Here is a 56,681-nt window from a genome sequence, read left to right as displayed (position 1 = left end):
AAGAGCGCCATCAAGGAGGCGTTTGCCCAGCCATCCGAACTCAATATTGACCGCGTCAATGCCCAGCAGGCCCGTCGTTTCCTCGACCGCGTGGTGGGTTACATGGTCTCCCCGCTGCTGTGGAAAAAGCTGGCTCGTGGTCTCTCCGCCGGTCGGGTGCAGTCTGTTGCGGTGCGTCTCATCGTCGATAAAGAGCGCGAAATCAAGGCGTTCGTTCCGGTTGAGTTCTGGGATCTCAATGCCGACCTGCTGACTGCCGACAAGAGCGATCTGCGGATGGAAGTGGTCAGCCGCAACGGGGCTGACTTCAAGCCAGTGACCCAGGCCGAGACCTTCGCTGCCGTGGCGGCCCTGGAAGGGGTCGACTACAAGGTGGTGAACCGGGAAGACAAGCCGACCGGCTCCAAGCCATCCGCGCCGTTTATCACCTCCACCCTGCAGCAGGCGGCTTCTACCCGTCTGAGCTTTGGGGTCAAGAAGACCATGATGATGGCCCAGCGTCTCTATGAAGCGGGTTACATCACCTATATGCGTACCGACTCCACCAACCTCAGCAAAGAGGCGGTTGAAGCGGTGCGTGAATATATCGGCGAGCAGTATGGCGCGGCCTATCTGCCAGCCGAGCCGAATCTGTATGGTGCCAAGGCCAATGCCCAGGAAGCGCACGAGGCGATCCGTCCCTCCAACGTACAGGTGACTGCCGAGATGCTGGAAGGGATGGAGCCGGATGCCATGCGTCTGTACGACCTCATCTGGCGTCAGTTCGTTGCTTGCCAGATGACCCCGGCTCAGTACGACTCCTCCACCCTGACTGTCAAGGCGGGCGAGTTCGAGCTCAAGGCCCGTGGTCGTACGCTGCGCTTCGCCGGTTGGACCAAGGCGCTGCCGCCGATGGGTCGCAAGGGCGAAGATAGCCAGCTGCCGGCGGTGACCGTGGGCGAGGTGCTGAAACTGGTCAAGCTGGATCCGCGCCAGCACTTCACCAAACCGCCTGCCCGTTTCACTGAAGCTGCGCTGGTGCGCGAGCTGGAAAAACGCGGCATCGGCCGTCCGTCAACCTACGCCTCCATCATATCCACTATCGTCGATCGCGGATATGTGCGGGTCGAGAGCCGCCGTTTCTTTGCCGAGAAGATGGGCGAGATCGTCACCGATCGTCTGGTGGAGAACTTCGTTGAGCTGATGAACTACGAGTTCACCGCGAAGATGGAAGACAAGCTCGATGGCATCGCCGAAGGGAGCCTGGAATGGAAGAAGGTGCTGGACGCCTTCTACGCCGAGTTTACCCAGGAGCTGGAGAAGGCTGACAAGGCGCCCGAAGAGGGCGGCATGCGTGCCAACCAGATGGTGATGACCGACATCGACTGCCCGGATTGCGGCCGCAAGATGGGTATTCGTACCGCCACCACCGGCGTGTTCCTCGGCTGCTCCGGCTATGCTTTGCCGCCCAAAGAGCGCTGCAAGAAGACCATCAACCTGGTCTCTGCCGACGAGTTTGTCTCCGCCACTGACGGCGAAGAGGCGGAAACCGAAGCGCTGCGCGCCAAGCACCGCTGCGGCGCCTGTGGTACAGCGATGGATGCCTACATCATCGATGACAGCCGCAAGCTGCACGTCTGTGGTCGCAACCCGGATTGCGATGGCTACGAGATCGAGAAGGGCCAGTTCAAGCTCAAGGGCTACGAAGGGCCGAGCATCGAGTGCGACCGTTGCGGCAGCGAAATGCAGCTCAAGAACGGCCGTTTCGGCAAGTACATGGGTTGCACCAACGAGACCTGCAAGAACACCCGCAAGATCCTGAAAAATGGCGACATCGCGCCGCCGAAGGAGGATCCGGTGCCGCTGCCGGAGCTCAAGTGCACCCAGTCCGATGCTCACTTTGTGCTGCGTGACGGGGCTGCCGGTCTGTTCCTGGCGGCCAGCAACTTCCCCAAATCCCGCGAGACCCGCGCGCCGCTGGTGGAAGAGCTCAAGCGCTTCAAGGATCGCATCTCGGCCAAGCACAAGTATCTGGCGGGAGCCCCGCTCACCGATCCGGACGGAAACCCCGCTATCGTGCGCTTCAGTCGCAAGACCAAGGAGCAGTACGTGATGAGCGAGGTCAACGGCAAGGCGACCGGTTGGACCGCTCACTACGACAACGGTACCTGGCAAGAGAGTTTGCCAAAGGCTAAAAAAGCCTGATGAAAAGAGGCCCCGACAAGGGGCCTCTTTGCTTATGGATAGCGGTATACTGAGACAGCTGCAAGGAGTGCAGCTGTCGTCAATCGCGAAGTAGACAAGGAGGTTGAGATGGAGATTAACGAGATCCGGCCGGGCATGAGCTGCATGACCCGGGAAGGGGCGGCCTATGTGCTGGAGGTTGACCGGCAGAGTCTGCTGGTGCTGCTGCAGCGCGCGGACGAGACCATACCGGTGCAGGTGCGCAGCGACGAGATCCTGGCGCCGCTGGAGTGATCCGGCCGTGATCCCCTCAAAACGGCAGTAAAAAAAGCAGCTCGGCCAGATCGGGCTGCCATTGCCACTCCTTCATTCTGACCCGTCCACCAATCACGGGCACGCCCTCTTCCTGCAGCAATCCCGTCTGTCTGTCGAAGCCCGCCGACCCTTTCGGTAACGAGATGGTGCCCGCCGCGCCCAGTACCCGATGCCACGGCAGTACCTTGTCGGTTTCCCGCAGCACCTTGCCTACCAGTCTTGCCCGTCCGGGCAGCCCCGCCAGATCGGCCACCTGACCATAGCTGACCACCCGGCCTGCCGGGATCAGGGCGATGATCGCTTCGATACGGGCAGCTTTGTTCAATGAGCAAATGCCCCGTAAACCCTCGCCCAATCGGGCGGGGATATAAGGGGAGCTAATCTGGTGTTTTCTGCGATGCCACATACGCCTTCAGCGTTTCGATAGTGGCCCCTCCTGCGCTACAGGCAAAGTAAGAGCGTGACCACAGCATCCCACTATTGCTCTGTTTCCGTAGATGCGTATTCAAAATCCGCACATGGCGGCTGCTGATTGACTTCAAATTGTTGACCAGCACGCTGATGGACAGCTTGGGCGGATAAGCAACGAGAAGATGAACGTGATCGGCTTCTCCATCCATCTCCAAAATCTCCACCTCCAACTTCTCGGCTGCGGACAAAAACGCGTGGCGCATCTGTTCGATCATGGTGCCGTCGAGCAGTTTGCGGCGGTACTTTGTGGTGAAGATTAAATGCACAACCAGCTTGCTGACGGAATGACGTTTGCGCAGATAGCCAGTGAAATCAATGTTGTGCTCACTCATTTGAAATGTCTCGAATTAAAGCATATAGTGCCTGAACTTTATCAGTGAGCAGTGACCGTGAAAAGAGCTACTAAAGTACGCCTTTACCCAACAAACGAACAGGCTGCATTTTTAAATGCCCAGTTCGGAGCTGTGCGGTTTGCGTACAACAAGGCTCTTCGTATTCAACGGCACATGTTCAAGCGCCGTGGTGTATCCCTGAAGCCCAAGCGTGACTTGAAACCGCTACTAGCGGTGGCAAAAAAATCGCGCAAATATGCCTGGCTCAAAGAGTACGATTCCCTCGCCTTGCAACAGGCAGTGATCAATCTGGACAAAGCATTTGCCAACTTTTTCAACCCTAAGCTCAAGGCTCGGATGCCGACTTTCAAGAGCAAACGGGGCAGGCAATCGAGCTACCACCCCAACGGGAAGGTACTGGCCGATGCTATCCAGCTACCGAAGATGACGCCGATCAAAGCAGTGCTCCACAGGGACATCAAAGGAACAATCTCTAGCATCACGATCAGCCGTGGCCCGACAGGGAAATACTACGCGTCAATTCTCAGTGATGATGGCTGCGAAGCGCCCGCCAAGCCGACACTCATCACAGATGTGACAGGCTGCGACATGGGGCTGTCTCACTATCTCATCGCGTCCAACGGCAAGAAGATCGACAACCCGCGTCACCTTATCAATGCCAGCCGCAATCTGCGGCGCAAGCAAAAATCGTTATCTCGCAAAAAAAGAGGCAGCGCCAACCGAGCGAAGGCACGGATACAGCTGGCCGCCCTGCACGAACGTGTAGCCAACGCCCGCGCCGATTTTCAGCACAAACTCTCCCGAACGATGGTTGACGAAAACCAAGCGGTCATCGTAGAGACATTGAAATCAGCGAACATGATGAAGAATCACAACCTAGCCAGAGCCATAGGAGATGCGGGCTGGCATGGATTTATCATGAAGCTGGAGTACAAAGCAGAGGCGCAGGGGAGACACGTGGTCAAGCTAGACCAATGGTTTGCCAGCTCGAAACTGTGCAGCTGCTGCGGGCACAAGATGCCTGAAATGCCATTGCATCAGCGCAGTTGGGCTTGCCCAGCATGTAATGCGGAGCATGACCGGGATATCAACGCGGCCATGAACATCCGACAGCAAGGCATATTGGAATTAAAAGCGGCGGGACACGTCGTTTCTACCCATGGAGGCCAGCGTAAATCTGCCAATTCGGCAGTAGCGGCCTAAGAAGTGGGAAGCCTCGCCGCTTGCGGCGGGGAGCAGTCACGATGGACTTGATTCAATGCTCATAGACCCGATTCGTCAAAAACAACAGAAGCGCCATTGTGGCGCTTCTGTCATGGAGCTGGCAATGATTCAGCCGAAGGTCTGGCTAAGCCCCTTCAGTTGCTTGGCCCGTTCCAGCAGAGCCTGACTGGAGTGATCGACATCCAGCATCTTCTGACTGTTGGCGTGGGAGTACTCGGAGATCTGGTGGATGCTGCGGCTGATCTCCTCCACGACCGCTTGTTGCTGCTCAGCAGCGGTGGCGATCTGGGTGGAGTGTTCGGTGACCAGCTCTATCTCTGTCAGCACGGTATGGAGGCTGCTGGCGCCCTGGCGGGTCATCTCGGCACATGCGCGGGTCTGCTGCAGGTTCTCCTGCATCATCCCTTTCCAACGTCCCAGCGTGTGCTGGATCTGCTTGATGCTGCCCTGGATCTGCTCGGTCGCCTTGTGGGTGCGGGTCGATAGAGTTCGCACCTCGTCTGCGACCACCGCAAAACCACGGCCCTGCTCCCCGGCGCGAGCCGCTTCGATGGCGGCGTTGAGGGCGAGCAGGTTAGTCTGCTCGGCGATGCCCTGGATCTCGCCCATGACACTGCCAATCCGTTCGGATTCGCTGGCGAGCTCCACTGCCGAGTTGAACGCCAGCTCAGCCTGTTTGGCGAGCTGTTCGATCTGCAGCTCGGTCTGGTTCAACTGCTGGTTGGTTTGTTCACAACGATTGCGAGCTTCGTTGACCTGACCGTTGGAGTCCTGAATGTTGCGGGCGATCTCGTGAGCTGTGTTGGCCATCTGAGTCATAGCCGTAGCCATCTGCTGGGTCTGGGCATCTTGCTCGTTGATATCGAGACAGGCTTGATGAGAGGCCTGCTTCAGATTGATGGCCAGGGTTTGCAGAGGTGCCGTGGCATCGTTGATCCGTCCCAACACGGTTCGGATGCGGGCTTGAAGCATCTTGATATGAAAATCGGCAATGGCGCCGGGGTTGTCACCGGAGTAGACCAGCCGGGTCAGACTGTCATATTCACGGCCCAGTTTCTGCAGATAGTGGGGCAGGGCAAAGAGCTCGCGCCAGTAGGCTCCGCCAATAAGCAACAGGGGCAGCAGCATCAGCAGGACGGTCATGGCCCCTTGACTGGCGAAGGTCCAGCCCATCAGGCCGAGCAGCAGCAGGGTAATGGCCGGGGTGCGTACTTTGGCAAGAGAGGGGAGGTTGCTGCTGTTGCCGCGCTCGGCCTTGAGCAGTGCCTGGTAGGTCTGAGCGGCGATGCGCTTGAATTGGGGCTCGGGCTTGCAGCGTACCGACTGGTAGCCGCTGATCCTGTTGCCTTCATAGATGGGGGTCACATAGGCATCTACCCAGTAGTAACGGCCATCCTTGCAGCGGTTTTTTACCATACCGCGCCAGGGTTTGCCCTCCTTGAGGCGGGCCCAGAGATCGGCGAAGGCGGCCTTGGGCATGTCGGGGTGGCGTACCAGATTGTGGTTGTGTCCCACCAGTTCATCGACCGTGTAGCCTGCGATTTCGCAAAAGGCCGGGTTGGCGTAGGTGATCACCCCGCGCAGGTCAGTGGTGGAGACCAGTTGTACGTCGGCAGGAAACTCCACTTCGCTATCTAGGGTATGGACGTCTCTGCGGGCCATAGGAATACGCTCCGATGTTCTTGTTGATAATGTTGTCGTTGTTATTGTAGCAGATCTGGAGGTGGCCGCAGGCTCGCGCCAGCAGGAGGCAGACCAGCTTCATTGGGGGCTGGATTTTGCCAATAATGGCGGATGAATGGTAGGGGGAAGTTGATGTTTTGTTGGTTAATCGTAAAAAAGGCGGCCAATTGGCCGCCAAAGTAGAGACAACATTACCTCTGTGGCATCCGGTAGCGCACCTGCAACTGATCGAGGATCTGCAGCTGACCCGGCAGGCGGGCGGCGAAGTGCTCCCAGCCCTTGTGGGCGGGATCGCTCCAGGCCACCTCGGCCGTGGCCAGCATACGCGGGAACAACATGTAGTCGAGACGATCACGGCTGGTGATCAATTCTGACCACAAGGGGCTCAGCACCCCGAGGATGTTATCGTTGGCATGGAAATCGGCTGGGGCAGGATCGCAAGCATAAACCTGCTCCAGATTGAGGGTCCCCGCCCAGTAGAGGCCGGGTTCATGAATATCGGCGCTCCAGGCCAGATCCAGATAGAGGAACTGGGCGGGCGCCATCACCACCGGATAACCGGCTGCGGCAGCATCCAGCCCCGCCTGAAAGCTGGTCCAGGCACAGATGGCCGCTTTGCGGCTCACCTTGTCGCCATGCAGGATCTCCTCCCAGCCGATCATCTGTTTGCCTCTGGCGGCCAGATAGCGCTGACAGTGCCGCAGCAGATGGCCCTGCAGCTCACGGCAGTCGGCGTAGCCCTGCTCGGTCATCAGCTGCTGGCAGGCGGGGCTGTCGGTCCAGACCCCGGTCGGCACCTCGTCACCCCCCATGTGGATCTGGGGGCCGGGGAAGAGTTCGCACACCTCGTCCAGCACCGCCTCCAGGAAGCGGTAGGTGCCGGGCAGGGCGGGGTTGAGCACGTTGTCATCGAAATGCTGGACCGAGCGGTAGCGGGAGTGATCCGCCGTTTCGATCAGCAGCTCGGGCAGTGCCTTGATGGCAGCGTGGCAGTGGCCCGGAATGTCGATCTCGGGAATGACAGTGATGCCGAGCTCACTGGCATAGCTCACCAGCTCCTTCACCTCGCTCTGGGTGTAGTAGCCGCCATAGGGTTCGGCACCGCCACTGAGCTGGGGGGCGATCGCCAGATCGTGGCCGCGCCAGGCCCCCACGTCGGTCAGCTCCGGGAAGGCCTTTATCTCGAGTCGCCACCCCTCGTCATCGGTCAGGTGCCAGTGGAAGCGGTTGAACTTGTAGAGGCTCATCAGCTTGAGCAGGCGCTTGATGGTGGCCGGAGTGTGGAAGTGGCGGGCGCAGTCGAGAAAAATGCCGCGAAAGCCAAAGCGCGGGGCATCCTCCAGCGTGATGCAGGGCAGGCTCTCCCCATGTTGCAGATACCACTGGGCCAGAGTCACCAGCCCGTGGCGCCAGCCCGCTTCGTCGGCGGCGGCAATCACCACCTCCTGCGGCGTGATGGTCAGTTGGTAGGCTTCGGGGGCCAGTCTGGCCTCGGTCAGCCGGATTTCAGCGTCGTGATCCTGCTCCAGCGCCAGCGATGTGAGTTCGTTGAAGTGGGCCAGCAGCTTCGGCACATCGTGAGGGGCGCTGACATGAGCCCGCTCGGCCAGCCGGAAGTTCCCCTCCAGCAGTACCAGATGGGCCGGTTGTGGCACTATACCGGGCTGGGGCTCGACATCCGGCAGGTCGGGGCGGGTTACCGGCGGGTTTTCCAGTCCGAGATCCTGCGCCGCCAGCGTCACCGGTAGCAGCTGGGCACCTGTGGTCGCCTCCGGCAGGCTGAGAAAGAAGCCCTGCGGCATGTCGGAGAGCTTCTTGATGGGCGTCTGGCGGCAGCAAAAGCGCAGCTCGCAGCTGCCAGCGTTCGGGACAATCACCTTGTAGCTGCCGCTCTGGCGCTCCAGCTCCCCCCCTTGCAGGGAGTCGGGGTCGATATGGCGAGCCAGACAGAAGTGCAGTTTCCACCGGGTATCCGGCATGCGGGATAGGGTGAAAGTGAACCAGACATCCTCTCCGTCACGTCGGGCGACCTGGGTGTGGATCAGGGGTGTAGACATGGAAAATCCTCTGATTGGGCAAACAGGATGGCGCCATCGAGCGCATCTGCCTGGGGGGGGATCAGGTTGAGTTGGCCGAGACGGGGAGCGAGGCGGGTGCCAATCCCCCCCAGCAGGGCGATCTGTCTGGCACCGAGCTGGGTCATTCCCTCCAGCAGGATCCGCAGTTGTTCGCAGGTTTCGTCCAGCAGCTGATTGGCGAGCTCGTCGCCATCGCTGGCGGCATCGAATACCCAGGGGGCAAAGTGGCCATAGTCCGCCGGAATGGCGCGGGCGGCCCAGCGTACCACCTCGGCCTGATCCCGCTTGAAGCGATCCATCAAGCGGATGGCGAGGGTGCTGGGGGGCAGAATGCCGTCGTGGCAGAGCAGAGATTGCTGGATGGCGCGCAGCCCGAGCCAGGCGCCGCTGCCTATGTCCGAAATGGGGAAGCCGCGGCCGGAACAGGTGCGGATCTGCCCTTCCTGATAGATCAGCCCCACCGAGCCGGTACCGGCGATCAGGATGGCCCCCTCACGGCCACCAAAGGCGCCGAGGCAGGCACCGAAGGCATCGGAGGTGAGCCTGACGCTGGCGAAGGGGAAGGGCATCTCGAGCAGGGCGTGATAGCAGTCGGCCAGCTCGGCGGAGGCGAGCGCCAGCCCGACCCCCATCTGCTGTTCGCACTCTATTCCGAGCCCGGCCGTAAGGCGGGCGCTGGCGATGGCAGCCAGCACATTGGCGTGGGCATGGGGGATGCCCAGCTCCAGATTGGAGCCGGCCGCGCGCCCCTCTCCGAGCAGCTTGCCCGCCCGATCCCGAATGCGGGCGCGGGTGTGGGTGCCCCCGCCATCGACGCCTACCCAGAACTCAATCATGGCGACCTCCCTGCTCATTTCGAGCACTCAGGGCGCTCTGCCAGCTGATGGCAAGGGCAAACCAGGCTGCGTGGGGGATCCACTGCTCGCCCCAGCGCCAGTTCTGATCCAGCCGATCCTTGTACTCCTCCGGAATAAAAGCCACGTCGTTTTCGTCATCAAACCCTGAGGTGATGCCGTTGCAGATACCCCCCTGCGCATTGGGATACCCGGCGGTATAGGCGGGGTTGTTGATGCCGTGGCCCGCCAGCATGCAGGCATTGAAGGGGTTTTGCCCGAGGATCCAGTCGAGTTGGCGTTGGCCATAAGTGAGCAGCGGCTGGCTCTGGCGGGGGAAGTGGCGGGCGCCAGCAAAGGCCATGGTCGCCAGAGAGGCGAGGCGGGCATTCTCACCCTGCCACCAGTAACCGGACTCGTTGTTGTGGGGCATAAAGAAGCTGACGCGCGGCGCTTCATCCACCCCTTTCACATATTGGCGGGCGAGGGAGAAGGGGTTGCCCGCCCGTGCGCACAGTGCCAGCTCGGCGGCCAGCGACTGCTCCACTACGGTTTGTACCCGGGCCTGGTGCCCCTGATCCGGCTCTACGCCCAGATATTCCAGCAGCGCCAGCACCGGCAGACCCGCCTCAGCGGCGTGGTAGTAGGGGCGCGAGCCATCCTCGTTGGCCGACCAGTAGTGACCCAGCTCAGGATGAGGGCGCTGGCGGGCACAGAGTTTGCTGGCACGGGCTCTCGCCTCATTCAGCCACTCGTTGCCGAAGGTGCGGGTCAGCTCCACCGCCGCCAGCAGGGCGCAGTAGTCGTCGATGATGTTCTCGACCCCGTCATCGAGGTAGGCAAGGTTGTGTTCGCACAGATGCAGGTAGCCGCGTTTGGCTGCCTCGGCGTAGCGGCTGGCATCGAAGTCGCCACTGACGCTCTCGCGGGCGGCGCGGGCCAGCGCGGCGATGGCCATGCCGCCCCCTTGGCGAAAACCCGCCTGCCAGTTGGCGGATTTGATCCCCTGCTGAGTGGCGTAGGTGCACAGCTCGCGTTGGGCGGGATCCTTGCTCCACTTGTCGAACAGGGTCATGAAGAAGAAGCCTGACTCATCCTGCATCCGGCAGAGGAAATCGGCGCCGTGCAGCGCCTCGTCATTGAGCCGCTTGCAGAGGTTCACCCCGTCGATATCGCGGCGCGGGGCCAGCAGTTCCCGGCACTTGAGCAGAGCCCACACCACCATGGGGGTCTGCTGGGGGTTGAGGTAGTTGGCGTAGGAGAGGTGGCTCAGGTACTTGCTCATGTCGCCGCTGGCATCGAACCAGCCGCCGTGCACATCTTTGTGCTGGTCGGTGCCAAACAGGCGGGCGCTGCGGTCGGCCCGATCGAAGGTGCCGCTGGCGCGCTGGCCCTTGAAGTAGTGGAGGACATCGGAGAGACAGCGGCTGGCCAGCAGATCCTGGCCGATGGCAAAACGGGTGGAGCGGACTATGCCTTGGGCAGTGATCGCCTCCAGCCGATAGTGGCCGGGCTCCTTGAAGGCGGAGAAGTCGGCACGCCAGTAAGCGCGGCCCTGCCAGCCGGGGACGCTGCCAGCCGGTTGCAGCGGGGTTTCAAACAGGATCTGGCCATCGTCGAGGCGTTGCAGCCTGACATAGCCGCCGAGATCAGGGGCGGGGGAGGTTTGCAACAGGGCGACCTTGTGTCCGTCGCACTCGTAGCCCACCTGATTGATCAAGAGTTCCATCAAGGTATTACTCCTGTGGTTCACCGCCGGGCGGTGAGGCACATCACGGGGCTGTGGCCGCCCCGTATCGAGGCATGGCCGGACAGGGTTGTCCGGCCGGTATCGGGTTCACTTTCACTCGTAGAGGTAGCAGCGCACGAAGTGGTTGTCGGCAAGCTTGGTGATGGGGGGCAGTGCCTCCTTGCAGCGGGGCATCGCCTGATTGCAGCGCCCGGCAAAGGGGCAACCGCAGGATTCCGGCGTCCAGAGCGGGATCTCCCCCTTGCGGCCTCCTTCCAGCTCGGCGTGGATGCTCTTCTCCGGATCGGGCACCGCCGAGATGAGCAGCTGGGTGTAGGGGTGCTGCGGGTGGTGCAGGATCTCGTCCACCTCGCCCCACTCCACCATGTGCCCTACATACATCACAGCCAGATCTTCCGCCACATAGCGGGCGGTGGCGATGTCGTGGGTGATGTAGAGCATGGAGACGCCGAGCTCGTTCTTCATCTGCTCCATCAGGTTGAGGATGCCGATGCGAATGGAGACGTCGAGCATGGAGGTGGGCTCGTCCGCCAGCACCACTTCCGCCTCCACCGCCAGATTGCGGGCGATGTTGACCCGCTGGCGCTGGCCGCCGGAGAGCTGGTGCGGATACTTGGCCGCCGTAGCCTTGGCGGGGGTGAGCCCCACCTTCTCCAGCAGGGCGTAGACCATGTCTGGCAGCTCTTTCTTGTCGATCACCTTGCTGTGCAGCAGCAGGGGGCGGGCGATGTGGTGATAGATGGTGTGGGTCGGGTTGAGCGAACCGAACGGATCTTGCCACACCATCTGCACGCTCTGGCGATAGTCCAGCAGGGCGGTGCCCTTGTTGAACTCCTCCAGATCGTGGCCGCGATAGAGGATGCGTCCGGCACTGAGCTTGTACATCTTGGCGATGATCTTGGCGATGGTGCTCTTGCCGGAGCCCGACTCCCCGACCACCGCCAGGGCGCGGCCCCGGTGCAGGTTGAAGGTGATGTCGGAGAGGGCCCGCATCTTGCCACTCTTGATGGCATTGGAGTTGATGGGGAAGTCCTTGTAGAGGTGCTGGACTTCGATGATGGGTGCATCGGTTTTGGCGATTTGCATGACAGACATCCTTAACAGCCAGCGGCCTTGTCCAGATAGATCACGGAATCTTGTTGCAGTCCCTGCTCCTCATAGAGGTGGCAGGCGGTCTGTTGCCCGGGGCGGATCTCGGCCAATTTGGTGTACTCCTGACGGCAGCGATCGTGCACCTTGCCGCAGCGGGCCTGAAAGCGGCAGCCGACCGGCACCTCCAGCAGGTTGAGCGGGGTGCCCGGGATCCCCTCCAGCACCTTCTTCGGCCCGTGCAGGGGCGGGAAGGAGTTGCCGAGCCCTCTGGTATAGGGGTGCAGCGGCGCGGTCAGGATCGCCTTGGAGGGAGCGACCTCCACCAGTTCACCGGCATACATGATGCCGATGCGATCGCAGAACTCCACCATCAGGGAGAGGTCGTGGGTGATGAACAGAATGGAGAAGTTGAACTTCTCTTTCAGGGCATAGACCTTCTGCAGGATCTCCCGCTGCACCACCACATCGAGTGCCGTGGTCGGTTCATCCATGATCAGGAGCTCGGGGTTGAGCGCCATGGCGATGGCGATCACCAGCCGCTGGCGCATGCCGCCGGAGAACTGGTGCGGGTAATCCTTGAGCCGGCTCGGGTGGATATCGACGATGGTGAGCAGCTCCTGGGCGCGCTTGATCGCCTCGTAACGGGTCATGCCGGGGTTGTGGGCCAGCAGCACGTCGCAGAACTGCTCCTCCATCCGCAACACAGGGTTCAGGGCGTTCATGGCGGACTGGAATACCACCGACACCTGTTGCCAGCGATAGGAGCGCAGCCGCTCGTCACCGTAATGGAGGATGTTCTCCCCTTTGAACAGGATCTCGCCACCGCTGATGTAGGCGGGCGGCTTGTGCAGCCGGGCTACCGAGAAGGCGACGGTGGATTTGCCGCAGCCCGACTCACCGGCGAGACCGAAGATCTCGCCTTGTCTGATATCGAAGCTCACCGAGTTGACGGCGCGCACGTCGCCATTTTCGGTGATGTAGTCGAACGCAAAGATTGCGTACTGACAGCAGGGGATGCTTGTTCATGCTGTCTTCTCCTGTGCGGCAGAGAGCGGTGTGGCGACCGGTGTGGCCAGTTTCTTCCAGCGGCTCAACCCTTTGTGGGAGCGCAGCTGCGGGTTGGCGATCTCGTCGATGGCGAAGTTGAGCAGGGCCAGGCCAGCACCCAGGGTGGCGATGGCGAAGCAGGGAGCTAGGATCTCCCACCAGGCGCCGACCAGAATGGCACTGGAGGTCTGGGCGTTGTAGAGCATGATGCCCCAGCTCACCACGGTCGGGTCGCCGAGACCCAGGAATTCCAGGGTCGCTTCGGTGACGATGGCGTAGATGATGGAGCCGATAAAGCTCACCCCGATGATGGAGATGAGGTTGGGCAGGATCTCCACCAGAATGATGCGCCAGGCCGGCTCGCCCAGCACTTCGGCGGCGATGACGAACTCCTTCTCGCGCAGGGCAAGTGTCTGGGCACGGATGACCCGCGCGCCATAGGCCCAGGAGGTCAATCCTATTATCACGGCAATTACCGCCGGCGACGCCTCCCCGATAAAGCTCGCCAGCACCAGTAGCAAGGGGAGGTTGGGGATCACCAGCACCACGTTCATCAGGAAGGTGAGGCACTCATCCACCAGACCGCCGAAGTAACCGGCGGTGATGCCGATGGCGACGGCCAGGGTGCAGACCAGCAGGCCTGCGCTGAAGCCCACCAGCAGCGAGATACGGGCACCGTTGGTGAACTGGGCCCAGATATCGTGGCCCATGCGGGTTGAACCCATCACGAACTCGGCACTGGGCGGCTGGTGCGGGCGAGCCACCCGTTTGGTCGGCTCGTTGCTGGCCAGAATGGGGGCAAAGAGGGCCATCAGTACGAAGGCAACCACGATGGCGAGGCCACAGGCAGCCTTCTTGTTGCCCAGCAGGATCTTGAGAATGGTCGGCATACGCATCTTATTTGCCTCCTGTACGCAGACGGGGATCCAGGAAGACGTAGAGCACGTCGGCCAGGAAGTTGAAGCTGAGCATGGTGATGGTCATGATGAGCAGCTGCCCCTGAATGAGCGGGTAGTCGCGGGCCAGAATGCCCTGATAGAGGGTCAGTCCCAGGCCGGGATAGTTGAAGATAACTTCGGTGATGAGAGAGCCACCGATGACGAAACCGAGCGCCATGGAGAGGGCGGTGACGCTGGGCAGAATGGCGTTGCGGGCGCCGTAGTTGAAGATCACCCGGTTGCTGGAGAGCCCCTTGGCCTTGGCCATGGTGATGTAATCCTCGCCCAGCAGGTTGATCATGTTGTTGCGCATGGTGATGAGAAAGCCCCCCACCTGCACCACGGCCAGAGTCAGCACCGGCATGATGGCGTGGGTCATGATGCTCTTGATGTGCTCCCAGCCCCAGTCAGCCTTGATCTCCGGGCTGTAGGCGTAGCCGATGGGCAGCCACTCGAGGCTTACCCCGAACAGGAACAGGGCGAGCAGGGAGACCACCACCGGCGGAATGGCCTGCATCACCAGGGTGAGCGGGGAGAGAATGCTGTCCATCCGGCCGCCGCGATACCAGGCGGCGAAGATGCCGACGATGGAACCGAGGGAGAAGCTCAGGATGGTGGAGGTGCCGACCAGAAACAGGGTCCAGCCGATGGCACGGCCCAGCACGTCAGAGACCTGCTGCGGGTAGAAGCGCACCGAGGTGCCGAGATCCCAGGTGAAGACACTCTTCACATAGGTGAGAAACTGGGTGCCGATGGGGCCGTCGACAAAGCCGAAGGTGGCTTTGAGGGCTTCCAGGGCTGCGGGTTCCATCATGGCGCCAGCGCGGGCAAACATCACGGAGACAGGATCCCCTGGCATGGCACGGGGTAACAGGAAGTTGATGGTGGCGGCTACCAGAAAGGCAACCAGATAGAAGGAAAAGCGTCTCAGTATGAATCCCATGATAGTACCTTTTACTGCAAGTCTGCCCCGCGTCGGGTATAGCTACCCCAACCCCGGCGGTGCCGGGCAAGAAAGGGGTTAACGGGGAAGATGGCCCCCCGCAGGGGGCCGGGATTGTTTAGCTGTTTGGCTTGAGGGACAACACGTGCAGCAGACGCTCAGGGGTGTCCGGGTGGAGCTGAGGTTTGGCTACCGGGTTATCAGCACTGAACCAGCCGTTGAAGCGCTTGGTGCTGTACTCATACCAGGTCGGGTTGTTGAAGACCGGAATGATGGTCTGGTTGGCACCAACACGATCCTGGATGGCGAACATGATCTCCTTCTGCTTGGCCGCATCGGCGGTCTGGGTGAAGTCATCGATCAGCTTGTCGAGCTCGGGGTCCTTGTAACGGGGCGCGGCGAAGCGGTTGCCACGGTCGCCCATGTTGCGGGAGTGGAACGCGGTCTCGAAGTACTTGTGCGGGTTGGCACCGGCAAAGTAACCCTGCAGGGCGACATCGAAGTCACCGGTGATCAGGTTCTCGGTCCAGACGGTTGCTTCCGGGGTGGCGGTCTTGGCGTTCAGGCCCAGCGCCTGCAGCCCTTCTACACCAATCTGAACTGTGTTGACCCAGTCGGTCCAGCCGTTCGGTACCAGTACCTTGAACTCGATCTTTTTGCAGCTCGGGGTGTCGAGGAACTTGTCGCCGTCACAATCCTTGTAGCCTGCCTCTTTCAGCAGGGCCTTGGCCCCTTCCAGATCGAACTTGTTGTACTTGCCGTACTTCTTGTCCACTTCCGGGTTGTTCCAGGAGTCAAAGGCTTTGCCCAGACCTGACGGGTACTCGTTGACGGTGGGGTAGCCGTAGCCCGCGATATCCACCATGGACTGGCGGTCCATCGCCATGGAGAAGGCGCGGCGGAAGTTGATGTCGTTGAAGGCTTCGTTATTGCCCGGGTTCTTGGTCTGGAAGTTGACGTTGAACGCCACGGTACCGGAGGCCGGGAACCAGTATTTGTTGTTCTTCGGATCGTTGCCGACGTAGAGGCGCTCGATATCCGGTACGAAGGAGCCAAACCAGTCGATGTCACCCTTCATGACAGCAGCCAGCACCTGATCGTTGGTGGCCATCTGCGGCATGCGGATACAGTCGATGGCGAGGTTGGCGTTATCCCAGTAGTGCGGGTTGCGGCACTGGGTATAGAGCTGGGCGGAGAAGTTGTCCACTTCGGTGAAGGGGCCAGTACCAACCGGCTTGTCGTTGGTGAAGGCAACCGGATCTTTCACCGATTTCCACTGATGCTCCGGCACGATAGGTACCAGCACCAGATCGTTCACCACGTTGGTGTTGACCTCGGTCAGGTCGAATTTGACCTTGTTGGGGGCCAGCTTCTCGACGCTCTTGATCTGGGTCCAGATTGAGCGCTCATCCAGCGCCTTGTTGGCCTTGACCAGATTGAAGGAGAAGATGATGTCATCGGCATCAAAGGCTTCGCCGTCAGACCACTTCACGCCGTCACGCAGATCGAAGGTGACGGATTTCAGGTCATCGCTGAATGCATAGTTGGTGGCCAGACGATAGACGGGTTTGCCCCCTTGCATATCGTTGAAGATCACCAGCGGTTCATAGATGAAGTGACGGGTGGTGTGCAGCAAGCCCGCTTGCAGGAAGGGGTTGAAGTTCTTGACCCAGGCGGTTTCCTGCTGTGCGACCATGGTCAGCACGGTTTTGTTTTCTGCGGCCATGGCGTTACCGGCGGCACCGGCAAGCATCATGGTTCCCAGCATTACAGCGGTAGAGATTTTGGATACTTTGGCAAGCATATGTTTTCCTTTCTTATTTTTTGGCATTCCCGAGGGTTCGCCTTGTTTTGTGTGAGCACCGGTTTCGCATGCTGATGAAATCGGCCCTCTGTGTTGGTCAGGTGTCTAACCTTTGTCGTTCTGTTTTCCAACGCCCTAAGCAAACCAGAATTAACAGGAAAACAACAACTATTGATTTCGTTGTTTTCGTAAAAATTGACGGTGTTACGTCAATCTCGTCAAAATGCCTTTTTATCTGTTTAAAATCATTGCTTTGCGTTATTTGCTCTCGCGTAGAAAGTGGCTGTGAAAATGGCGTATATGACAAATTTGTGAATTGGATCTGCTCTCGGTTTCGGAGTTGTGCGGGGCTTTGTTTTGTGCAAAAAGAAACCAGATTGCCAATTGTGATCCGGCGCCCGTTTAGGGCGCCGTGTCACGGCTTGCGGTTGGCGAGTTGACGCAGGGTCTGGGCGCTGTGCTGCAACTGCTGGCGCTGGTGGTCATTGAGCGGGCAGTGGCCCAGCACATACTCGGTGGTGGCCACCACCGTCTTCCAGCGTGGCGACTTGGGCAGGGTGTCCAGACTCAGGTATTTGTCGAGGGTACGGGTCTGCGGGCTGGATCTGTCCATATAGACCCGCCACAGCTTGCTCTTCTCCGCCAGCACGATTTTGCCCTTGCCGGTCCCCTGCTGCCAGACATCCAGGGTGAGCTGCATGGTCTCTACCAGCGCCCGGCGCAGCGGCTCGTCATCCTGCTGGCGAATGAGGTCGTCGGCCAGCGAACGGAACTCGCCACCCAGGCGGCTCAGCTCGCCCAGCAGCTGTTCATCTTCGATGATGGCTTGCCGCGAGAGGTTCTTGAGGGCGTTCTCCAGCGCCATTACCCGGTTCTCATCCTGACGCAGCTCGGTACTCAGAGTGAGGGCGAAAGCGGCCTGTCCTCCGAGCGCGATGGGCAGGGCACGGGCGTTGAGCACATCTTTTTGCCCGGCCACCAAAAATTCCAGATTGTGTTCCCGCTCGCTGGCAAGGTCGGGCCACTGCTGTTGCAGCGGGGTGGCGAGCCACTCATTGAGGGGCTGCCCCTCCATGGCTTCCGGCTCCTGTCCCAGCAGGCGCGCCAGCACCCGGGAGGCAAACAGCACTGTGCCCTGCTCGTCGATAAAGATCATCGGGTCGGCCCCTTCACCGAGCAGGGCCAGCAGCCGCTGCTGATCCTGATGCAGCCGATCCTGCAGGGTGAGGCGATGTTCGATCTCCTGCTTCAAGAGCCGGTTCTCTACCAGTGAGGCGCGTCCGGCCTTGGCCTCGAGCAGTGCCTTGACCCGGGCAAACAGCTCCTCCTTGCAGAAGGGTTTGACCAGATAGTCGTTGGCACCGGTCCCGAAGCCCTCCTCGATATCCTTGGGTTGGTTAAGGGCGGTGAGCAGCAGCACCGGCAGCATATCTTTCGGGTGCTGCTGGCGCAGGCGGCGGCAGACGTCAAAACCGGAGAGGGTGGGCATCATCACATCGAGCAGAATGAGGTCCACCGGCTCTTCGGCCAGCTTGGCCAGCGCATCGTGGCCATCGCTGCTGGGCAGAATGCGGTAGCCGCAGGGCTGCAGCAGATGGCGCAAGATGTGCAGGTTGATGGGCTCGTCATCCACCACCAGAATGAGCGGCGCATCCTCGGGGGGAGGGGGCAGATCGTCGCTCTCCCAGTCCGGCAGGATCAGCGGTTGCTGGCGCACCAGCTGATGCTCGATCTGGCGGCTGTCGAGAGTCAGATTGGCCGCTTTGCCGGTGGCAAGGGGCAGGGTAAAGGCGAAGGTAGAGCCAACGCTCGGCTCGCTCTCGACAAACAGCTCGCCCCCCATCAGGTGCACTAGCTGGCGGGTGATGGAGAGACCAAGGCCGGCCCCCTGCTTGCTTACCTCCGGGCTCATCTGCACCAGCGGTTCGAAGATATGCTCCAGATGCTCGGGGGAGATACCGATGCCGGTATCGGTGACCTTGATGCGCAGGAAGTTGTTCTCGACGATGGCACTGAGCACCACCTTGCCCTGTGGCGTGTACTTGATGGCGTTGCCCACCAGGTTGTAGAGCACCTGTTCGAGCCGCTGCTCGTCGGCCAGCACCGGCGGCAGTTCGGCCGGGCTGATATCCACAAGGGTGAGGGGTTTGGCCTGCACCAGATGCTGGCAAAGATCCAGCACCAGCCGGATCACCCCTTTTGATGAGACGGGCTGAGAGTGGATCTCCAGCTGGCCGTAGCGCATCTGATGGTAGTCCAGTAGATCGTCCACCAGACGGGCCAGGCCGTCGGCGCTCTTGATGATGAGGCCGAGCTGCTTTTGTTGCCCTTCGGTCAGATCCTGCTGGCTGGCGAGCATCGATTCCGCCATCCCCTTGATACCGTGAATGGGGGTGCGCAGCTCGTGGGAGGTGTTGGCCAGCAGTTCATCCTTGAGCTTGTCCGCTTGCTGCAGGCTGAGGTTCTGCTTGTGGGTCAGCTTGACCTGCTGTTGCAGCTCCTGGGTCTGCTGTTCGATCAGTTCGATCTTGTCCTTCACCGAGCGCTGCATATGGCGAAACGCCTCGGCCAGCCGGTCGATATCATCGCCGGTGCGCTCGATGGCGATGGGGTGATCCAGTGCACCGTCGGCCACCTGCTCGGCCGCTTCGGTGAGAGAGCGCAGCGGCGCCGTGATGGAGTGGGAGAGCCAGCGGGAGAAGAGGATCAGCAGCAGCACCGAGCCTGCACCCAGCACAATCACCAGCGTTTCCAGCTGGCGGATCGGGGCATAGGCTTCCCGGGTGGAGATCTCGGCGATAAAGGCCCACTCGGTGTCGAACACCTTCACTTGGGTGTAGGCGGCCAGCACCTCGTCATCCTGATAGGAGTGGAACAGCCCGACACCCTGCTCGCCGGAGAGCGTCTTGGTGATGAGCGGCGTTTGCAGCGGCCGGAAGTTGGGGCTGAAGCTGTTCTCGACGCTGAACTCCGGCGCCAGCCAGGCATCGGCGCGCATCCGCTTGTCCGGGCCGATGAGGATGGTCTCGCCGGTTTCGCCCAGCCCCTCCCGCTCCGCCATGATCTGGTTGAGCTTGTCCGGCAGCAGCTCGAAAATCACCACACCGCGCACATAGTCGTACTGCATCACGGGGGCCGCCATGTAGGCGACCACCTGCCCGGTCAGCTCGTTGCGGCCAAAATCGGTGAATTCGAAGATCTGCTGCGGCTTCTGGCCGCCATCAAGACGGCGTTTGATCTTGGCGAAGGTCTGGCCCAAGCCACTGCCCTGGTAGGGGCCGGAGAGCAGATTGGTGGCAAAGTTAGGGTGCTTGGTGACCGAATAGACCACATCACCGTTGAGGTCCACCAGAAAGATGTCGCTGTAGTTGGACTTGCGCACCATGTCGGCATAGCCGCGATGAAAGCGCTGGTGCACCCGGCCATACATCTCGTCGGCGAGGATCAGCGCCGTAATGGAGGGTTCGATCTCTACTTGGCTGTCCGGTTTGCGCAGTTGATCCCAGGAGCCGGGCAGATAGCGGGCCTGGGCACGGCTGCGGGCCTCCTGCGGTGTGGTGCCCAGCTTCTCGAAGGCGCCGGTAAAGCCATAGAAACGGCCGATACTGTTGCCAGCAAAATCCTGCTGGGAGAAGTTGATGATCTGCTCTTTGAGGTTGTTGAAGTAATCCTCGAGCTGACTCTTCTTGATATTACGAACGGAGACCAGATGGTTGGAGGTCTGGGTGGTGAGATCCTTGCCGTGGCTGTATAGGAAGAAGAGGGTGATGACCAAAAAGGGCACCATGCCCAACATGAAAAAAGCCAGCATTAACTGCGGCCTGAGCCCACGAAGCGTGAAGATCCATTTCATCTTGTGATTTTCAATTGAGAATCCGGTTATTAAGCCGCTCAAGTCTCGAACGAAAGCGTAATCATTTCAACGACTTTATCCCAAATTCGCTTGGTGGGTCACAGCTGGCTGGAGAAAAATGCAGCAAGGCGTTTAAACCCTGAGCAAACAGTCTGCATCAGGGCTTAAATTGCGAAAAAGGGGTTGTGCTGGCGCTCGTGGTACGTATAATGCGCCTCGTTGTCAGGCAACTGGCACGAAAGCAGTAACGCGGGAATAGCTCAGTTGGTAGAGCACGACCTTGCCAAGGTCGGGGTCGCGAGTTCGAGTCTCGTTTCCCGCTCCAATTTTCCATCACACCAACGATGGAACTCACTTTCAAGACAATCAGTCTTGTCAGCATGGCGCGTTAGCAAAGCGGTTATGCAGCGGATTGCAAATCCGTTTAGTCCGGTTCGACTCCGGAACGTGCCTCCATATTTTCTCTGTTTATCTCAATAATCACTCTTCGAGACCGTGAAGCTTGGTCAGTATCCTTGCTGTACCAGTAACTGTTCACAGCCAGCCTGTTTCCACTCGCGCTCGAGATAGTGGCTCACATCCGCCATGTTTTGCCCCCGATATTGAAACTGCACCTCGGCACTGTGCTGGTTGAGATCCGCAATCCGTTGCTTCAGTGTGCCGCATTGCCACAGGCTGACGGTGGGCACGCCCCGTTCGGCCAGCACGATGGCATCTTCCCGATTCAGTTGCCACTCCTCCAGTTGTGCCCGTGTCAGGGCAACCATCAGCACCAGCAGTGCCACTTCCGGCAGTTTCATGCGTGTCTCCCTACTGCATGTTTTTCCCCTGATAACTGTGGCAAAGCGCACGATTTTCGCAAGTTTGTTAACTGTTGGTTAATAACGTAACCCGTTTTCAGTATTTCCCGTTTTTCACCATTTTTTTATAAAAAAATGCGTTGATGATGTAGTAATCCTACATGGAGTGGGGTAATCTTTGCTCAGTGGTCTTACCAGTAAGGAGTTACATCATGTTTCATCCCTTTTCCCTGACTCAGATTATTCTTCGTCGCATTTATGTATTGCTGGTGGGCATTCTGGCTTTCCCCGTGATGCTGTTTCGCAGCGATCGTGCCCGCTTCTACAGCTATCTGCACCGGATCTGGAATAAAACCAGCACCAAACCGGTGTGGCTCAAAATGAGCGAGCGTGGCGAGCGGATCTTCTACTAAACCCCATTCGCACCATGTGCAAAAAGAGACAGCCAAAGCTGTCTCTTTTTTTATCTGCTTGCCGCAACTTCTGGCTCCCAACCCCCCCCCCCGCTTGTTGATTTCTTGTTTCTTGCAAGTTGCATCCAGCCCTGCCTGTTGGCGGGGATTTTTTATGTCTGACATATCTCTTTTGATGGGAGCAGTGAAGAAGATTAACGGGATGAAAGCACCTTATGGCACTTTCCTCGTTCATTAATGGGTGGTCGTCGAGAAATTTTCAATGATGGAATAGCTTTTTAAAATCAATTAATTGAGTGTCTGTATTTGGATTTTTTAACTCTTTTTGTGTTTTTTTGAAAGGGAATATCCCGTTTGCCGGTTCTATTGCAGGTACCCGGTTGCGACAAATCGGGGATATCAGCAACATCCAACGACATCAAAAGGAACATGAACATGAATGTTAAAAAAAGCACTGCTATCGCCTCCGCCATGACCGGTCTGCTGGCGCTGGGCGCCCAATTTATCGTGGCACCAGCAATGGCTGCCGATGAAAAGGAGAAGTGCTACGGCGTGGTCAAGGCCAGCAAGAATGACTGTGCGACCAAGAGCAGCTCCTGCGCCGGTACTGCCAAGGAAGATGCTCAGGGTGATGCCTTTGTGGTGATGCCCAAAGGGCTGTGCGAGAAGTTGGTCGGCGGTTCGCTGCAACCCAAGTAAGAGACATCGGGCAGGGGATGGCCAATGGGTCGCCCCCTGCATCTTCTCTGATTGGCGAAAGCGAGTCTTGCGATGAACCCTTTGATTGGCATCGGATTACGCACCCCCCATTACGATGAGATCCGGCAAACCCTGCCGGCAGTCGGTTGGCTGGAGGTGCACAGTGAAAATTACTTCGAACGGCACAGTCACGGTTTTCAGGTGCTCGCCGAACTGGCGCAGCACTACCCCGTCAGTCTTCACGGCGTTGGCATGTCCCTCGGTTCTGCCGACCCGCTCGATCCGCACCATCTGCAGCAGTTGTCGACACTGGCTGCGGCGATCAAACCGGTACGGATCTCCGAACATCTCAGCTGGGGCAGCATTGGCGGGCGTTACTTCAACGATCTGCTGCCGGTGCCCTATACCCGAGCCTCCCTGCGCAACATGAGCGACAAGATCCAGCAGGTACAACAGACTCTGGGTTGCCGCATGCTGATTGAAAATCCCTCCTCCTATCTGCAACTGGCCGGGGAGATGAGCGAGTGGGAATTTCTGGCCGAGCTGCAGCAGCGCAGCGAGTGCGGCATCCTGCTCGACCTCAACAATCTCTATGTCAGTGCCTTCAATCACGGTTTCTCTTGCGATGAGTATCTGGCGGCGATCGATCTCGCCACCGTCGGGGAGATCCATCTGGCCGGTTATACCGAGAAGCAGCTGCCGGAAGGCTCCCTCTATATCGACACCCACAGCGCCCCTGTGGTGGAGCCGGTCTGGGAACTCTATCGCCAGATCTGCCGCAAGCAGGCCATTCCCACCCTGATTGAGTGGGACCTCGAGATCCCGCCGCTGCCGGTCTTGCTGGCAGAGGCGGCGCAGGCCGGCGCCATTCTGGATGAGGCGCGTGCCATGAGTGCACCACGGGAGGTGGCCCATGGCTGAACTGGCACAGCTGCAACAGCACTTTGCCGATGGTCTGCTGGGGGCGCCTGACGCTATTGCCCCTCACATCAGCTCCCGGCTCTTTCCTGCCGAATCGGTGCTGCAGGTCTATCGCAACCACTTCATCCTGAGCCTTGGCGAGGTGCTGGCGAGCAGTTATCCCGCCGTCAAGGCTATGGTCGGGGATGACTTTTTTGCAGCGGCGGCCCGTGGCTTCGTATTGGCCGAGCCGCTCAGGGAAGGGAGCGTCATGCACTATGGCGCCGGATTTGGCCAATGGTTGGCCCGCTTGCCGACTACAACCGGACTGCCCTGGCTGGAGGAGCTGGCTCAGTTCGAATGGCAGCTTGAGCGTGCCAGTCTGCTGCCGCTGGAATCACGCTGCTGGCCAGCCGAGCGTCTGGCCGCATTATCGCCGCAACAATGGGAGCGGCTGCGACTCTTGCCAGCCACGGATCTACTGCTGGTTGCCAGCGATTATCCGGTACTGGCCCTGTGGCAGATGGCGCTGCACTGTGGTGAAGCGGTGGAGGTGCTTGATGCCCCCGTCTGGCTGGCATTGAAGAAACAGCCGGATTGCCGGGTTGCCCCCTTGCCCCTGACGGCGGGTGAGTGGGCGCTGCTACAGGGATGTCTCGCTGGTACGGCGCTGGTCGATCTGCTTGCGGCCGACCCTGCGGCCAGTGAACATCTCACTCGCCTGATAACCCTTGGTCTGCTGGTGGATATGGAGGTAATGCCATGATGGCAAACAAATGGCTGGCGCTGGCCAGCTCGAGTGGTGATTTGCCGCGCTGGAGCAGCGCTGGTGTGCTGTTGCTGGCGCGGCTGTGGGTTGCGTCGGTTTTTATCACTTCAGGCTGGCTCAAGCTGACGGCGTGGGATTCCACCCTCTATCTGTTTGAATCCGAGTATCAGGTGCCCCTGCTGCCCTGGTTGTGGGCTGCTTATCTGGGGACGGCCGCCGAGCTGCTGTTGCCGCTCTTCCTGCTGGCGGGGCTTTTTACTCGCCCAGCCGCCTTGCTGCTGTTTGGCTTCAATATCATGGCGGTGATCTCCTACCCGACCCTCTGGGCGGGTGGCTTTTACGATCACCAGCTGTGGGGCTGGATGCTGCTGACCCTGATCATCTGGGGCGGCGGTGTGCTGAGCCTGGATTATTGGCTGACACGTCGCAACCATTGATTTATCAGTGATTTTCCCAATGACAAAGAGCGCCACAAGGCGCTCTTTGTCATAATGACGGCCGGCGAAATTTCCCATGAGAGAAAAGGAGCAGCCAATGATCATTCGTCAGGCAAGGGCCGCAGATATTCCCGCAATGGTGGCGCTGCGCATGGAGCTGTTTTGTGAGGTCGGTGAGCTGGTGACGCCGCAGGCAGACCCGGCCTTGTGGCAGGCCACCCTTGACTACTTTACCCGGGCGATGAGTGAAGAGAGTGCTTTATCCTGGCTGGCTGAGGCCGATACGCTGGAGGGCGGCAAACAGATCGTGGCGGCAGGGACGCTGGCATTATTTGAACGGCCGCCCTATCCCGGCAATCTGGCGGGAGTGGAGGGGTACCTGCTCAACATGTATACGCGGCCGCAATGGCGCCAGCAGGGGATCGCCACGGCGCTGCTCAATGCCATTACAGCCTTCGCCAGATCGCGTCAGCTGGGCAAGGTGTGGCTCCATGCCAGCGAGCAGGGGCGCCCTCTATATGAGCGGATCGGCTTTGTCGCCAATCCGGCCTATCTGGAGTGGCAACCGGCGGTGGAATAAGGGTTGCAGCTCTGCATGAGTGGCGTTTGGTCGGTGAATTTGATTTACAGCAATAAATATGGCGTCAGATGGGATCGCGGCAAAGCTGCCAACTATGCTGATGGAGCACGCCACCATTATCTTATTGATCCACTGCGTGGTTTGGCCATGGTGGGTGCCAGTCTGGAGGATACGTTTCGATGTTCAATAGCAAACTGAAAGCCGAGTTGCAGCAGTGCCAGGATCAACTTCTGGAACAGCAGGGATTTTTTGACGCAGTGCACGGCAGCGTGGCGACCATCACCTTTACGCCGGATGGCACTGTGCTGGCCGCCAATGATCTCTTTCTCAACGTGGTGGGCTTCAGTGCGCCCGAGGTTATCGGCCAGCATCACCGTATCTTTTGCGACAAGCTCTATGCCCAGAGCAGCGACTATCAGCAGTTTTGGGCGGATCTGAAGCAGGGGCGTTCCCGTACTGGGGTATTCCAGCGCTTCAACAAACGGGGCGAGGCGATTTGGCTGGAAGCAACCTATTTTCCGGTCAAGTTGCGGGGCGTGGTGACCAAGGTGATCAAGATCGCGGCCGATATTACCGAGCACCACCTGCAACTGCTCAGCCAGCAGGCGGTGGTGACGGCGCTGGATCGGTCGCTGGCGGTCATCGAGTTCACCCCCGGCGGGGAGGTGATTGCTGCCAACGGCAATTTCCTCCATACCATGGGCTATACGCTGGCTCAGGTGCAGGGCAAGCATCACCGTATCTTTTGCGACGATCAGTTCTATCGAGACCAGCCTCACTTCTGGGATGAGTTGGGCCGTGGTCAGTTCAAGTCCGGTCTCTTTTGTCGTCAGAACAGTCACGGTAGCAAAGTGTGGCTGGAGGCGACCTACAACCCGATCCTTGATGAGCATCGCAAGGTGGTGAAGGTGATCAAATTCGCCAGCGATATTACCGAGCGGATCAACAAGAGCGATGCGGTGCGGGAAGCGGCCATGTTGGCCCACGATGCGGCCCGGGAGACCCTGAACTGCGCCGAGCGCGGCGCGGGTCTGCTCTCCTCGGTGGTCGATACCTCCAGCCTGATTGCCAGCCAGTTGACTCACAGTATCGGCCTTATCAACCAGCTCAACGAGCAGTCGCGCAGCATCGAGGCGATCGTCTCCACCATCAGCAGCATCGCCGACCAGACCAATCTGCTGGCCCTTAACGCGGCCATTGAGGCTGCGCGGGCGGGGGATCAGGGGCGTGGTTTTGCGGTGGTGGCTGACGAGGTTCGCCAGCTGGCGGCCCGCACTTCCCTCTCTACCGACGAGATTGCCAAGGTGGTACAAAACAACCGGGAGTTGACCGCCAAGGTCACCTCCGAGATGTCCGATGTCGCCAGCAGCGCCGAGCTGGGCAAGCAGCAGGTGGGCGAGGTGAATGAGGTGATGAGCGACATCCGCCGGGAAGCGAGCAACGTCTCCAGCACCGTCTCTGATCTGGCAATCTGAACCCCCAGACTTCCTGTCATGCCGGGGCATTGACTCATATTTGAGCAGTCAGTGCCCCAATCTGAACCCCTCCTGTATCGTCCCGCCATTGTGCATTGTCCTCTTCTGGCCCCTTGATTAGGCTTGCCGCCTCATTTATTTCAGAGCAGGAACAGAACACGATGGCATTACAACAGAAGGGGCGGGCAATGGCCCTGCTGGTTATGGTCGCGAGCATGGGTCTGGGCGGCTGTATGGGGCAGATGGGGCTTTCCGGCATGGTCACCAAGGGCAACCTGAGCGTGGTGGATAACCGCTACGCTCGTGCCGGGGTCTTTATGCTGCTCTCCCCTGTCTACGGTCTGGCCGCGACCGCTGACCTGTTTGTGTTCAATACCATCGAGTTCTGGTCTGGCAAGAACCCCATCACCGGCAAATCTCCGGCTGTGGTGGACATGAAAGTCAATCCGGTGATCAAGGTGAACCAGCATCTGGATCCGGCCCTCAAGAAGGTGCCGCTGGCCATGCTGCCACAAGGGGTGCGCGAGGTGGAGATCAGCTACCCGGACGAGCATACCGCCCAGATGGAGGTGCACTATCTGGATGGTCGCCGCAGCATGATGCGTGGCGAGAAGCGTGGCGAGTTGATGGATATCTACTTCGATGGCCGCTTTGTCTCTACCCTGAGCCGTGCGGAGCTGGAAGAGCGGGCTAATCAGGGCAAGGCTGCTGCCTAAATTCAACTGAATCCAGATCGATCCAGCTTCAGATGGGGTATACCTAATCTGCTGGCAAAATCGCCATGATGTCTAAGGGAGTAGACTATGACGGTGAATGGATTGCGATTGGCGGAGTTGATTGGTTCCCTCAGTCATGCGCTCGATATGACCGAGGGGCAACCAAGAGGACACTGCATTCGCTGCTGCTGGATAGGTTCCCGTCTGGGGGAGCAGCTGGGACTGGACGCCCGGCTGCGCCATGATCTCTATTACACGCTCCTGCTTAAGGATCTTGGGTGCAGCAGCAATGCCGCCCGCATCTGCGAGCTCTATCTCACCGACGATCTTCACTTCAAACGCGATTTCAAACTGGTGGATGGCTCCCTCTCCGAGGTAGTCAACTTTGTGCTGGGCCACACCGGCTTGCAGGCGGATCTGCTGGGACGTTTTCGCAGCCTGTTTCATATCTTTCGCAACGGCGACCAGATTGCCAACGAACTGATCCAGACCCGTTGTCATCGGGGGGCGGATATTGCTCGCCAGCTCCGTTTCAGTGACGAGGTGGCTGATGGCATTCTCTCCCTTGATGAACACTGGAATGGCAAAGGTCGGCCCCTGCAACTGGCTGGCGAGGCGATCCCGCTCTTCTCCCGCATTGCCCTGCTCTGTCAGGTGGTGGATGTGTTTCACGCGGCCGCAGGTCCGGATGCGGCGCTCAAGGAGCTGCGCGAGCGCAGCGGCAGCTGGTTTGATCCGGCACTGGTTCGGGAATTTGAAGCGCTGGCCGACGAAGAGTTCTGGCAAGGACTGGCCGATCCCCGACTGACCGAGTGGGTGCTGGTCCACCCGGCCGGGCAAGGGGAGGTGGCGCTGGATGAAGATTATCTGGATGAAATCGCGGCGGCCTTCGGGCAGGTGGTGGACTCCAAAAGTCCCTACACCGCGGGTCACAGCGGCAGGGTGGCGCTCTATACCGACATTCTTGCCACCCAGATGGGGTTGTCCGAGCCGCGTCGACGCTGGCTCAAGCGGGGCGCCCTGCTCCATGACGTGGGCAAGCTCGGGGTGAGCAACGCCATTCTCGACAAGCCGGGCAAGCTCGATGCGCAGGAGTGGGCGGCGGTGCAGATGCATGCCGCCTACACCGAGGAGATCCTGAGCCGCATCGGCGCCTTCGAGGAGTTGGCACAAGTGGCGGGCGCCCACCATGAGCGGCTCGATGGCAAGGGCTACCCCAAGGGGCTGAAAGGGGATGAGATTACCCTTGAGACGCGCATCATCACCACAGCCGACATCTTCGATGCCATCACCGCCAAGCGCCCCTATCGCGGCGCCATCCCTGTGCCGCAGGCGCTGGAGATGATGGCGGAGAATCTGGGCACCGCAATAGACCCTGACTGTTTTGCCGCCCTGCAGGCGGGTATTCAGGATTTCTCCCTCTACCTCACCACCGAGCAGCCGCTGGCCAATGCCAGTTAAGAGTTGCTGAACAACGGCCCAAGCGGCCAGTCAGACAGCAAAACGCCCCCGCCACTGCGGGGCGTTTTACATTGGATCTAGTCGGGCTGCTTGCGATGGGGCGGGGTGAGGATCAGTCCCAGCAGGCGGCGCAGGTGGGTGAGCTGTTCGGTCAGCTGGACGTTGAGCCAGAGGTAGCCATTGATGGCGGCCTCGGTATTGGGGGGGAGCGATACCTGGGTCGCCACCTCGTGCAGGCGGGCGATGGCGGCATCGGCCCCGCGCCCGTCACCGGTTTGCATCATCAGGGCAAGCTGGTTGATCGCCTCCTCGGTGGCCAGATGGCAGGCTTGCAGCGCAGCCGTGCTCTGCATCAGGAAGTGGCTCTCCCGATCGTTCCAGTAGGTGTTGGCCAGCATCTCAAGAGTGCAGAGGGTGTTGCGCATGGTGACCTGCACCGCATCAAACAGGGCGACGCTGTGGCGTGTCTCCTTGGCCGCAGGGGCCAGCAGGGCCCGCAGTTTGCCGGTCTGTGCCAGCAGCTGGGAGAGATTGTGCTTGAGGCGCGGGCGCTCCAGCACATTGGGGGAGAGGTGAGTGTGATAGAGCCGCCCCGACTGCTGCAGGATCTGGTGCAGTTGCAGCCGCCAGTGGCTGTAGGCCCGCTGGGGATAGATGCTGCAAAAGAGCAGCGCCAGCAGGGAGCCCAGTATCACGTCGGCACTGCGCCACAGCGCCGTCTCTATGTCCCCCGGCATGGCCCCCATGGTGACTCCCAGGGTGATGCCGATCAGCAGCCCCACATAGGGGCGCTTGCCGAGGGCCAGATAGCCGCAGAGAAACATGATGCACCCGCACCAGATCAGGGTGAGTGGCAGGGAGTAGATCTCGAGATAGAGCGCCACCACCCCGCAACTGGCGCCGAAGATGGTGCCCACCACCCGCTGCAGGGCGCGGGAGAGCACATTGCCCCAAAACGAGATGGGGCCCATCACCACCACCAAGGTTATCAGCGGCCAGGTGCTCTCCGGCAGTTTCAGCTCGCGGGTCAGCAGAAAGGTGAGCATAAAGGCGAGCGCAATGCGCAGGCCATGGACGATCCGGTAGCGGCCATAGACCAGCAGATCGAGTCGGGAGAGGGGGGCATCAAGACGCACGGTCTGCCTCCTGTCAGGTGGGGGACGGGGCGCCGTGCATCCGGCCGACGCCCCGTCGGGATTTAGGCCAGTCGTCCCTGCAGGGGGTGGATCCAGACACGTTCGCCAACGGCGATCCCGGGTTGATCCGGTACGATTTCAATCAGGCAGTTGGCATCGGCCATGGAGCTGAGAATGCCGGAGCCCTGTGGCCCTGTGGTGCGCACCCGCAACTGGCCGTTACGGTCCTGATGAAAGATGCCGCGCAGAAACTCGGTGCGCCCCGGGCGGCTCTTCATCTTCTCGTCCGCCAGTGCCGAGAGGCGCAGCGGCTGCCACCGCTTGCCTTGCAAGCGGGCGATAGCGGGCTCGACAAACTGCAGTACGCAGATCATCGCCGCAACCGGATTGCCCGGCAGGCCGAAGAAGGGGGTCTGCCCCAGCTTGCCAAAGGCGAGCGGGCGGCCCGGCCGCATCTGGATGCGCCAGAAATCGATCTGGCCGAGCTCTGCCAGCACCAGCTTGATAAAGTCGGCGTTGCCTACCGAGACCCCACCCGAGCTCAGCACCAGATCGGCGCTGGCGGCGGCCTGCTCCAGCTGCTGGCGCAGAATGGTCTTGTCATCGGGAATGATGCCAAGGTCCATCACCTCGCAACCGGCGGCGCGGATAAGGGCCATCAGGGTGAAGCGGTTGCTGTCGAAGATATGGCCGGGGGCGAGCTGCTCGCCCGGCGCCTGCACCTCGTCGCCGGTACTGAACAGCGCCACTTTCAGCGGGGTGCGCACCGTGAGACAGGCTTGACCGAGTGATGCCGCCAGCCCCAGCTGGGGGGCACCCAGCCAGGTCCCGGCCGGGATGGCGACCGCCCCCTTGGCGAGATCTTCGCCGGCGAGGCGCACATTCTGCCCTGCGCGGATCGGGGCGGTGACCGTGACCCACTCACCTTCAATCAGCGTCTCTTCCCGCATCACCACAGTATCTACCCCGGGGGGCAGCGGGGCGCCGGTCATGATCTGCACCGCCTGACCGGCCAGCACAGGCTCGTGGCGCTGCTGGCCCGCCAGCACTTCCCCCACCAGTTGCCAGCGACCGGCGGCGAGATCGTCGCTGCGAAGGCCGATGCCATCCATCGCCGAGTTGGCGTGGGGGGGCACATTGATGGGGCTTATCAGATCGGCGGCCAGCACGGCGCCGTGGCACTGGGCCAGCGGTTTATCGATGCAGGCAGTGCTCGGGGTGAGGGCCGCCAGAATGGCGTTGCGGGCCGCCTCGACCGAGAGAAAGCCCTTGCCCGCCTCCGGCTCCTTGCTCTGGCAGCCGTCAAGCCAGCGGCAGACGAAGTCGGCGATAGCCGCCAGATCGTTGATATCGAGTTGCGGCAGGGTGGTCTCTGCGGGCTGATCGCTGGCCAGCGCGATGATGTCGCTGTCTTCGGGGAAGAGTAGCGGCTTGCCAATCTCGGCGCGGTGCAGCTCGATTTTCGGGAAGTGTTCGTGCTTGAACCCCTCGACCAAGAGCAGATCGAGCTCTGTTTGATCGAAGCTGGCCAGCAGCTGGCGAAAATCAGCTTCGGCCAGTTCCGTCTCAATGATACGAGCATGACGACGACGGGAGGCGACCATCATCTGCTGGGCACCCGCCTTGCGCAGGCGATAGCTGTCTTTGCCCGGCTGGTCGATATCAAAGTCGTGGTGGGCGTGCTTGAGCACCCCGATGCGCAGGCCGCGATCCACCAGCAGGGGGATCAACTGCTCCAGCAAGGTGGTCTTGCCGGTGCCGCTCCAGGCGGCGAAGCCGAGCAGGGGAAGGGTGGGGGCCGGGGTCATGAGGTGACTCCTTGTTGGGGGGCGATAGCCGGGGCGAGCAGACGGGCCTCGTAGGCGGCCAGCTCGGTAGGGCTATTGAGATTGATAAAGGCATCCGGCTGATCGGCAAAGCTCACCACCGCCATATTGTGGCGGGCAAACCAGATATCGATTTTGCGCTCACCCTCTGCCAGCGCGGCGGTGAGGGAGGGGAGCAGGGATTTGTGCAGCAGGGCCACCACGGGTTGCAGCCAGTCGCCGTCGTGGGCCACTACCAGCTCGGTATCCGGGGTCAGGGCGGCGCGAAAGCGGCTCAGCAGATCCAGCGGCAGAGCGGGGCCATCGCAGGGGACAAACAGCACCCAGTCGTGACGGGCGGCGGCAAGGCCTGCCTGCATGCCCGCCAGCGGGCCGAGATAGTCGTTGTTGTCATCGCAGATGACCGAGGCCAGCGCTTGATAGCGGGCCTGACTGCGGTTGGCGTTGATCAGTACCTCATCCACCTGGGGGCGCAGGCGCGCCAGAACATGGTCGATAAGAGGGCGTCCCGCCAGTGCTACCCATCCCTTGTCTTCGCCCCCCATCCGGGTGGCGCGGCCTCCTGCCAGGATCACTGCTGATACGGCAACGGGATCAGAGTGGCTGTCGCTTTTTGAAGTCATGTCGCTCGATGATTTTTAAAGGGGTCGTCTCTTGCAGCTGGCCACGGGCGAGGGTCCATTGCCGCTCGCACAGGGAGGTCAATGCGTTGCTCTGGTGGCTGATGACGACCAGGCCGCTGCCATGTTCTCGCAGATCTTGCGCCAATGCGGCCATCAGGGCAACCGAATGTGTGTCCAGATTGGCGGTGGGCTCATCCATCAGCAGAAAGGCCGGTTGCAGTGCCCAGGCACGGGCCATCGCCAGCCGTTGCCGTTCGCCACCCGAGAGAATGCTGATGTGCTCCCGCGCCAGTCCCTCCAGCTCGACCCGGCGCAGCGCCTCGAACACCCGGATCTCGCTGCCGAGCTGTTTATCGAGCGCCCAAGCCACGTTGTCGTGCACCGTGCGATCGAACAGATAGGGGGTCTGGTGCAGATAGGTAACCCTGCCCGGCCCCAGATCCCGCTTGAGCAGCCGGTTGAGCCGCTGTTGCCAGCGCCCCGGCAGATTGGTGTGGCCGCGGGTGGGGGCCAGCAGCCCCGCCAGGATCTTGAGCAAGGTGGTCTTGCCCACCCCGTTGGCTCCGTGCAGCCAGATGGCATCCCCCGGTGCGATGGCGAGCCGGTCAATCTCGAACAGCTGGCGCTCGCCAAAGCGCATCGTTAGCTGGTGGGCGGTCAGGGCCATGGGGTACTCCTGTTGATACGCAGTGGGGGCATGGTCAGTTCTTCAGATAGCTGTGGCCACGGCACGCCGTCAGCAGCAGGTTGAGCAAGAGGGCGAGGGTGAGCAGCACTATGCCGAGCGCCACCCCCTGGGTGAAGGCCCCTTTCTGGGTCTCCAGCGCGATGGCGGTGGGGATATTGCGGGTGAAGTGCAGGATATTGCCCCCCACCATCATGGAGCAGCCAACCTCGGTGACGATGCGGCTAAAGGCGCCGATGATGGCGGCCAGCAGGCCAAAGCGGCACTCGTGCATCAGGCCGATCAGCGCCTTGGGCCAGGAGACCCCCAGGGTCAGGGCGGTTTCCCAGGCGCGCCGATCGCTCTGGACAAACGCCGCGTGGGCCATGGTGGCGATCACCGGGAAGGCGATCAGCATCTGCCCCACCACCATCGCCTGCTGGGTAAAGAGCAGCTTCCAGTCGCCAAAGGGGCCGGCCCGCGACAGCAGCATGTAGAGCAAGAGGCCAATCACCACGGTCGGCACCGATTGCAGGGTATTGATGCAGGAGAGCCAGAGCCAGCGGCCGGGCAGCGGCAGATAGGCCAGGGCAAAGCCCAGCAGCAAGGCGGGCAGCAGCACCAGCAGCAGGGCGATGCAGGAGACGGAGAAGGAGACCCCCACCACCTGCCACAGTTCGGTGTCACCACTGAACAGCAGGGCGAGGGCAGCCAACGTAGTGTCGAGCAGGGTCGGCATCAGGCGCCTCCCTCAGCGAACCGGGGGAGGGCCATCAAGGTCATCGCAGGAGTCGGGGTTGCCATTATTTCCCGTTGGCATCCGCCACAAACAGCGCCTGACCCGCCACCTTGAAGTCGCCGATCAACTTCTGGCCATGCTCGGAGATCAGCCAGTTTTTCAGGGTGCGGGCCCCTTCGGTGTTGAGATCCGGGTAGCGCTTGGGGTTGACCAGGATCACCTGATAGGGGTTGAACAGGCGCTTGTCACCCTCCAGCAGTACGGCGAGATCCAGCTTGCTCTGGTAGGCGAGCCAGGTGCCGCGGTCGGTCAGGGTGTAGGCACCCAGCTCCGAGGCCATGGTCAGGGTCGGGCCCATCCCCTGGCCGATGGACTTGTAACCGGCAAACTCGGGTTTGACGTCAGCGGCTTGCCACAGGGTCTTCTCCTTAATGTGGGTACCGGACTCGTCACCGCGGGAGATAAAGGTCTGGCCCTGCTCCTTGATGGCTTGCAGCCCCTTGGCTGCGTCGTGCAGTTTGCCGAGACCCGCCGGGTCTTTCGCCGGGCCGACGATAACGAAGTCGTTATACATCAGGTGTACCGGCTCGATGCCAAAGCCCGCATCGACAAACTTCTTCTCGGCAGAGGGGGCGTGGGTCATCACCAGATCCGCGTCGCCATTCTCGCCCATCTTCAGGCTCTGGCCGGTACCGGCCGCCATCACCTGCACCGGATAACCGGTCTCCTTGGTGAACTGGGGCAGCAACCAGCCCAGCAGACCGGACTGCTCGGTACTGGTGGTGGTGGCGAGGCGGATCGGCGCTTTTGTGGCATTAGTATCCGCTTCGGCGTGGGCCGCACCGGCGATCAGCAGGCTGGCAGCGAGGGAGAGGGCAAAACGTTTGAGGCTGGTTTTTATCGTCATCGTGATGCAACTTTTTTCAGGGTGGCTGAGGAGAGGGCAAGAGTAAGCAAGCAGGGTGCCAAACTGTTCCTTTGCCGCTGCATTCACGGTTTGCCGTTTAAAAACAGAAGCTTATTAAAATCAATTAGGTGAGCTTGTTATCGCTTTTAATAATTGGTGTTGGTGCTTTTGATACGGTAAGGACAAAATGTCCCACTAAGGTTCCGGTTATCGGGACATTCATCGACCGTACGTGCATCCGAGGTACTTTTTTCCATGACACTCCCTCCCAGCCGCTGGTCTGCCCTCTCCCTGCTTATCGTTGACGATGAGCCCGGCATGCGCAGCTTTCTGGCCAAGGCGCTGGCCAAGCGCTTCGCCCAGATTGAGACTGCCGCCAGCGTGGAGGAGGCGGAAGCCCTGCGCTGCCGCCTTCACTTTGACCTTATCATCGCCGACATCCGGCTGCCGGGGCGCTCCGGCATCGAGTGGCACGAGGCCATAGACCCGGCCACTCGCCGCAGCGACATCATCTTCATGACCGGTTTTGGCGATATGGAGACCGCCCTCAAGGCGCTGCGCCTCGGCGCCAGCGACTTTATCCTCAAGCCCTTCAACCTCGATCAGATGGTGCAGGCGGTGGACAGAGTCATCGAGCGCCGCCAGATGGAGCGGGAGAACCTGCTGCTGCGCCGGGAGGTGAGCAAGCTCTTCCCGCCCACCCTGATTGGCGACAGTGCCAAGACCCGCGAGCTCAAGACGCTCATCGCCAGAGTAGCCCCCTCCAATGCCGCCGTATTGGTGGAGGGGGAGTCCGGCACCGGTAAAGAGCTAGTGGCCCGCGCCCTGCATCAACTCTCTGGCCGGATGGGGGCCTTTGTGCCCCTCAACTGCGCCTCCATCGCCCCGGAGCTGCTGGAAAGCGAGCTGTTTGGTCACGTGCAGGGTGCCTTTACCGGCGCCCGCAAGGGGCGTGACGGCCTGTTTCGGGTCGCCCATCAGGGCACCCTGTTTCTCGACGAGATCGGCGAAATGCCCCTTGCCATGCAGGCCTCGTTGCTGCGGGCGCTGGAGCAGAAGGCCATTCGCCCGGTGGGGGCCGAGCGCGAATTGGCGGTGGATGTGCGCATCGTCGCCGCCACCAACCGCAACCTCAAGGCCGAGGTGGAGGCGGGCCGCTTTCGCGAAGATCTCTTCTATCGCCTCAACGTGGTGGCGCTGCCGGTCGCCCCGTTGCGCGAGCGGATCGACGATATCCCCGCGCTGGTACACCACTTCACCCGCCAGCTTACCGCCGAGATGGGGATGGGCTCCTTGAGCTGGACCCACGAGGATGTGGTAGCGATGCAGGCCTACCCCTGGCCCGGCAACGTGCGGGAGCTGCGCAACCTTATCGAGCGCTGCCTGCTGCTGGGCAAGCCCCCGGCGGATTACTGGCAGAGCAGCAAGCCCACCGAGCAGGGGGCGAGCGAGGAGGGTTATCCGCTGGCGTGGCCGCTTGCCGAGGTGGAGAAGGCCCACATCCTGCAAGTGGTGGCGAGCCATGATGGCAACAAGTCGGCCGCCTCCCGGGTGCTCGGGGTGGCGCGCAAGACGCTGGATCGCAAATTCAAGGAGTGGGCCATCGAATGAGGAAGGCTGATCGGATGGGGTGGCGATGAAACTGACCCTGCTCTCCCGCTGCATGCGCGCCCTGTTGCCCCGTTGCGTGCGCACCAAGGTGCGCTGGCGCCTACTGCTGCTCACCTCGGTGCCCATCATGCTCACCTTGGTGGGCATGATCGCGCTCACTCTTTACTGGACCCTCACCTACAGCTGGCAAAACCTGCTCACCACGGTGCGCAGCGATCTCGGGGTGGCCCACCACGCCATCACGGTGCAGCAGCAGCGCCAGACCGAGCATCTCGAGCATCTGCGCGATGCCTGGGCCTTTCAGCTGCGGCTGCGGGAATCGCCGGATCAGCTGCATGACTGGGTGATGCCGCTGGCGGCCAACTATGGTCTCGATTTTCTGCGCTTGCGCCGTGGCCCCGAGCTGGATCAGCTGACGGCGCAGGAGCGAGCCGCCCTCACGGCCGGACGCAGCGTCAGCCACTTCGTGGTCTGGTCGCAGCAGGAGATGCTCGCCCTCTCCCCGCAACTGGCCAAGCGGGCCGTGCTGTGGCAACGGGATGGCACCAGGGTGGTGGAGGACCGGGGGCTGATCAGCCTGTCGCTGACCCCTGTGATGGGCCGCGACGGCTCCCTTTGGGCCGTGCTGGAGGGGGGCGAGCTTGTCAATGGCAGCACCCGGCTTGTGGATGAGCTCAAGGGGCAGGTGTTTGCCAAAAACACCCTGCCGGATGGCAGCGTCGGCACCGTTACCCTGTTTCTCGATGATCTGCGGGTGAGCACCAACGTGCCGGTCAGCAGCAGCCGTCAGGTGGGCCGGGCGGTGGGCACCCGGGTCTCGCCGCCGGTGCGCGATCAGGTGCTGGGACGGGGGGAGATGTGGGTTGACCGCGCCTTCGTTCACGACGCCTGGTATGTCTCGGGTTACGAGCCGCTGCTGGGAGCCAGGGGCGAGCGGCTCGGCATGCTCTATGTCGGCTTTCTCGAGTGGCCCATCATCCGCACCTACCTCACCAATCTGGTGGAGCTGGGCTCCGGCGTTGTGCTGCTGTTGCTGCTCTCCGGCCTGCTGGTCTATCGCGGCGCGCGGGATCTCTTCTCCCCCATCGAGCGGATGCACAAGGTGGTGCGGCAGGTGCAGGCCGGGGAGTCGGCTCGCATCGGCCCGCTGGCCCTCGACCCTGACCACGAGCTGGCCCAGCTCGGTCGCCAGTTTGACGCCATGCTTGACAGGCAGGAGGCGCATCAGCAGCAGATGGCTCGCAGCGCCGACGAGCTGGAGCAGAAGGTAGCCGAGCGTACCCAAAGTCTCGAGCTCAAGACTGCCGAGCTGGAAGATCATATTCATATGCTGACCGAGGCGCGCCAGCAGCTGCTGATCAGCGAGAAGCTGGCGGCCCTTGGCGAGCTCTCGGCCGGGGTGGCCCATGAGATCAATAACCCGCTGGCGGTGATCCTCGGCAACGTGGAGCTGATGAAGCTGGAGCTGGGGGAGGCGGCCGAGCCGGTCAGCGAGGAGCTGGCGCTGGTGCTGGCCCAGATTGAGCGCATCCGTGCCATCACCCGCAGCCTGCTGCAATACTCTCGCCCTGGCGATTACGAGACAGAGCCTGTGTGGCAGCACCTCAACCCCATCATCGAGGAGAGCCTGACGCTGGTGCGTTCCGCCCTGCGCCAGCAGCAGGTGGAGCTGGTGGCCGATCTCAGGGCCCAGCAGCCCATCGAGGCGGATCGCCAGCAGTTGTTGCAGGTGCTGATCAACCTCTTGGTCAACGCCAGCCACGCGCTGGGGGAACAGGGGGAGATCCGGGTCGAGAGCCGCGACTGGGTCGATGAACTGGGTCAGCTGCGCGGGGCAGAAGTGCGGGTGATCGACAACGGTAGCGGCATAGAGGCGGCCATTATCGACAAGATCTTCGACCCCTTCTTCACCACCCGTGCCACCGGCACCGGGCTGGGGCTGGCCCTAAGCCACCGCATTATCAGCCGCTGGGGCGGGGAGCTCTTGGTGGATTCCACCCCGGGGCAGGGGAGCTGCTTTACCGTGCGGCTGCGCAGCCACGCCCTGCTGCCCAGCGGCAGCGAGCCTGCGAAACTGGAAGGGTGGCGCATCGCCCTCAATGCCGAGGGGCGTGAGACAAGCGATTGATGCTGTTATAAAAAGGCCCGTGATAAAAACAGCCCGTCAACATGGTTGGCGGGCTGTTTTGTCTGTGGGTGAGTGGTTATTTACTGCGGGCTCCACACCAGCTTGCCGCTCTGGGTCAGGTCATAGCCGCCGAGGCGGGCCGCCAGCTCGCGCCCCTCGGGGGATTGCAGCCAGCCGATCAGCTGTTGCAGCAGGGTGCGAAAGAAGACCCCCTGCGGCATCACCAGATCGAAGCACTCCTGCGACAAGGGCATAAAGCCGAGGCCAAACTCGGTGGCGGTGCTCTGGGCGCCGGGCCCGACATCCGCATCGCCGCGGCTGATGGCGGCGGCCAGCTCCCGCTCGCTGTTGACCTCAATGGTGCGCTCCAGCCGGGTCAGCGACTCCCCTTGCGTTTGCAGCCACTCCTGCAGGGCGCGCTGGCTGCCAGCCCCCTCCTGACGCATGGCCCAGCGCCAGTCGAGTGCCTCTTTCGCCTCTTTGGGTTGCAACCCCTGCCGCAGCACCAGCCCCTGCACCCGCCGAAATCCATGAACGATCACCCATTGCCGGTGACCCTGATACTGCTGCACCAGCGCCGGGTGGCGCAGGTGCGCCTCCTCGGCCTGCCCCCAGTGGATGGCGCACAGATCCACATGGCCGCGCGCCAGCATCGCCAGCCCCTGCCTTGTGCCGCACGGGGTGTAGCCCACCAGTGCCTGAGTGCCGAGCTGCCGGGCCAAGCGGCTGCTGGCGTAGTGCAGCAGCACATCGTCCGAGCCTGCCAGCAGCAGGCGGTCGTTCATCACCCCCTCGTGGCAACTACCGAGCAGCCAGCGATCGAGCAGGGAGCGGGGAAACAGCCACTTGCCGGTCGCCTTGGTGGCGGGGATACGCGCCTCGTTGGCGAGCTGGTAGACCTTCTTCTCGTTGAGATCGAGGTATTCCGCCACCTGCTTGACGTTCATAAATTCGTTCATTGCTTAGTCCCGCATCCCGCGACCGGCCGAACCGGGCGCCAGCACCGGCGGCTTCTCGTCCAGCACCATATGGTCGTGACCGCTGAATACCTCGAAATGGCGCCCCTTGGCGCGGGCAATCATGGTTATACCGAGCTGACGGGCCAGATCCAGCCCCATCTGGGTGACGCCGGAGCGCGACAGCAGCACCGGAATGCCCATCTGCGCCACCTTGATCACCATCTCCGAGGTGAGCCGCCCGGTGGTGTAGAAGATCTTGTCGTGGCCAGTCTCGCCGCGCATCCAGAGCTCGCCCGCCAGGGTATCCACCGCATTGTGGCGCCCCACATCTTCGACAAAGGAGAGGATTTCGCTGCCGCGACAGATGGCGCAGCCATGCACAGCACCCGCCATCTTGTAGGTTTCGTTATGAGCCGACAGCGCCTTGAGCAGGGCGTAGAGGGTGCTCTGTTTAAGCGTGGGCGCCGCCAAGACCACCCCTTCGAGCTTCTTCATCACGCTGCCATACATGGTGCCCTGACCACAGCCGGAGGTGACCGTCTTCTTCTCCAGCGCCTTGTCGAGATCTTCGGCCTGCTGGCTGCTCACCACGGCGGCGGCCTCGCTATCCCAGTCGACAATCACCGACTCGATGGCCGAAATATCCTCGATAAAGCCCTGATTTTTCAGATAACCCAGTACCAGCGCCTCGGGGCGGGCCCCCAGCGTCATCAGGGTTACGATTTCCTTCCAGTTGAGGTAGACCGTCAGTGGCCGCTCACAGGCGATTTGGCGGGTGTTCATTGTGCCCTGCTCATCCATCACCTCGACGGCCATGGTGAGCTGGGCGGCAGCATTGCTTTTGATAAAGGTCGGTGTCATGGGCCCCTCGCGACCGGTTGCCGGGATCTAAGGGGAGGGGTACAGCAAGTTTTGTTCCAAGTGATTTAGATACGCAGGTTTTTAGTCCTGACAAGTTCAATGTGGATTGTGAAATCCCGGGAATTCAGATAATAAGTGCGACACTCATGGATGAATGGCGAGAGGTGGCCAACTGCTGATTGGTGGTACCCTTCTGCTCGCCAAAGTAAAAGCAGTATCACCATGAGCTATCAGCAGTTGACCGAGGGGCAACGATACCAGTTATCGGTGCTTCGCGCACAGGGGATGTCCATCCTTGCCACCGCACGCGCCATTGGCGTTCATCGCTCCACCCTCTACCGGGAGCTGCGTCGTAACGCCGGGCCGCAGGGCTACCAGCCAGACAATGCGCATCAGCACGCCACCCACCGACGGGCCAGTGCGGCCAAATCTCGGCTATCTGCCGATGTCATCCAGTTTGTCGAGCTGACACTCGCCTGGTGGTGGAGCCCGGAGCAGATAAGCGCGGTGGGCAAGCAGATAGGCCTCATGGTGAGTCACGAGTGGATATACCGCCATGTGGCCGCCGACAAAGCCCGGGGTGGCCAGTTGTACCGCCATCTGCGCCAGGGCCACAAGCGCTACCGCAAGGGGGCGAGCAGCCTGCGTTCTCCCATCAAGGAAGCCCGCTCTATTGATGAACGGCCGGCTATCGTCGATAGCCGGGAGCGGCTCGGTGATTGGGAGGCGGACACGGTGCTGGGCAAGCAAGGCACAGGTGCACTGGTCACCCTGGTGGAGCGCAAGAGCCGGCTCTATCTGGTCAAGCGGGTCGCGAGCAAACAGGCTGGGGTGGTGCGGGATGCGATAATCGAGATGTTAACGCCCTACATCGAGCAGGTGCATACCATCACCTTTGACAACGGCGGCGAGTTTGCCGAACACAAGGCGATAGAGGAAGCGCTGGGTGCCGAGACTTACTTTGCGCACCCTTACTCTTCGTGGGAGCGCGGTCTGAACGAGAACAGCAATGGGCTGTTGAGGCAGTTTATCCCAAAGGGAACAGACCTGAGAGAGGTCACGGACGAGGATGTCAGGAGAGCGGAGCAGTGGCTCAACCTACGACCTCGGAAATGTCTCGGATTCAGGCAGCCTGTCAAGGTATTCGAAGAGTACCGTCAGGCGGCATAGGCGAGTGTCGCACTTCGAAGTTGAATTCGCGTCCTACGATCATAAATACATTGTGGAAAAATGTTGCTGCCTCCTAAAGATAGATGTTATTAGCATAGGACTTGGGCTATAAGATTATTTTAATAAATCTAAAGTGTTAACCGGGGGGCGATATGAACTTAGTACGATATATTGACGAAATGAATGGGCTAGCGGAGGAAATAATTAGTGATTTAAGTGAAGATGTGATCAGTCGTTTGGCGAAAAATCTCAATGAAATAGGAATTGATAAATGGGTTGTTTTTAAACAGACTAACATGCCATTAATTCAAAGCTATGTTTCCGCAACTCCCTCGCAAAGGAAACAGCAAAAACGCTTTCAGTCAGATATTAGAGCCTATATCGCATTGGCTGCTTATCAAGAATGCAAGGCTGCCGCATTTATGTTTGAGCAGATCAGTAATAAAAATATTTTAGATGGTTTGCCTTACAGAAAATTTTCTAGTTTGGCGTGTGAGATTTTTGATTTGACCGCAAATTATTCGAGCGATACGGTTTGGCCAGATTATGATTCACCGTTTGATGATTTTTAATGTGCTGTAACTAATACAGTTCTTTAAGTGAAATGAATCTTTATACATAATGTCTAGATTCTTGTCTTGCAAAATTTAAGTGGAGCGATGTGGTGAATAGTATTGAAATATATATGTCAAACTATAAAGACGCTATGAGTACTGCGCAGCGTACAATCTACGCAGGATTGATTATATCAATATTCTCTCATTTCTATGCTCTAGGATATATGCCTTCAGAAAAGTACACGATCCCTCTATTAGGTATAGAAATGACTAAGAATGCTATATCTATATATGGGCTTTCAATACTATATTTGTATACAGCAGTACATTGCTTGTTTTTTACTTGTTTAGCTGAAAAGAATTTTAACAAAATAACATGTTTAGAAGTAAGGGATGCAATGCTTTTATATCCATCAATTCTTATGGGAAATGTTTATTATCAATGTTTTTTAGGCTCAATATTACTTAGTATATGGTATGGAATCTTCAAGAATGCAGGATTGGTACCATCATTATCGTTGTCCGTGGCCATAGGAACAGTAATTTCATCCCCATATTTTATATCACTCAAAATTGGTAGCAATTTACGCACTCTCAGTTAAATTGTGAGTTAATACTTATATCTTCTGTGTTGGGCTAAATCGTAGGTTGGTGCTGAACGAAGTGAAGCCCAACGTTTACCGCGAACACCTTATCAAGGCAATAATCGGATAATTCAGCGTTATTCGATTATTGCCATTCCCTCGATCAGATACACAGGCTGATTGGTTTTACGCCGCATGTTGGGCTTCGCTGCGCTCTGCACCAACCTACGCCTGTGCCAACCCATATCCCGCACGACGACCCAACCCGCATCAAAGCCCCCATCAACCATCAAACCGGCCTTGGCCCCACTCTTGCTATGTCTTATCCCATTGTTGGCCGTGGCTGCCCTGAATCTCCTGCACTGATCCGTTCCTATCGGGGTGGCGCACGGGGGAGGGCGGCCCGGCAGAGACCTTCTGATGGGAGCCGTGACAGTGCAAGAAATAACCAATACCTTGCCCCCGCAGCGCTGGCTGCAACTGGAGTTAAAGGCCATCGACAGCCAGGTTGGCCGCTGGCAGAGCCGCCGTTTCGAGATTGCGGCGCTTCACCCCGCCGAACCGGAGGCTGCCGGCGCCTTGCCCCTTACCCTGTTTCGCGATGAACGGGGGGATTATCGCTTCAATTTGAGCTCCGGCTCGCCCCGCCTCTTTGTGACCGGAAGCCGCGTGGACAGTGGCTTTGTGGCCGATGGTCTGACCCTGAGCCAGACCGTGGCCGCCGCCTATATGGATGGCGAGCGGCAGGTGCTCTCCTGCCCGCTGCCCGAGGCGCTGCAAGCCTGGGTGGAGGCCTTTATCGGCCGCCACGGCGAGCTGCTGGAGGCCCGCCGCAAGGGCAAAAAGGGTAAGGGACGGGCGCAGGATCAGCTCGGTGTCGATACGGTAGATCAAGCCAGCTGCGGCGCCGTTAAAGCCACCGGCCCCGATGGCCGTGAGCGTGGCAGTGACAGCGGAAATCGCGCCCATGAGTGAGTTCCTTAAGCGCTGGTCGTCTCGCAAGAGTGAGGCGCGCAAGCATCAGGTATTGCAGCCGAGGGAAGAGGTTAGCCCCGAGGCAGTTGCCACCCCCATCGAAGGCAGTCGCGAAGCTGGAAACCCAGATACTGCGCTGGATAGCCCCGTAGTCAGCACTGACAAGGGGAGCAGTGAACTCCTTGCCGTTGAGAGGCTGGAGAGTGGCGAGTCGCAACTGAAAACGGCTCAGCCGGGCAAGGCCAAACTCCCCGACAGGGAGGCGCTGCGGGCCATGTTTCGCAGCCATAAACCGGATGGGCTCGACGACTACACCCAGGATTTCAGCCAGCCCGAATTGCTGCCTGCGGCCCTGACCGCCGGGCTGCGCAACTGGCTGGTGGATCAGGTGACCGCCCCGGAGAGCGAATCGGCCAATCCGGCCAGCGGGTCTGCTGAACCGGTGGCGGTTGTCAACGAACCTGCCGCCGACGAGCTGGCTGATAACCATTCTCAAACCCACACCGACGATCGGGACATTTTGGTTTCCTCTGGTGGACAAAATGTCCCAGTCAAAGGTGGGGAAATGGAACCCTCAGGATCCTGACTCCCTGTTAGTCACTTTTTTCCCGGGGGAGTTGGCTCGCCTCTTGCTCTCTCGGCTTACCAACAAGCGCCCATCCCATGAGGTGGCGCGCGCAGGAGTGTATGTGAGCACTGAACAAACATTGCCAAATCTGAGCCCAAATCTGGCCCCAAATCTAGCCCGTGAGGCGGGGGCGGCCGAGCATAACGCGCGCGCTCGCGCCTATGCTCTGCAGCATACGGTCAAGACCGACAACCTGATCCCGGCCACTGTCTCTTACCAGAGTCAGGGGCGCCTGCTGCTGGTCGGCCCGGAAGATCGCATTCGCCGCGCTGCCAGCCTGCTGCCCGCCGGGGTGAAGCCGACTCTACTGGTGACCGAAGCGGTCCACGATGCCGAGGCGGCCGATCTCGAAACCATTTTTGATGCCACCGCATCCCTCGCGGCCCTGACCCTGCGCGAACCGGGCCTGACAGGGTATCTCGGCCAGTTCCAGCTCACCGGCCTCAATGGGCAGGGCGAGCGGGTTAATCTGGCAGCGCTCTGTTTTCCACAACAAGCGACGGTGGGTAGCGAACCGCGCTTTGACCTGGTGGCTGATCTGGGCCGCGCCCCGCTCTTTGCGCTGGAGCGTCCGCCGGTCGGTTATCTGCATCTGGCTGATGACGATGGGTTGGCCGAACGGCTTGCCGAGCTCTGTGCGCTGACCGGTATCTTCGACAAGCCGCGCTATTTTCGCCTCGACCCCGAGGCCTGCGCCTTTACCGCCCGTGGCGTGCCCGGTTGCAGCCGCTGTCTCGATGTCTGCCCGACCGATGCCCTCAAGCCCATCAATGGTCGCATTCAGATCGATCCCCATCTCTGTCAGGGCTTTGGCAGCTGTGCCTCTGCCTGTCCGACCGGGGCGATTGCCTACCACCAGCCCGATGCCAACACCAGCGGCGACTACCTGCTGCGCTTGCTCAAGCACTACCGGGAGGCGGGCGGCGAAGTGCCTCGACTGCTGATCGCCGGTGAAAACGAGCGCGAATGGGTGGAGGCCGAACTCACCCGTTTGCCCGCCAACTGGCTGCCGGTCTGGGTGGAGGAGAGCGCGAGTTTAGGCATCGAGAGCTGGTTTGCCGCCCTCGCCTATGGCGCCAGCGCGGTGCGCATTGCGCTGGGTGACGATGCCCCCGAAAGCGTCCGTGCGCTGGTTGAGCGGGAGCTGGCGAGCGCCGCCGTGCTGCTGGCGGGCGCTGGCCTTGCTGCCGATCGCATCGCCCTGTTTAACCCGGATGCTGGTGAGCCTGTTTCCGGCCAGCCAACCGTTGCCCTGCTGGAGAAGCCGCTTAAAGGGGACAAGCGGGAGAACCTGTTTGCTGCCTTCGATGCCCTCTGGCAGGCCAACGAAGGGAGCCGCGAGCCGCTGGCGGTGCCCCACGGCGCTCCATACGGCAGTGTTGAACTTAAAGAGTCTGACTGCACCCTCTGCATGGGCTGCGTGGCGGTCTGCCCGAGCCGCGCCCTGCATGCGGTTGGGCACACGCCGGGTCTCAACTTTATCGAGCAGGATTGCATTCAGTGCGGCATGTGCGAAAAGGCCTGCCCCGAGCAGGCCATCGTGCTGGTGCCCCGTCTGCAACCCGTGCCCGAGGCGCGCCGCGCCGTGCAGAGCCTCAAGGCCGAAGAGGCCGCCTGCTGCATTCGCTGCTCCAAGCCGTTCGCGCCAGCCTCGATGATCCGCCGCATCCAGCAAAAACTGGCCGGTCACTCCCACTTCCAGAACGAGGCCGCCCAGCGGTTGCTGATGTGTGAGGATTGCCGGGTCAAGGATGTGTTTGCGGCGCTGGCGGCGGATCCCGTCTCCCAGCTCAAGGTATGAGGGGCCAGTGATGAGTGAACAACATAACGAAAAGGCTGGCGAACTGACCATGACCGAACTGGAACAGAGCAGCGCCGATCTCTACGCCCTGCTGGCAAGCCTCTGGCGCGCCGCCCCCCGTGGTGAACAGCTCGCCTGGCTGCAAGGGTTGCAGGCCATGCCGGGCCCCTTTGCCAGAGGGCTGGGGCTGGTGCAGCTGGCGGCCATTAGCCACCACGAAAACGAGCTTGCCGAGGAGTATCAGGATCTCTTTATCGGGCTGGGGCGCGGGGAGATAGTGCCGTTTGCCTCCTGGTATCTCACCGGCTCATTGATGGAGCTGCCGCTGGCGGTGCTGCGCGCAGACCTCCAGTCCCTCGGTTTCGAGCGCCAGAGCGGAGTGTGCGAGCCGGAAGATCATCTGGCCGCCCTCTGTGAGGTGATGGCGGTGTTGATCGCCGAGCAGCACCCGGATCGCAACCGCTTCTATGAGCGCCACCTTGCCCCCTGGGTACTCGCCTGCTGCCGCGATCAACAACAGGCGAAAGGGGGCTGCTTCTACCGGGCGGTCGGCGCCCTTGCCGAAGATTTCTTCAAGCTGGAAAACGAATTGCGCCTGCCGTTTGGCGCCTGCGTGGTGACGGGCTGAACGCCTCCATCTGTGCATAACAAAACGAGCAGACGAGATATCCCATTGGACGCGAAGCTGGCCCGCAGGCGCCGGCAAGAACAACAACAGAGGTCACAAGAATGAGCGATGAAAAGCTGAAAGACCCGTCCCGCCGCAATCTGATCAAGGGAGTTGGCGTGGTCGCCACCATAGGCGTGCTGGCCGGTGCTGCCGGTCGGGTGGTGAGCAAAGAGGCGCTGACCCACGATACCAAGCCTGATCAGGGCTATCGGGAGACCCCCCATGTTCACGACTTTTATCGCACCCTGCGCGGCACCGACTGAGCCGGATCAGTGAAGGAGAATTCATGAAACTGACAAAACGTGCCGAGCAGCCCCAGGCGGGCGAGCAGGGCAATGAGGCCATTCGCGGTCAGGGGCTGACCCGTCGCGCCTTTATGGTCAATTCCGGTCTGGTGGCCGGTGGCGCAGTGGCCGCCGGTTGGCTGGCACCTGCCATGATGCAGCGGGCCGAGGCCAAAACCGTGGCAGCCGAGGTGCCGGTCGAGGTGAAGCGCACTATCTGTTCCCACTGCTCGGTGGGCTGCGGCGTCTATGCCGAGGTGCAAAACGGCGTCTGGACCGGTCAGGAGCCGGCATTCGATCACCCCTTCAACCTTGGCGGTCACTGCGCCAAGGGGGCGGCCCTGCGCGAGCACGGCCACGGTGAGCGTCGCCTCAAGTACCCAATGAAGCTGGTGGGCGGCAAGTGGCAGCGCATCAGCTGGGATCAGGCCATCGAAGAGGTGGGCAACGAGGTGCTGCGCCTGCGCAAGGAGTCCGGTCCTGACAGCGTCTACTGGCTCGGCTCCGCCAAGCACTCCAACGAGCAGGCCTACCTGTTTCGCAAGATGGCCTCCCTGTGGGGCACCAACAACGTGGATCACCAGGCGCGCATCTGCCACTCCACCACGGTTGCTGGCGTCGCTAACACCTGGGGCTACGGCGCCATGACCAACAGCCTGAACGACATGCACAACAGCAAGTCGATCATGTTTATCGGCTCCAACCCGGCAGAGGCCCACCCGGTCGCCATGCAGCACATCCTGCTGGCGAAAGAGCGCAACGGCTGCAAGATCCTGGTGGTCGACCCGCGCCGCACTCGCACCGCCGCCAAGGCGGACATGTACCTCTCCCTGCGTCCGGGCACCGACGTCGCCTTTATCTGGGGCATGCTCTGGCACATCTTCAAGAACGGCTGGGAAGACAAAGAGTTCATCCGCACCCGCGTCTACGGCATGGATGAGGTGCAAAAAGAGGTGGCGCGCTGGACCCCGGCCGAAGTGGAGCGGGTGACCGGCCTCAACGAGCAACAGGTCTATGGCGCCGCCAAGCTGCTGGCCGACAACCGCCCCGGCTGCGTGGTCTGGTGCATGGGCGGTACCCAGCACACCACCGGCAATAACAATACCCGTGCCTACTGCATCCTCGAACTGGCCCTCGGCAACGTGGGCAAGAGCGGGGCGGGCACCAACATCTTCCGTGGTCACGACAACGTGCAGGGCGCCACCGACTTTGGCGTCACCTCCGACTCTCTGCCCGGTTACTACGGGCTGGAAGAGGGCTCCTGGAAGCACTGGGCCCGGGTGTGGGATGTCGATTACGAGTGGATCAAGGCGCGCTTTGACAACAAGGCCTACAACGGCAAGCTGCCGATGAACAACAACGGCATTCCGGTCTCCCGCTGGGTGGACGGTGTGCTGGAGAACGCCGATCTCATCGAGCAGGGTTCCAACATCCGCGCCATGTTCTACTGGGGCCATGCGGTCAACTCCCAGACTCGCGGCCCCGAGATGAAGAAGGCGATGCAAAAGCTCGACATGATGGTGATTGTCGACCCGTATCCCACCGTCGCCTCGGTGATGAACGATCGCACCGACGGCGTCTACCTGCTGCCGGCTACCACCCAGTTCGAAACCTATGGTTCCGTCACCGCCACCAACCGCTCCATGCAGTGGCGTGACAAGGTGATCGAGCCCCTGTTCGAATCCAAGGTCGACCACGAAATCATGTATCTGCTGAGCAAGAAGCTCGGCTTTGCCGACCAGCTGTTCAAGCACATCAAGGTAGAGAACAACCAGCCACTGCTGGAAGACATCACCCGCGAATACAACCGCGGTATGTGGAGCGTGGGCTACACCGGCCAGAGCCCGGAGCGGCTCAAGGCGCACCAGCAGAACTGGCACACCTTCCACAAGACCAACCTCAAGGCCGAGGGCGGCCCGGTCAGCGGCGAAGTGTATGGTCTGCCCTGGCCCTGCTGGGGCACCCCGGAGATGAAGCACCCCGGCAGCCACATCCTCTACGACACCAGCATTCCGGTCTCGGAGGGGGGCGGCGGTTTCCGCGCCCGTTTCGGCATCGAGTATCAGGGCGTCTCGCTGCTCGCCGAAGACTCCTGGCCGAAAGGGAGCGAGGTGGAAGACGGTTATCCCGAGATCACTGCCGACCTGATGAAACAGCTTGGCTGGTGGGATGAGCTGACCGAGGCCGAGAAGAAAGAGGCCGAGGGCAAGAACTGGAAGACTGACCTCTCCGGCGGCATCCAGCGGGTCGCCATCAAGCACGGCTTTGTGCCGTATGGCAACGCCAAGGCGCGCTGCGTGGTGTGGACCTTCCCGGATCAGGTGCCCAAGCACCGCGAGCCGCTCTACACCCCGCGCCGGGATCTCTTGGCAGACTACGCCACCTGGCCCGATGCCAAGAGCCTGTGGCGCCTGCCGACCCAGTACGCCTCGGTGCAGGAGAAGGATGTCAGCAAGGAGTTCCCGATCATCCTCACCTCGGGCCGTCTGGTGGAGTACGAGGGGGGCGGCGACGAGACCCGCTCCAACCCCTGGCTGGCTGAATTGCAGCAGGAGATGTTCGTCGAGATGAACCCGGCAGATGCCAACGACGTCGGCGTGCGCGATGGTCAGGATGTGTGGGTCGAGGGGCCGGAAGGGGGCAGGGTCAAGGTGAAGGCGCTGGTGACCCCGCGGGTCAAGCCGGGGCTCGCCTTTATGCCGTTCCACTTCGGCGGCCACTTCGAGGGCAAGGATCTGCGATCCAAATATCCGGAAGGGTCAGACCCCTATGTGCTGGGGGAGTCGGTCAACATAGTCACCACCTATGGCTATGACCCGGTCACCCAGATGCAGGAGACCAAGGTCACCCTGTGCCGTTTTCGCAAAGTAGGAGCCTGATCCCATGGCCAGAATGAAATTCATGTGTGACACCAAGCGCTGCATCGAGTGCAACGGCTGTGTGACGGCGTGCAAGAACGAGAACGACGATGCCCTCGAGTGGGGCATCCAGCGCCGCCGGGTGGTAACCCTCAACGACGGCCTGCCAGGTGAAACCTCCATCTCGGTCGCCTGCATGCATTGCACCGACGCCCCCTGCATGGCGGTCTGCCCGGCCGACTGCTTCTATCACACCGACGACGGCATAGTGCTGCACAACAAGGATCTCTGCATCGGTTGCGGCTACTGCCTGTTTGCCTGCCCGTTCGGGGCGCCCCAGTTCCCGAAGACCGCCGCCTTTGGCGATCGGGGCAAGATGGACAAGTGCACCTTCTGCGCCGGTGGCCCGGAAGAGGATCACAGCGAAGCGGAGCGCCAGAAGTACGGTGCCAACCGCATCGCCGAGGGCAAGCTGCCCATGTGTGCCGAGCTCTGCTCCACCAAGGCGCTGCTGGCGGGGGATGCGCAGGTGATCTCCGACATCTTCCGCGAGCGGGTTGCCTATCGTGGTGCTCCTCACGCAGCTTGGGGGGCTGATGAACAGGCGCTCTATCGCGACGCCAGCAAACCTCACGATGGCAGAGGCAAGGGGCTCAAGCTTGGCAAGCAGGAGGATGGCCAATGAGACACTGGCTGACAGCGCTGCTGACGGCCTTGCTGCTGTTCAGCGCGCCCGGCTTCGCTGATGCGCAGAAAGAGGCGGTCGGCTTTGCCGGCGCCGATTACTGGCGGGCGGTGAAGGATGGGCAGGAGGGGGTGACCACCTCCCGCTCGCCGGAGCACGGGGTACTTATCTCGGTGCCGGGCCAACTCTGGTTCGAGGTGAAGACCAAGTGGGTGTCGCCGCTCGGCGCCATCGCCATCTTCGGCTCCTTGGCCATGTGCGGCCTGATGTACCTGGTGGTGGGGCAGACCAAGCTCTCGAAACCGCGCACCGGGCGCAAGCTCAAGCGCTGGAGCCGGCTGGATCGGGCGCTGCACTGGACCACGGCGGCCATGTTTCTGACCCTCTCCGGGTCGGGGCTGGCCATCATCTACGGCAAGTACTTCATCAAGCCGGTGGTGAGCCTCGGGGTGTGGGAGAACTGGATCTGGTTTGCCAAGGTGTTCCACAACTACGTGGGGCCGCTCTTCTTCCTCTGCCTGATGGGGGTGCTCATCAAGTGGTTCCGCCATAACATCGTCAACATGGTGGATGTGCAGTGGTTCATGAAGTTTGGCGGCATGCTCGGCAAGCACAAGGGGAGTCACCCCTCGGCGGGCTTCTCCAACGGCGGCGAGAAGGCGATCTTCTGGCTGCTGATCTGGTTTGGCGGCATTGTGGTGGCGACCGGGCTGTTCCTCGACTTCCCCATCTTCGGCCAGCTGCGCCGTCAGATGGAGTGGGCCAGCTTCATCCATATCGTAGGCGCCTTGATCCTTATCTGCGGTTTTATCTTCCATATCTACATGGGCCTGTTCCAGCTGGAAGGGGCGCTGGAGGGGATGGTGACCGGCGAGGTGGACGAGACCTGGGCCAAGGAGCACCACGACCTCTGGTATGAGGAGGTGAAGCACACCCTCGATGAGCCCAAGGCGGGTAAATCAAGCTGATGGTCGACAAAGAGTAAAGAGAAGGGGCGCTGCGGCGCCCCTTTTGATGGCGGGTCGATCGTGATGGCAAATTGATTGAACGATGCCGCAAACGGCGATGGTTTTTTGGGCCACCTTGAGCAACAGTAACAGGGGTTCCATTCACACAAGGGATGACAAATGATGAGAAAAGCATGGCTGGCAGCGGTATGTGCATCTGCGCTCTTCGGTGGTATTGCGGGCGTGGCGCAGGCGGCTGACGGGATCAAGACCCAGCAGGTGCAGTTCAAGAAGGGGGAGTCAGGGGCAACCATCAACGGCACCATTCAGGGTAGCCAGACCCTCGATTACAAGCTGACGGCCAACAAGGGCCAGAGCATGGTGGTGATCCTGACCGGCAAGCCCTACTTCAATATTCTGCCGCCGGGCAGCAAGGGGGAGGCGATGTTTATCGGCTCTACGGAAGGGAACAACTTTGAGGCAACCCTGCCCGCCAAGGGCACTTATACCATTCGGGTCTACCAGATGGGGGCGGCCGAGAGCAGCAAGGCCAAGACGCCGTTCAAGCTGGAGGTGGGCATCAGCGGCTAATGCCAGCAGCTGACAAGCATCACAGAGGTGGCGGCCACAAAGGGCCGCCACCGTTGTTTTATCCCCTCTGTTTTTGCCTCGCCAAGGTTAATAGCCCCCCCGGGCCAGCCGTTCGAAGTAGCCCTGATAACGTCCGCTGGCGATGGCCTGCTGCAACTGCTGATTGAACTGATCCCGCAGTTTGGCTGAATCCGGCATCTTGCGCGGGAACATCACGAAGCTGTCGTTGCGCAGAAAAGGGGTCTGACTGTGGGTGATGAGTGCCGCGCTGGCAGGGTCGAGCTGGCTCTGCAACTCGGCCAGACCGACTCGCAGCTCTTGCGGATAGAGGTCGATCCGCCCGCGCAGCAGCTTGCCGAAATTCTGCTTCACGTCGGTAACCCGCTGCTGGCTCACCTTGCCGTCGGCCACCATCTTGTCCAGCTCGGGTCCGTAGCTGTAGGCGATATCGCCCCCCAACCGCATGCCGATGATCTGCTCAAGGCGCTCGGCCTGCAGCCGCCGTGATTTGAGGGAGAAGAAGACAAACTGCTCCTGCAGCACCGCTTCGCTGAACAGAAAATCCTGCTCCCGCTCCGGTTTGTGCATCCAGACGGCGGTGGCGTCGTAGAGCTGGCTGTTGGCCGCCAGCGAATAGACCCGACCCCAGGGGGCGAAGTGGAACTTCACCTGATAGCCCGCCTCCTTGAACAGATCGCTGATAAGGTGGGCCACTGGACCGTGCTGTTTTGACTGCTCGGAGACGAAAGGGGGCCATTCACCCACGATGATGTTGAGCACCCGGCCCGGTGCGGCGAGAGCCGACTGGCTGGTCAGAAACAGCCACAGAGCAAGCAGCAGGATCAGGCGCATGGCAGGAAGAAGGGGGCGCAGGCTGGCAGAGGCGAGGGCATCAGGTCACTCCCGGCTGTGATGCGGTGAAAGGGGCTGGGTTGTCCGCAATGCTAACATGAGTCTCATTCCTTGCCGTGGATATTTGTCTCGTCGGGGTCGCCGGGCGCCTATTTTGGCCGCAGGGTATGCCCAAGCTCACAAAACCGATCGAGTAAACGTCATATGATTGATTTCATTATGAGTCTTGCTCTCCTGCCGAACGGCAATTTCACGTAAATCAAAGAGAATGACTATGGCTACCGGACAATATCTGCTGTGGAAAGATGCACAGGGACAGGATTTTCGCCCCGTTGCACTGACCGGCACTGATCTGCTTAACAATCGATACCTCAACAAGGGCACGGCCTTCACCGAACAGGAGCGGGCCGATTTTGATCTCGATGGTTTGCTGCCGCCTCAGGTGCAAACTTTTGAAGCCCAGCTCGAGCGAGTGTATGAGGGGTTCAAGAGCGCTTGCAGCGATATCGAGAAGTACCAGAACCTGCGTGCCCTGCAGGATCGCAACGAAACCCTGTTTTATGCCCTGTTGTCACGCCATGTGGAGGAGATGACTCCCTACATCTATACCCCGACCGTGGGCAAGGCGTGTCAGGAGTTCAGCCACCGCTTTCAGAAGCCGCGCGGCCTCTACATCACCCCGGACAACGTGGATGACATGGGCAGTCAGGCCCGTCACTTCGATGCCAAATCGATCCGCATCATAGTCGTCACCGACAGCCAGGGCATTCTGGGGATCGGCGACCAGGGGGTCGGCGGCATGGGCATCCCCATCGGCAAGCTGGCGCTCTATACCCTGGGTGCCGGTATTCACCCCGCCTGCTGTATGCCCATCGCGCTGGATGTGGGCACCGACAATCAGAAACTGCTCGATGATCCCATGTATCTGGGCCGCCCCCACAAGCGCATTCGCGGCAAGGAGTATGAAGAGTTCATCGACAAGTTCGTGCAGGGGGTCAAGCGCCACTTCCCCAATGCCGTGCTGCAGTGGGAAGACTTCAGCAAATCCAATGCTTTCAACAATCTGGCCCGCTACCAGCAGGCACTGCCGTCATTCAACGATGATATTCAGGGCACCGGTGCCGTGGTGCTGGCCGGTATCATAGGCGCGGTCAAGGTCAAGGGGGAGACCCTGGGCCAGCAGAACTATCTGGTCTACGGCGCTGGCGCCGGCGGGGTTGGCGTCGCGGATCAGATCTGCGCGGGAATGATCCGCGAGGGGATGGATCCGCAGGCGGCCCGCGATCGCATCTATATTCTGGATACCCAGGGGCTGGTGTGCGACAACCGGGACGGGCTCGACGAGTACAAGCGTCGCTACGCCAAGCCGGGGTTGCTGCTGGCGGGCTGGGATACCGAGGTGCCCGGCAAGGCCAATCTGGCCGATGTGCTGCGTCATGTGCCCATTACCGTGCTACTGGGTACCAGCGGTTCGGGCGGGGCCTTCCAGGAAGAGCACATCCAGCTGATGCTGAAACATTGCGAGCGCCCCATGGTATTCCCGCTCTCCAACCCGACCGCCAACTGTGAAGCGCTGCCGGAAGATATCTACCGCTGGAGCAAGGGCAAAGCCATTGTCGCGACTGGCAGCCCGTTCAAGGATGTGAGCTACGAGGGGCAGGAGTTCCGGGTCGGGCAGGGCAACAACGTCTTTATCTTCCCTGGAGTGGGTCTGGCGGCCATCGTCAGCCAGATCCGCGAGATCACACCCGATGTCTTCACTACCGCCGCTTTTGCGCTGGCCGAGTGCGTGAGTGAGGTGGACCTGGCTAAAGGGGCCGTTTATCCCCGCATTCGCGAGCTGCGCAGCATCTCGGTGCATGTGGCCACCGCCGTGCTCAAGGATATCGTGCGTCGGGATCCCTCCCACCCGCTGATCGGTCAGGATCTGCAGCAGCATATCCTCAACCACATGTGGGAGCCGGTTTACCTGCCCTATCGTCGGGTATAACCGCGTATTCACCGCCCGGATAACGGATCGGTAAAGATGACAAGGGGGTAGCGCTGCTACCCCCTTTCGTTTACCCCGTGGCATTCACTAAGTTCGCAATGGCCGCCAGCGCCCTTCCTGATTGCGACAGGCGGTATCCTGCCACTGCTGGCTGGCCTTGCCGATATAGAGTTGCTCGCGATAGTCGCGACACCACTCCCCGCTGTTATGGCGGAAGGTGCGTAGCGGGGTGACGCTACCCGAGCGACGGTTGGCTGGATTGAACCAGGTGAGGCTCTGCCCTTTGGTGCGGGTTTCCAGCGCCTTGGCAAGGGCCTGATTGGCCAGTTGAACATCTGCCTTATCCATCTGATGGTAAAGCGGCGGGGTGTCGACCGTGGCGCAGCCAGTGAGGCCGAGCAGGAGGAGTAGTAACAGATATCGCATTATGGTTGCCCCTGTTGGCGAAAACCGTTGTTGAGCAGCGCCCGCTCCTGCTCATCGGTAAGCACTTGCTGGCGATCATCGACCGTGCCATCACCTCTTAGTTTGTTGCCGTTGGCATCGACGGCATCCACACCGTTGTCATCGACCGTGCCATCACCTCTTAGTTTGTTGCCGTTGGCATCGACGGCATCCACACCGTTGTCATCAACCGTGCCATCGCCCCTGAGTTTGTTGCCGTTGGCATCGACGGCATCCACACCGTTGTCATCGACCGTGCCATCACCTCTGAGCTTGTTGCCGTTGGCATCGACGGCATCCACACCGTTGTCATCGATGGTGCCATCACCTCTGAGCTTGTTGCCGTTGGCATCGACGGCATCCACGCCGTTGTCATCAACGCCATTGCCAAACCCGCGGCCACCCCCATGGCGTTCTCCCCCTGCATGTTTTTCTCCACCAGCATGCCGTTCACCTCCACCATGCTGCTCTCCGCCGGCATGCTCGCCTTGGCCGCCACTGTCATCGCTGCCCCCATCGCTGTTGCTGCCACCGCCGCTGTTGCTGCCACCGCCGCTGTTGCTGCCACCGCCGCTGTTGCTGCCACCGCCGCTGTTGCTGCCACCGCCGCTGTTGCTGCCACCGCCGCTGTTGCTGCCTCCGCCGCTGTTGCTGCCTCCGCTACTGTTGCTGCCTCCACCGCTGTCGCCACCACCGCCATCTTTGTTGTGAACGATCAGCTCATTGGCGATGTAGCTGTGGCTGCCATCGAGCAGCAGATTGAAGAGTGCGGTAGTGGGAGATGCCTCGATCCAGCAGAGTGACTCAACCAGCAGTAATTCCGGCTGGGGTTGCAGGGCCAGATTGCCCGTCACCATAACAGGTGCCGGGCGACACATTATCTGCATGCCGGTAAATAGCGGCAGCATCGCCAGTTGCGGGTTTTCGGTTCGGGTCATGGCCGGTGAGATGGCCGCCCAGCCCCGCGTGGTCAGCAGAGGGTGCTCTGCGGTAAAGAACGGGGGCAGATCATTGATCCCGTAGAGTCTGCGCTTGCCTAGTATGACCCGTTCGATCGCCAGGATCCGGTTACTGCCGCCGTGCTGATCCAGCACCCGTTCACCGACCCGCAGCGTCTCTATAGGGCGGGTGGAGCCATCGGCCATCGTGATGCGAGTGCCGGCGATAAAGCAGGACTTGGCATAGGCCTGATTCATTTGCCACTCATTGTGGGCGAAATCATAACTGAACGGGTTTGCAAACAGGGCGAGTGCGATGGCCGAGCCAATAAGCAATCTGCGCTGGCTGGCCTTGAATGGGGGCTGTGACATGGGGACTCCTTGTCCATCTTGATTCACAGGATCCATTATAGAGCGCCCCCTGGCGGTGGTATTTTTGACCATGAACACAATAAA

The 56,681-nt window shown here is 60.6% G+C and carries 49 protein-coding genes, 2 tRNA genes and 1 pseudogene (1 of these 52 running past the window's edge); 28 read left to right on the top strand and 24 right to left on the bottom strand.

From position 1 onward, the window contains the following. Nucleotides 1-2,184: the 3' portion of a type I DNA topoisomerase gene (topA, locus tag ACTG1K_RS18805; protein WP_440006341.1), read on the top strand. The gene continues 438 nt to the left of window position 1, outside the view; 2,184 of the gene's 2,622 nt are visible here — the last part of the coding sequence; its start codon lies beyond the left edge, outside the window; its stop codon occupies nt 2,182-2,184. 108 nt (nt 2,185-2,292) lie between these two features. Then, nucleotides 2,293-2,457, top strand: a complete 165-nt coding sequence (locus ACTG1K_RS18800) for a hypothetical protein (RefSeq protein ID WP_005334891.1) — start codon at nt 2,293-2,295, stop codon at nt 2,455-2,457. A 16-nt stretch (nt 2,458-2,473) separates the two neighbouring features. Here the strand turns inward: ACTG1K_RS18800 and ACTG1K_RS18795 are convergent, their stop codons facing one another. Both ACTG1K_RS18795 and tnpA read right to left on the bottom strand, forming a co-directional pair. Then, nucleotides 2,474-2,803 carry an MGMT family protein gene (locus ACTG1K_RS18795; protein WP_440006339.1) on the bottom strand — a complete coding sequence of 110 codons (330 nt, stop codon included), beginning with the start codon at nt 2,801-2,803 and terminating at the stop codon, nt 2,474-2,476. A 52-nt stretch (nt 2,804-2,855) separates the two neighbouring features. Beyond that, nucleotides 2,856-3,281, bottom strand: coding sequence for an IS200/IS605 family transposase (gene tnpA / locus ACTG1K_RS18790; RefSeq protein ID WP_440005151.1), 426 nt, complete (start codon nt 3,279-3,281; stop codon nt 2,856-2,858). Nucleotides 3,282-3,332: 51 nt separating this feature from the next. Here tnpA and ACTG1K_RS18785 point away from each other — a divergent pair, with 51 nt between their 5' ends. Next, on the top strand, nt 3,333-4,505 hold the full coding sequence (locus ACTG1K_RS18785; RefSeq protein WP_440005582.1) for an RNA-guided endonuclease TnpB family protein: 1,173 nt from the start codon (nt 3,333-3,335) through the stop codon (nt 4,503-4,505). Nucleotides 4,506-4,634: 129 nt separating this feature from the next. Here ACTG1K_RS18785 and ACTG1K_RS18780 read toward each other — a convergent pair whose 3' ends face one another. The 10 genes and pseudogenes from ACTG1K_RS18780 to ACTG1K_RS18735 form a co-directional block, all read right to left on the bottom strand. Then, nucleotides 4,635-6,188 carry a methyl-accepting chemotaxis protein gene (locus tag ACTG1K_RS18780; protein ID WP_440006337.1) on the bottom strand — a complete coding sequence of 518 codons (1,554 nt, stop codon included), beginning with the start codon at nt 6,186-6,188 and terminating at the stop codon, nt 4,635-4,637. A 212-nt stretch (nt 6,189-6,400) separates the two neighbouring features. Further along, the gene (locus ACTG1K_RS18775) at nt 6,401-8,266 is read right to left on the bottom strand and encodes a beta-N-acetylhexosaminidase (RefSeq protein WP_440006335.1); all 1,866 of its coding nucleotides are present in this window, start codon (nt 8,264-8,266) and stop codon (nt 6,401-6,403) included. Beyond that, complete coding sequence (locus ACTG1K_RS18770) at nt 8,251-9,123, bottom strand: BadF/BadG/BcrA/BcrD ATPase family protein (protein WP_440006333.1); 873 nt, start codon at nt 9,121-9,123, stop codon at nt 8,251-8,253. Before ACTG1K_RS18770 ends, ACTG1K_RS18775 begins: the two co-directional genes overlap by 16 nt. After that, nucleotides 9,116-10,849, bottom strand: coding sequence for a glycoside hydrolase family 9 protein (locus tag ACTG1K_RS18765; RefSeq protein ID WP_368210786.1), 1,734 nt, complete (start codon nt 10,847-10,849; stop codon nt 9,116-9,118). Before ACTG1K_RS18765 ends, ACTG1K_RS18770 begins: the two co-directional genes overlap by 8 nt. A 114-nt stretch (nt 10,850-10,963) precedes the next feature. Further along, the gene (locus tag ACTG1K_RS18760) at nt 10,964-11,956 is read right to left on the bottom strand and encodes an ABC transporter ATP-binding protein (RefSeq protein WP_005353824.1); all 993 of its coding nucleotides are present in this window, start codon (nt 11,954-11,956) and stop codon (nt 10,964-10,966) included. Between the two features lie 11 nt (nt 11,957-11,967). Next, a pseudogene (locus ACTG1K_RS18755) lies at nt 11,968-12,988 on the bottom strand (ABC transporter ATP-binding protein). Then, the gene (locus tag ACTG1K_RS18750) at nt 12,985-13,905 is read right to left on the bottom strand and encodes an ABC transporter permease (RefSeq protein ID WP_005353820.1); all 921 of its coding nucleotides are present in this window, start codon (nt 13,903-13,905) and stop codon (nt 12,985-12,987) included. The pseudogene ACTG1K_RS18755 and the gene ACTG1K_RS18750 overlap by 4 nt, the downstream one beginning before the upstream one ends. Nucleotide 13,906: 1 nt before the next feature. Continuing rightward, nucleotides 13,907-14,890 (bottom strand): ABC transporter permease, encoded by a 984-nt coding sequence (locus ACTG1K_RS18745; protein WP_005334871.1) that lies wholly within the window; start codon nt 14,888-14,890, stop codon nt 13,907-13,909. Between the two features lie 118 nt (nt 14,891-15,008). Continuing rightward, nucleotides 15,009-16,694, bottom strand: a complete 1,686-nt coding sequence (locus ACTG1K_RS18740; RefSeq protein ID WP_005353816.1) for an ABC transporter substrate-binding protein — start codon at nt 16,692-16,694, stop codon at nt 15,009-15,011. 415 nt (nt 16,695-17,109) lie between these two features. Continuing rightward, nucleotides 17,110-20,547 carry an ATP-binding protein gene (locus ACTG1K_RS18735; RefSeq protein ID WP_440006330.1) on the bottom strand — a complete coding sequence of 1,146 codons (3,438 nt, stop codon included), beginning with the start codon at nt 20,545-20,547 and terminating at the stop codon, nt 17,110-17,112. Between the two features lie 249 nt (nt 20,548-20,796). Here ACTG1K_RS18735 and ACTG1K_RS18730 point away from each other — a divergent pair. Both ACTG1K_RS18730 and ACTG1K_RS18725 read left to right on the top strand, forming a co-directional pair. After that, nucleotides 20,797-20,872 (top strand) — tRNA-Gly (locus ACTG1K_RS18730). A 57-nt stretch (nt 20,873-20,929) separates the two neighbouring features. Then, a tRNA-Cys gene (locus ACTG1K_RS18725) sits at nt 20,930-21,003 on the top strand. Between the two features lie 50 nt (nt 21,004-21,053). Here the strand turns inward: ACTG1K_RS18725 and ACTG1K_RS18720 are convergent. Beyond that, nucleotides 21,054-21,347, bottom strand: a complete 294-nt coding sequence (locus ACTG1K_RS18720) for a hypothetical protein (RefSeq protein ID WP_005347702.1) — start codon at nt 21,345-21,347, stop codon at nt 21,054-21,056. 212 nt (nt 21,348-21,559) lie between these two features. On the opposite strand from ACTG1K_RS18720, the gene ACTG1K_RS18715 reads away from it, so the two are divergent. From ACTG1K_RS18715 to ACTG1K_RS18675, 9 genes are all read left to right on the top strand, one after another. Further along, nucleotides 21,560-21,760, top strand: coding sequence for a YbfA family protein (locus ACTG1K_RS18715; protein ID WP_005334863.1), 201 nt, complete (start codon nt 21,560-21,562; stop codon nt 21,758-21,760). A 435-nt stretch (nt 21,761-22,195) separates the two neighbouring features. Then, nucleotides 22,196-22,459 (top strand): BufA1 family periplasmic bufferin-type metallophore, encoded by a 264-nt coding sequence (locus ACTG1K_RS18710; protein WP_440006328.1) that lies wholly within the window; start codon nt 22,196-22,198, stop codon nt 22,457-22,459. A gap of 72 nt (nt 22,460-22,531) precedes the next feature. Then, entirely contained in the window at nt 22,532-23,380 is an 849-nt protein-coding gene (gene bufB / locus ACTG1K_RS18705; protein WP_113740431.1) for an MNIO family bufferin maturase, read from the top strand. Next, nucleotides 23,373-24,125: an HvfC/BufC N-terminal domain-containing protein gene (locus tag ACTG1K_RS18700; RefSeq protein ID WP_113740432.1), complete on the top strand. Its 753-nt coding sequence runs from the start codon at nt 23,373-23,375 to the stop codon at nt 24,123-24,125. Before bufB ends, ACTG1K_RS18700 begins: the two co-directional genes overlap by 8 nt. After that, the gene (locus ACTG1K_RS18695; protein WP_374879119.1) at nt 24,122-24,565 is read left to right on the top strand and encodes a DoxX family protein; all 444 of its coding nucleotides are present in this window, start codon (nt 24,122-24,124) and stop codon (nt 24,563-24,565) included. The genes ACTG1K_RS18700 and ACTG1K_RS18695 overlap by 4 nt, the downstream gene beginning before the upstream one ends. Nucleotides 24,566-24,662: 97 nt before the next feature. Further along, nucleotides 24,663-25,145: a GNAT family N-acetyltransferase gene (locus tag ACTG1K_RS18690; protein WP_106842754.1), complete on the top strand. Its 483-nt coding sequence runs from the start codon at nt 24,663-24,665 to the stop codon at nt 25,143-25,145. 179 nt (nt 25,146-25,324) lie between these two features. Further along, on the top strand, nt 25,325-26,620 hold the full coding sequence (locus ACTG1K_RS18685; protein WP_270818041.1) for a methyl-accepting chemotaxis protein: 1,296 nt from the start codon (nt 25,325-25,327) through the stop codon (nt 26,618-26,620). A 161-nt stretch (nt 26,621-26,781) separates the two neighbouring features. Beyond that, the gene (locus tag ACTG1K_RS18680) at nt 26,782-27,336 is read left to right on the top strand and encodes a DUF3332 domain-containing protein (protein ID WP_236356190.1); all 555 of its coding nucleotides are present in this window, start codon (nt 26,782-26,784) and stop codon (nt 27,334-27,336) included. A gap of 87 nt (nt 27,337-27,423) precedes the next feature. Beyond that, the gene (locus ACTG1K_RS18675) at nt 27,424-28,797 is read left to right on the top strand and encodes an HD-GYP domain-containing protein (RefSeq protein WP_440006325.1); all 1,374 of its coding nucleotides are present in this window, start codon (nt 27,424-27,426) and stop codon (nt 28,795-28,797) included. A gap of 77 nt (nt 28,798-28,874) precedes the next feature. On the opposite strand, the gene ACTG1K_RS18670 is transcribed toward ACTG1K_RS18675, so the two are convergent. From ACTG1K_RS18670 to ACTG1K_RS18645, 6 genes are all read right to left on the bottom strand, one after another. Continuing rightward, on the bottom strand, nt 28,875-29,933 hold the full coding sequence (locus ACTG1K_RS18670; RefSeq protein WP_021229852.1) for an FUSC family protein: 1,059 nt from the start codon (nt 29,931-29,933) through the stop codon (nt 28,875-28,877). 62 nt (nt 29,934-29,995) lie between these two features. Then, nucleotides 29,996-31,741: a bifunctional molybdopterin-guanine dinucleotide biosynthesis adaptor protein MobB/molybdopterin molybdotransferase MoeA gene (locus tag ACTG1K_RS18665; RefSeq protein ID WP_440006323.1), complete on the bottom strand. Its 1,746-nt coding sequence runs from the start codon at nt 31,739-31,741 to the stop codon at nt 29,996-29,998. Beyond that, nucleotides 31,738-32,382, bottom strand: coding sequence for a molybdenum cofactor guanylyltransferase MobA (gene mobA, locus ACTG1K_RS18660; RefSeq protein ID WP_440006321.1), 645 nt, complete (start codon nt 32,380-32,382; stop codon nt 31,738-31,740). The genes ACTG1K_RS18665 and mobA overlap by 4 nt, the downstream gene beginning before the upstream one ends. Beyond that, nucleotides 32,354-33,049, bottom strand: coding sequence for an energy-coupling factor ABC transporter ATP-binding protein (locus ACTG1K_RS18655; RefSeq protein WP_019446237.1), 696 nt, complete (start codon nt 33,047-33,049; stop codon nt 32,354-32,356). The genes mobA and ACTG1K_RS18655 overlap by 29 nt, the downstream gene beginning before the upstream one ends. A gap of 34 nt (nt 33,050-33,083) precedes the next feature. Further along, a complete protein-coding gene (locus ACTG1K_RS18650) occupies nt 33,084-33,785 on the bottom strand; it encodes an ABC transporter permease (RefSeq protein ID WP_005347674.1) in 702 nt (233 codons plus the stop codon). Between the two features lie 64 nt (nt 33,786-33,849). After that, complete coding sequence (locus ACTG1K_RS18645) at nt 33,850-34,692, bottom strand: substrate-binding domain-containing protein (protein ID WP_129503523.1); 843 nt, start codon at nt 34,690-34,692, stop codon at nt 33,850-33,852. A gap of 255 nt (nt 34,693-34,947) precedes the next feature. Here ACTG1K_RS18645 and ACTG1K_RS18640 point away from each other — a divergent pair, with 255 nt between their 5' ends. Beyond that, nucleotides 34,948-36,303: a sigma-54-dependent transcriptional regulator gene (locus tag ACTG1K_RS18640; protein ID WP_128815377.1), complete on the top strand. Its 1,356-nt coding sequence runs from the start codon at nt 34,948-34,950 to the stop codon at nt 36,301-36,303. 25 nt (nt 36,304-36,328) lie between these two features. Then, nucleotides 36,329-38,431, top strand: coding sequence for a sensor histidine kinase (locus tag ACTG1K_RS18635; RefSeq protein ID WP_440006318.1), 2,103 nt, complete (start codon nt 36,329-36,331; stop codon nt 38,429-38,431). An 80-nt stretch (nt 38,432-38,511) separates the two neighbouring features. Here ACTG1K_RS18635 and ACTG1K_RS18630 read toward each other — a convergent pair whose 3' ends face one another. Both ACTG1K_RS18630 and ACTG1K_RS18625 read right to left on the bottom strand, forming a co-directional pair. Next, nucleotides 38,512-39,378: a helix-turn-helix transcriptional regulator gene (locus ACTG1K_RS18630; RefSeq protein ID WP_081042891.1), complete on the bottom strand. Its 867-nt coding sequence runs from the start codon at nt 39,376-39,378 to the stop codon at nt 38,512-38,514. Nucleotides 39,379-39,393: 15 nt separating this feature from the next. Next, entirely contained in the window at nt 39,394-40,251 is an 858-nt protein-coding gene (locus ACTG1K_RS18625; protein WP_440006316.1) for a formate dehydrogenase accessory sulfurtransferase FdhD, read from the bottom strand. Nucleotides 40,252-40,473: 222 nt separating this feature from the next. Here ACTG1K_RS18625 and ACTG1K_RS18620 point away from each other — a divergent pair, with 222 nt between their 5' ends. The 11 genes from ACTG1K_RS18620 to ACTG1K_RS18570 all read left to right on the top strand — a co-directional run bounded on the left by ACTG1K_RS18620 (nt 40,474) and on the right by ACTG1K_RS18570 (nt 52,001). Beyond that, nucleotides 40,474-41,421, top strand: coding sequence for an IS30-like element ISAs2 family transposase (locus ACTG1K_RS18620; RefSeq protein WP_019706001.1), 948 nt, complete (start codon nt 40,474-40,476; stop codon nt 41,419-41,421). Nucleotides 41,422-41,573: 152 nt separating this feature from the next. Further along, nucleotides 41,574-41,993 (top strand): hypothetical protein, encoded by a 420-nt coding sequence (locus tag ACTG1K_RS18615; protein WP_259585768.1) that lies wholly within the window; start codon nt 41,574-41,576, stop codon nt 41,991-41,993. 989 nt (nt 41,994-42,982) lie between these two features. Next, on the top strand, nt 42,983-43,537 hold the full coding sequence (locus ACTG1K_RS18610; protein ID WP_440006314.1) for a DUF3305 domain-containing protein: 555 nt from the start codon (nt 42,983-42,985) through the stop codon (nt 43,535-43,537). Further along, nucleotides 43,530-44,123 carry a DUF3306 domain-containing protein gene (locus ACTG1K_RS18605; protein WP_440006312.1) on the top strand — a complete coding sequence of 198 codons (594 nt, stop codon included), beginning with the start codon at nt 43,530-43,532 and terminating at the stop codon, nt 44,121-44,123. The genes ACTG1K_RS18610 and ACTG1K_RS18605 overlap by 8 nt, the downstream gene beginning before the upstream one ends. Nucleotides 44,124-44,226: 103 nt before the next feature. Then, complete coding sequence (locus ACTG1K_RS18600; RefSeq protein ID WP_440006310.1) at nt 44,227-45,966, top strand: 4Fe-4S binding protein; 1,740 nt, start codon at nt 44,227-44,229, stop codon at nt 45,964-45,966. Nucleotides 45,967-45,976: 10 nt separating this feature from the next. Next, complete coding sequence (locus ACTG1K_RS18595) at nt 45,977-46,594, top strand: TorD/DmsD family molecular chaperone (RefSeq protein ID WP_440006308.1); 618 nt, start codon at nt 45,977-45,979, stop codon at nt 46,592-46,594. Between the two features lie 101 nt (nt 46,595-46,695). Beyond that, nucleotides 46,696-46,899: a transcriptional initiation protein Tat gene (locus ACTG1K_RS18590; protein ID WP_041208942.1), complete on the top strand. Its 204-nt coding sequence runs from the start codon at nt 46,696-46,698 to the stop codon at nt 46,897-46,899. A 23-nt stretch (nt 46,900-46,922) separates the two neighbouring features. Beyond that, nucleotides 46,923-49,799 carry a formate dehydrogenase subunit alpha gene (locus ACTG1K_RS18585; RefSeq protein ID WP_374508730.1) on the top strand — a complete coding sequence of 959 codons (2,877 nt, stop codon included), beginning with the start codon at nt 46,923-46,925 and terminating at the stop codon, nt 49,797-49,799. 4 nt (nt 49,800-49,803) lie between these two features. Continuing rightward, nucleotides 49,804-50,463 carry a formate dehydrogenase FDH3 subunit beta gene (fdh3B, locus tag ACTG1K_RS18580; RefSeq protein ID WP_005353752.1) on the top strand — a complete coding sequence of 220 codons (660 nt, stop codon included), beginning with the start codon at nt 49,804-49,806 and terminating at the stop codon, nt 50,461-50,463. Beyond that, nucleotides 50,460-51,431 (top strand): formate dehydrogenase subunit gamma, encoded by a 972-nt coding sequence (locus ACTG1K_RS18575; protein WP_005353740.1) that lies wholly within the window; start codon nt 50,460-50,462, stop codon nt 51,429-51,431. Before fdh3B ends, ACTG1K_RS18575 begins: the two co-directional genes overlap by 4 nt. Before the next feature lie 159 nt (nt 51,432-51,590). Further along, the gene (locus ACTG1K_RS18570; protein ID WP_013723543.1) at nt 51,591-52,001 is read left to right on the top strand and encodes a hypothetical protein; all 411 of its coding nucleotides are present in this window, start codon (nt 51,591-51,593) and stop codon (nt 51,999-52,001) included. A gap of 87 nt (nt 52,002-52,088) precedes the next feature. On the opposite strand, the gene ACTG1K_RS18565 is transcribed toward ACTG1K_RS18570, so the two are convergent. Beyond that, nucleotides 52,089-52,853, bottom strand: a complete 765-nt coding sequence (locus ACTG1K_RS18565) for a substrate-binding periplasmic protein (RefSeq protein WP_440006305.1) — start codon at nt 52,851-52,853, stop codon at nt 52,089-52,091. A gap of 274 nt (nt 52,854-53,127) precedes the next feature. On the opposite strand from ACTG1K_RS18565, the gene ACTG1K_RS18560 reads away from it, so the two are divergent. Beyond that, nucleotides 53,128-54,843 carry an NAD-dependent malic enzyme gene (locus tag ACTG1K_RS18560; protein ID WP_100653246.1) on the top strand — a complete coding sequence of 572 codons (1,716 nt, stop codon included), beginning with the start codon at nt 53,128-53,130 and terminating at the stop codon, nt 54,841-54,843. An 87-nt stretch (nt 54,844-54,930) separates the two neighbouring features. Here ACTG1K_RS18560 and ACTG1K_RS18555 read toward each other — a convergent pair whose 3' ends face one another. Continuing rightward, complete coding sequence (locus tag ACTG1K_RS18555) at nt 54,931-55,272, bottom strand: RT0821/Lpp0805 family surface protein (protein WP_440006836.1); 342 nt, start codon at nt 55,270-55,272, stop codon at nt 54,931-54,933. Then, a complete protein-coding gene (locus tag ACTG1K_RS18550; RefSeq protein WP_440006303.1) occupies nt 55,269-56,597 on the bottom strand; it encodes a hypothetical protein in 1,329 nt (442 codons plus the stop codon). The genes ACTG1K_RS18555 and ACTG1K_RS18550 overlap by 4 nt, the downstream gene beginning before the upstream one ends. Nucleotides 56,598-56,681: the final 84 nt, after the last annotated feature.

Origin of the sequence: Aeromonas sp. 102P, from assembly GCF_051920345.1 — a bacterium.
Lineage (GTDB): Bacteria > Pseudomonadota > Gammaproteobacteria > Enterobacterales > Aeromonadaceae > Aeromonas > Aeromonas veronii.
This window is presented reverse-complemented; position numbering and strand designations above follow the sequence as displayed.

Excerpts from the sequence above, each read along its gene's own strand:
- ACTG1K_RS18645 (WP_129503523.1), bottom strand. The coding sequence starts at position 34,692 with ATGACGATAAAAACCAGCCTCAAACGTTTTGCCCTCTCCCTCGCTGCC.
- ACTG1K_RS18625 (WP_440006316.1), bottom strand. The coding sequence starts at position 40,251 with ATGACACCGACCTTTATCAAAAGCAATGCTGCCGCCCAGCTCACCATG.
- ACTG1K_RS18575 (WP_005353740.1), top strand. The coding sequence starts at position 50,460 with ATGAGACACTGGCTGACAGCGCTGCTGACGGCCTTGCTGCTGTTCAGC.
- ACTG1K_RS18770 (WP_440006333.1), bottom strand. The coding sequence starts at position 9,123 with ATGATTGAGTTCTGGGTAGGCGTCGATGGCGGGGGCACCCACACCCGC.
- ACTG1K_RS18675 (WP_440006325.1), top strand. The coding sequence starts at position 27,424 with ATGACGGTGAATGGATTGCGATTGGCGGAGTTGATTGGTTCCCTCAGT.
- ACTG1K_RS18640 (WP_128815377.1), top strand. The coding sequence starts at position 34,948 with ATGACACTCCCTCCCAGCCGCTGGTCTGCCCTCTCCCTGCTTATCGTT.
- ACTG1K_RS18630 (WP_081042891.1), bottom strand. The coding sequence starts at position 39,378 with ATGAACGTCAAGCAGGTGGCGGAATACCTCGATCTCAACGAGAAGAAG.
- ACTG1K_RS18695 (WP_374879119.1), top strand. The coding sequence starts at position 24,122 with ATGATGGCAAACAAATGGCTGGCGCTGGCCAGCTCGAGTGGTGATTTG.
- ACTG1K_RS18750 (WP_005353820.1), bottom strand. The coding sequence starts at position 13,905 with ATGCGTATGCCGACCATTCTCAAGATCCTGCTGGGCAACAAGAAGGCT.
- ACTG1K_RS18760 (WP_005353824.1), bottom strand. The coding sequence starts at position 11,956 with ATGCAAATCGCCAAAACCGATGCACCCATCATCGAAGTCCAGCACCTC.
- ACTG1K_RS18780 (WP_440006337.1), bottom strand. The coding sequence starts at position 6,188 with ATGGCCCGCAGAGACGTCCATACCCTAGATAGCGAAGTGGAGTTTCCT.
- ACTG1K_RS18605 (WP_440006312.1), top strand. The coding sequence starts at position 43,530 with ATGAGTGAGTTCCTTAAGCGCTGGTCGTCTCGCAAGAGTGAGGCGCGC.
- tnpA (WP_440005151.1), bottom strand. The coding sequence starts at position 3,281 with ATGAGTGAGCACAACATTGATTTCACTGGCTATCTGCGCAAACGTCAT.
- ACTG1K_RS18585 (WP_374508730.1), top strand. The coding sequence starts at position 46,923 with ATGAAACTGACAAAACGTGCCGAGCAGCCCCAGGCGGGCGAGCAGGGC.
- ACTG1K_RS18650 (WP_005347674.1), bottom strand. The coding sequence starts at position 33,785 with ATGCCGACCCTGCTCGACACTACGTTGGCTGCCCTCGCCCTGCTGTTC.
- ACTG1K_RS18690 (WP_106842754.1), top strand. The coding sequence starts at position 24,663 with ATGATCATTCGTCAGGCAAGGGCCGCAGATATTCCCGCAATGGTGGCG.
- ACTG1K_RS18620 (WP_019706001.1), top strand. The coding sequence starts at position 40,474 with ATGAGCTATCAGCAGTTGACCGAGGGGCAACGATACCAGTTATCGGTG.
- ACTG1K_RS18710 (WP_440006328.1), top strand. The coding sequence starts at position 22,196 with ATGAATGTTAAAAAAAGCACTGCTATCGCCTCCGCCATGACCGGTCTG.
- ACTG1K_RS18765 (WP_368210786.1), bottom strand. The coding sequence starts at position 10,849 with ATGGAACTCTTGATCAATCAGGTGGGCTACGAGTGCGACGGACACAAG.
- ACTG1K_RS18680 (WP_236356190.1), top strand. The coding sequence starts at position 26,782 with ATGGCATTACAACAGAAGGGGCGGGCAATGGCCCTGCTGGTTATGGTC.
- mobA (WP_440006321.1), bottom strand. The coding sequence starts at position 32,382 with ATGACTTCAAAAAGCGACAGCCACTCTGATCCCGTTGCCGTATCAGCA.
- ACTG1K_RS18610 (WP_440006314.1), top strand. The coding sequence starts at position 42,983 with ATGGGAGCCGTGACAGTGCAAGAAATAACCAATACCTTGCCCCCGCAG.
- bufB (WP_113740431.1), top strand. The coding sequence starts at position 22,532 with ATGAACCCTTTGATTGGCATCGGATTACGCACCCCCCATTACGATGAG.
- ACTG1K_RS18565 (WP_440006305.1), bottom strand. The coding sequence starts at position 52,853 with ATGCGCCTGATCCTGCTGCTTGCTCTGTGGCTGTTTCTGACCAGCCAG.
- fdh3B (WP_005353752.1), top strand. The coding sequence starts at position 49,804 with ATGGCCAGAATGAAATTCATGTGTGACACCAAGCGCTGCATCGAGTGC.
- ACTG1K_RS18665 (WP_440006323.1), bottom strand. The coding sequence starts at position 31,741 with ATGACCCCGGCCCCCACCCTTCCCCTGCTCGGCTTCGCCGCCTGGAGC.
- ACTG1K_RS18715 (WP_005334863.1), top strand. The coding sequence starts at position 21,560 with ATGTTTCATCCCTTTTCCCTGACTCAGATTATTCTTCGTCGCATTTAT.
- ACTG1K_RS18700 (WP_113740432.1), top strand. The coding sequence starts at position 23,373 with ATGGCTGAACTGGCACAGCTGCAACAGCACTTTGCCGATGGTCTGCTG.
- ACTG1K_RS18740 (WP_005353816.1), bottom strand. The coding sequence starts at position 16,694 with ATGCTTGCCAAAGTATCCAAAATCTCTACCGCTGTAATGCTGGGAACC.
- ACTG1K_RS18735 (WP_440006330.1), bottom strand. The coding sequence starts at position 20,547 with ATGAAATGGATCTTCACGCTTCGTGGGCTCAGGCCGCAGTTAATGCTG.
- ACTG1K_RS18775 (WP_440006335.1), bottom strand. The coding sequence starts at position 8,266 with ATGTCTACACCCCTGATCCACACCCAGGTCGCCCGACGTGACGGAGAG.
- ACTG1K_RS18720 (WP_005347702.1), bottom strand. The coding sequence starts at position 21,347 with ATGAAACTGCCGGAAGTGGCACTGCTGGTGCTGATGGTTGCCCTGACA.
- ACTG1K_RS18590 (WP_041208942.1), top strand. The coding sequence starts at position 46,696 with ATGAGCGATGAAAAGCTGAAAGACCCGTCCCGCCGCAATCTGATCAAG.
- ACTG1K_RS18635 (WP_440006318.1), top strand. The coding sequence starts at position 36,329 with ATGAAACTGACCCTGCTCTCCCGCTGCATGCGCGCCCTGTTGCCCCGT.
- ACTG1K_RS18550 (WP_440006303.1), bottom strand. The coding sequence starts at position 56,597 with ATGTCACAGCCCCCATTCAAGGCCAGCCAGCGCAGATTGCTTATTGGC.
- ACTG1K_RS18655 (WP_019446237.1), bottom strand. The coding sequence starts at position 33,049 with ATGGCCCTGACCGCCCACCAGCTAACGATGCGCTTTGGCGAGCGCCAG.
- ACTG1K_RS18685 (WP_270818041.1), top strand. The coding sequence starts at position 25,325 with ATGTTCAATAGCAAACTGAAAGCCGAGTTGCAGCAGTGCCAGGATCAA.
- ACTG1K_RS18745 (WP_005334871.1), bottom strand. The coding sequence starts at position 14,890 with ATGGGATTCATACTGAGACGCTTTTCCTTCTATCTGGTTGCCTTTCTG.
- ACTG1K_RS18560 (WP_100653246.1), top strand. The coding sequence starts at position 53,128 with ATGGCTACCGGACAATATCTGCTGTGGAAAGATGCACAGGGACAGGAT.
- ACTG1K_RS18570 (WP_013723543.1), top strand. The coding sequence starts at position 51,591 with ATGATGAGAAAAGCATGGCTGGCAGCGGTATGTGCATCTGCGCTCTTC.
- ACTG1K_RS18800 (WP_005334891.1), top strand. The coding sequence starts at position 2,293 with ATGGAGATTAACGAGATCCGGCCGGGCATGAGCTGCATGACCCGGGAA.
- ACTG1K_RS18595 (WP_440006308.1), top strand. The coding sequence starts at position 45,977 with ATGAGTGAACAACATAACGAAAAGGCTGGCGAACTGACCATGACCGAA.
- ACTG1K_RS18615 (WP_259585768.1), top strand. The coding sequence starts at position 41,574 with ATGAACTTAGTACGATATATTGACGAAATGAATGGGCTAGCGGAGGAA.